We start from the raw sequence: 57,671 nt of genomic DNA on the forward strand, positions 1-57,671 counted from the left end.
GCTCCAGCTCCAGCCCGAAGGTGTTGCTCTCCTCGACCGTGATGACGCCTTCCTTGCCGACCTTGTCCATCGCCTCGGCGATCATCTCACCGATCTGCACGTCCCCGGCCGAGATCGAAGCAGTGGAGGCGATCTGCTCCTTGGTCTCCACATCCTTGGCCAGCTTGGACAGCTCCTCGCTGACCCGCTCGACGGCGGCCTCGATGCCCCGCTTCAGCGACATCGGGTTGGCGCCGGCCGCCACGTTGCGCAGACCCTCCCGCACCAGCGCCTGCGCCAGCACGGTCGCCGTGGTCGTGCCGTCACCGGCCACATCATCGGTCTTCTTGGCGACCTCCTTGACCAGCTCGGCCCCGATCTTCTCCCACGGGTCCTCCAGCTCGATCTCCTTGGCGATGGACACACCATCGTTGGTGATCGTGGGAGCCCCCCACTTCTTCTCCAGCACGACATTGCGGCCCTTGGGACCAAGGGTCACCTTCACCGCATCGGCAAGCTGGTTCATCCCGCGCTCAAGACCCCGGCGGGCCTCTTCGTCGAACGCGATCATCTTTGCAGCCATAGGCTCCAGTCCTCCCGGAACAAGGTGGCTATCACGGATCGAGCCGACGCCCGCGACGGACGACCTACCCGACGGCGCCCTTCCGCCGTCGCGGTGAGGCCTCATCGCCCCGACCCCAGACTGTGGGATTGTCACTCTCCACAGCAGAGTGCCAACCGTTTTTTAGCACTCTACCCCGTCGAGTGCAAGCGACGAACCCCTGGGCCGGGAAGGCTTCTCCAACCTGCTCGAACGGCCGTCACCTGCGGAGATGTCGGCTTGAGGGGTGGCCTGCGCACGCCGGTGTGCTCCGCTGTCCGCCGCTATGGGCACTGAGCAGCGGAACAGCGGTGCGGGGCCGGACCGGGGTGTTCGGTGTGCTCCGTGGAGGGGCGCCGGGAGTCGCCGGCGCGGCATCGGTGCGCCGGTTCACGATCTCCCGGTCCCCTCGACGCGGTGAGCGCGGAGGCTCCATGGCACGGTCGCCGAGTGGCCGGCTCGGGTCACCACCTTGACCGCGGGGGCACCACAGTCAGGTCGCGGCGGCAGGCGAATGTGTCGTGGAGCGCACGGGCGCCTGGCCGGTGGGGGCGAGGAGTCCCCGTCGACGCGCTGCTCGGGGCAGACGCCTGTCCGTCGGTGGCGCGTCAGTCGCCGAACTCGTTGGGCACTCCGTGCGGGGTGAGGGCGTCGATGTACCGGGAGGGCACGTGGTCGTTGACCGAGTACGGGAGGGGCAGCGAGCGCAGCACCTGCACCTTGTCGAGCACGTACGACAGCGTTCCTATCTCCAGAGTGCCGAGAATGCTCAGGATCTGCCCCGCGGGGCTTTCCTGTTCCTTCCAGTCGCCCTTTCGGTTGTCGTACGTGTGCCCGAAGTACTTCGACAGGCCGAACACGCCGCGCCGCAGGTTCGGGATCTGATAACGGTACTCACGGCCGAAGTGCTGGAACGGGCCCGTGCTGAGCGGTGGCAGGTGCGGGACGATGTCGTTGTCGTATATGTAGCGGATCAGTTTCTCGCGGAGGAAGTCGTTCTTCGCGCAGGCCTCGGCGAAAGCGGGATCGCCGATCATCGGCTGGCCGAACGTGTAGGCGGCCCTGAGCAGGTCGGCAACGCCGTGCTGCCCGCCGAACTTGCGCTCGTGCTTGAGCATGACGGTCATCAGCGCGGCCATCGCGCCGCCGAGACTGTGCCCGGTGATGTACAGGACCTCCAGCCCGTCCTCCAGAGCGGGAGGGGCGGCGCCGTCGGTCTCACCGGGCAGCCGGGTGCGCACCGACTCGCCGTGTTGCGCCAGTTTCAGGGCCTGCATGACCTGGTAGCGCGTCGCCCGCACGTTCCGGTAGAAGCCGGCGTGCACGTGGGCCCGCCGGTCCCCGAAGTAGTAGCCCATCGGCTCCGCCGCGACGTCGGCGACGGTCAGCCAGTTGACGGGGCTCACCAGTTCGGTGCCCCGGTAGCACAGGATCGCGACCTTTCCGCTCCGGCTTTGGATCAGGAACGCCGTCGAGCAGATGAACATCGAGTCGACGAAGGAGGTGATCATGCGGCAGTGGTTGCTCTCCAGCCCCAGCCGCGCCATGATCATCGACAGGGTCTCCGAGTTCGAGTAGGAGTAGCCCGCGCAGGTGGCCAGCACGTGGGCGACCACGGGATCCGGATGCACCCTTGCCCGCAGGAGGTGCTCCTCCAGGTCCCGGTAGACGGGAAAGCCCGGGGTCTCGACGGGGCCGTAGGGCCGCAGTTCCCGGTAGGTCGGGCCCAGGGAATCGGGTGGCCACAGGCCGCCGGCTTCGAATTCGTCCCGGAGTCTTCGTTCCCAGTCCAGTACGGAGACGTCTCCGAGCCGGCCCGCCGGCCGTTGGTCCGACGTTTTCTCCGCGGCTCTTTCGGTCTTTTCCGCCATGATTCCCGCTTTCGTCACGTGTGACGGCCGATGAGGATCTCGGCCTTCCCGTGCCTGTCGGCGTACCCGGCAGGGCCTCGTTCCGAGATGCGCATTCGATCGCGTCGGCGCACTCACAGTGATAGGTCCCACGGGCCCCGTGCCCCAACCCCAAGCCCGCGCAAATTCCCTCAAATGGGGAAAGTCGGGGAATCGGGGCGGCCGGGGCGGCGGAGTCGTACGGCATGGTGGACGGCGTCACGTCCCGGGTGTGCGCCGGGTTCCACGGGTCACCGTCGCAGCGGGACGGAGGCCGGATCGCCGCGGCCTAGACGCCCGTACCTGGCACATCCGACACCGGGCGTGCCGATGTGATGCCCGCGGACCAAGAGCCGCGGGCGTCGCCCGAGGGCGGCGGGGTTGGCGAGGTCAGACGGCGCGGACGGACTCGGCCTGGGGACCTCGGTCGCTCTGGGCGATCTCGAACTCGACGCGCTGGCCCTGTTCGAGGCTGCGGTAGCCGTCCGCGAGGATCGCGGAGTAGTGCACGAAGACGTCCCTGCCGCCGTCGACCTCGATGAAGCCGTAGCCCTTCTCGGCGTTGAACCACTTGACGGTGCCTTGCGCCATGCCAACCCTGTCGCCGCGACCGCGGCCCCGCCGGGCCGCGGCATCGTTCGCCGATTCCGCCCCTGTCATCGCGGAATGCGTGGTCACCCCGGGGTGAACGGCATGACCCTACCGACGTGACAGCCGCAGTGGGCGCAAGTCGGACGGCCGGTTATGGCCACCGGACGCCCGGAGCCCCGCCGGTCGCGGCACGCCGCTGACGGCGGAGTCGGGGTCGTACCGGTCGCGGACGTGGCCCGTGGAGACGGCTCCGGCCCGCCCGGGTGACGGGCGGGCCGGAGCGGCGGTACCTCGGTGGCCGGTGCGGGGACGCCCGGCGGCCGGGCGTCCCTGGGGTCAGCCTCCGGCGACGGCGGGGATGATGGAGATCTGGGTACCCGCCGGGGTGGCGGTGTCCAGGCCGTCGGCGAAGCGGACGTCCTCGTCGCCGACGTAGACGTTGACGAAGCGGCGCAGCCTGCCGTCGTCGTCGAGGATGCGGGCGGCGATGCCGCTGTAGTTGGCGTCGAGGTCGGCGATGACCTCGCCGAGCGTGGCGCCGTCGGCCTTGACCTCCGACTCGCCGCCGGTGTAGGTGCGCAGGATCGTCGGGATGCGTACGGAAACCGTGCTCATGTGCGTCTTTCCACCTTGGGTCGAACGGCGTCCGCCGGGTCGGGCGACCGCGGCGGAGTAGGGCGGATCAGGGATCGTGCGGTCCGTTCCGGGATCGGGACCGTTCCCGGACGACCGCGGCGGCGCTCCAACGGAGCGGGGGTCGTCCGAGCGGCGTACCCGGCGGCCGGGGCGTCCCCCCGGCGTGCGGGCCGGACGGCCACGATGGCGCCCGGGTGGAGCGCGGACCGTCCGGTCCGCGCTCCGGGGCCCGGGGTCCGTTCCCGGGACAACGGGTCAGGCCAGGCCGGAGGCGCGGAAGTCCTCCAGCGAGGGGGCGATCTCGGCGGACGGCCGGGCCACCGGCGCCACCGCGTCGAGGGTCTTGAGCCCGTCGCCGGAGTTGATGATCACGGTCTCGGCGTCCGGGTCGAGCGCGCCGGAGGACACCAGCTTGCGCAGGCAGGCCACGGTGACGCCGCCGGCGGTCTCGCCGAAGATCCCCTCGGTGCCGGCCAGCAGCCGGATGCCCTCGACGACCTCGGCGTCGGTGACGTCCTCGACCGCGCCGCCGGTGCGCCGCACCACGTCCAGGACGTACGGGCCGTCGGCGGGGTTGCCGATGGCCAGCGACTTGGCGATGGTGTCCGGCTTGACCGGGCGGACCACCTCGTGGCCGGCCTTGAAGGCGGCGGCGACCGGGGAGCAGCCGGTGGCCTGGGCTCCGAAGACCCGGTACGGCTTGTCCTCGACCAGACCCAGCTTGATCAGCTCGCCGAACGCCTTGTCGATCTTGGTGAGCTGGGAGCCGGAGGCCACCGGGACCACGATCTGGTCGGGCAGCCGCCAGCCGAGCTGCTCGGCGATCTCGTAGCCGAGGGTCTTGGAGCCCTCGGCGTAGTAGGGCCGGACGTTGACGTTCACGAACGCCCAGTCGTCCTGCTCGCCGGCGATCTCCGAGGCCAGCCGGTTGACGTCGTCGTAGTTGCCGCGGACGGTGACGAACGTGCCGCCGTAGACGGCGGTGGTGACGATCTTCTGCTGTTCCAGGTTGGACGGTACGAAGACGGCGCTGCGGATACCGGCGCGGGCCGCGGCGGCGGCCACCGCGTTGGCCAGGTTGCCGGTGGACGGGCAGGCCAGCACCTTGAAGCCCAGTTCGCGGGCGGCGGCCAGGGCGACCGCGACCACCCGGTCCTTGAACGAGTGGGTGGGGTTGCCGCTGTCGTCCTTGACCCACAGCCGCTGCATGCCCAGCGACTCGGCGAGGTGGTCGGCGCGGACCAGGCGGGTGAAGCCCGGCTCGGTGTTGGGGGTGTCCTGAACGTTCGTCGGGACGGGCAGCAGGCCGCGGTATCGCCAGATGTTGCGGGGGCCGGCCTCGATGGAGGCGCGGGTGACCCCGGTGAAGTCGTAGGCGATCTCCAGCGGCCCGAAACACTGCTCGCAGGCGTAGCGCGGGCCGAGGTCGTAGGATTCACCACACTCGCGGCAGGTCAGGGACGTAGCGGGTCCAAGATCGGCAGCGTCAAGTGCCATGGAGCGAGGCCTCTCTCCTCATCTGTCCCGCGCCACCTTGGTCACGGGCCGGAGTTGGCACCCTGTCCCGGCCGGCCTCGCAGGTCGCGAGCGCGTCAGCACCGGGAGGGTTGCCGGGGTTTCGCAGGGCCGGTCCCTCCACCCCTCTGGATGAGCGATCTTCAGTTGTGACGTCTCCACCATGTGGTCACATAGCGTGACCACGATCTTACCAGAACGCCCGGATCTACCGGCCGTCGGCGGGTGCGATGGAGCCTTGTGCGTGACTTTACCCGATTTGACCGCATCTCAGACAGTCGTCTCATGAGCTGAGACACCTGGCGGACGAGCGGGATCGAGCTGGGTGGGGTCCAGGAAGACGTGCCGGATGATCGGCAGCCGGTCGCGCAGCCGGACGTCGATCTCGTCGGCGATGTCCTCGGCCTGGTCGGCGCTGATCTCGTCCCAGAAGGCGACCTTGGCGGCCACCAGCAGCTCGTCCGGGCCCAGGTACATGGTCAGCAGTTCCACCACCGAGCTGACCCCCGGGCTGTCGGCGATCTCCCGGTGGATGGTGCGCAGCGTCTCCCGGTCCACCGACTGGCCGATCAGCAGGTCCATGCTGCTGCGGCCCAGTGTGACGGCCACCACCACCAGCAGCAGCCCGATCAGGACGGAGGCCGCACCGTCCCACACTCCCGACCCGGTGATCTCCCGCAGCGTCAGGCCCGCCGCCGCCAGCGTCAGGCCGACGAGCGCCGCGCTGTCCTCCAGGACGGCCGCCTTGAGAGTGGTGTCGGGGGTCTTGCGCACGTGGTCCAGCGGCGGGCGGCTGCGGTCGGCCGCCTCCTTGCGCACCTGGTAGACGGCACGCGCCAGCGACAGTCCCTCGAACAGGAACGCGAAGGCCAGCACGACGAACGCAACGGTGGCCTCGCCGTGCTCCCCCGGCGAGATGATCTCGCGTACGCCCTCGTAAATGGAGTAGCCGCCGCCCGCCACGAAGATCCCGACCGCCGCGATCAGCGACCAGAAGTAGCGCTCCTTGCCGTACCCGAACGGGTGGCGGCGGTCGGCGGGCCGCTCGCTGCGGCGCAGCGAGGCCAGCAGGAAGAGCTGGTTGAGGGTGTCGGCCAGGGAGTGCGCGGCCTCGGCCAGCATCGCCGAGGAACCGGCGACCAGCCCCGCGACGAGCTTGGTGACCGCGATGGCGATGTTGGCCCCACCGGCGGCGAGCACGGTCTTGCGGGTCTCCCCGGAGCCGCCCCCGGGCGGATTCTCACCGCCCGGCGGGCTCCCGGTGTCCGGAGCCGCTTCGTCTTTGGCGGGCTTGGGGATTGGAGACGGGGTCTCCGGTGGTCTGTGGGGGTCCCCGGACGCCTCGTTCTGTGCTCCTCCGGCGTCCGGGGAAGGGGGTTCCGGCGCGCTGTCCTCCGGCGCCGCGTCGCCTTTGTCGGGCTGGCTCATGACCCGCTGGATACCCCTGAACGGCGGGCCAAACGTGGCCCGGGCGGGGGCGGCGTGACGCTCGCCACCCCGTCCGGGAAAGGCCGCAGGCGGGGGGCGCGGACATGACCCCGTCGCGGGGCGGGCTCACTGCGGCGTGTCAGACTGCCGGGCATGAGTGACTCCGAGGTTGGGGCCGCCGACCGGCAGGTGCTCGTCGCGTCGAACCGGGGCCCGGTGTCGTTCTCGCTGTCCGGCGACGGCGCGCTGTCGATGCGCCGCGGCGGCGGCGGCCTGGTCTCCGGCCTGGCCGGGGTGGCCGCCGCGGGCAGGCCCGGCGGCATGGGCGGCCCGGAGGTCGTCTGGGTGTGCGCCGCGCTGTCGGACGCCGACCGGATGGCGGCCCGGCAGGCCCCGGACGGGCGGCTCGACAAGGCCGGATACGACACCGGCGGCGCCAGCGTCCGGATGCTCGACATCCCGGCGGCGACGTTCCAGCGCGCCTACAACTCGGTGGCCAACTCGACGCTGTGGTTCGTCCACCACCTGCTCTACGACACCCCGAACACGCCGCACTTCGACGCACGCTCGCGCCGCGACTGGCAGTCGTACGAGGCCTACAACGCCGCGTTCGCCGACGCGCTGGCCCGGGACGCCGCGCCCGGCGCCAAGACCGCGATCCAGGACTACCACCTGTCACTGGCGCCCCGGATGCTGCGCGACCGCCGTCCCGACCTGAAGATCGTCCACTTCTCGCATACGCCGTGGGCGCCGCCGGAGTACTACCGGCTGCTGCCCGACGACATCGGCGCGCAGGTGCTGGAGGGCATCCTGGGCGCCGACCACGCGGGCTTCCTGACCGCGCGCTGGGCCGACGCGTTCCTGGACTGCTGCGAGGCCGTCCTGGGCGCCAGGGTCGACCGGGCGGCCCGCACGGTGGTCCACGACGGGCACGTGACGCGCGTCGGCGTCCACGGGCTCGGGGTGGACGGTGCCGAGCTGACGGCGCGCGCCCAGGAGCCGGACGTGGTGGCCCGCGCGCGGGCGCTGCGGGAGCAGGTGGGCGACCGCCAGCTGATCGTGCGGATCGACCGCACGGAGCTGTCCAAGAACATCGTGCGGGGACTGGCGGCCTACCGCGAGCTGCTGGTGAACCATCCGGAGTGGCACGGGCGCGTGGTGCACCTGGCCTTCGCCTACCCGTCGCGGCACGACCTGCCCGAGTACCGGGAGTACACAGCGGCGGTGCAGCGGATGGCGGCGCAGATCACCGACGAGTTCGGCACGCCGGAGTGGGAGCCGCTGATCCTCCAGGTCAACGACGACTACCCGCGCTCGCTGGCCGCCTACGGGATGGCGGACGTACTGCTGGTCAACCCGATCCGGGACGGCATGAACCTGGTGGCCAAGGAGGGCCCGGTGCTGTCGGAGCGCGGGTGCGCCCTGGTGCTGTCCCGGGAGGCGGGGGCCGCCGCCGAGCTCGGCGAGGACGCGCTGACCGTCAACCCCTATGACGTGTCGCAGACCGCCGAGACGCTGCACCAGGCCCTGCTGATGCCGGCCGCCGAACGGGCCGAGCGCTGCGCGCGGCTGACCGCCGCCGCGACGGCACTGCCACCGCAACGCTGGTTCGCCGACCAGCTCGCCGCCCTCGACTGAGCGGGCTCCGCCTGCGCGGCCGGTCGAACGGATCGGGCGGACGGGATGGGGGCGGGCCGTGGCCGGTCCCGGTCCTCCCGTCCGCCCGGGAGGGTGGGTCAGACGAGGGTGTGGGCGCTGCCCTCGTACTCGGGCAGTCCCAGGCGGCAGTCGACCGGGCCGGGCTCACAGTGGCGGACCAGCAGGTCCCGGAAGGCACGCTTGCGCTGGACGGACCTACGGTGGGCCGCCACCCGGGCGAGCCGGAGCCGGTGGGACGCCGAGGGGCGGTCGCTCCCGTCGACTTCGTAGCCGTAGGCGCGCAGCCGCGACCCCAGGGCGGCCTCGGCGAGCGCGATCTCCCAGGGCTCCAGCCGCTGGGTCCACGAGCCGACCCGGCCGGGGGTGACGGGGTCCTGCGTGCGGTCGTGCCAGCGCTTCTTCGGCGGCACGGTCAGCCGGGCGATCTCCTGCGGCTCGGTCATGGCCGGGTCGAAGTCCTCGCCGAGGAAGCCGCACAGCCCGGCCAGCTCGGCGGCCGGGTCGGCGACCAGCCGCTCGTACTGCAGCTCGTAGTAGGAGCCGGGGCCGAGCCGCCGGGCGTAGCGGCGCCCGTAGTCGATCGCCTCCCGCCACGCGCAGATCGCGTGGTAGGAGTCGAGCGTGTACCAGGGCATCTCCTTGAGGGAGGCCACGCAGTCGCGGCCGTCGCGGATCAGGTGCACGAACTGGGCGTCCGGCCACATCCGGCGCAGGACGTCCACATGCTTGAAGTAGCTCGGCCGCTTGTCGCCCCAGCGCGGCTTGCCGAAGCGGCGGGCGTAGGCGCGGAACACGGTGCCCAGCGCCGAGCCGAGGGTCGGCGGGGCGGCCACGATCTCCTCGACGACCTCGTCGGCGTCCAGGCCCAGGTCGTGGAACTTGGTCTCCTTGCGGCCGACGATCCACTCCGCCAGCGCCCGGCGGTTGTCGGCCAGGCTCAGGTCCCCAAAGCCGCGCCGGGAGGCGTACGCCGGCAGCAGGAACCGGGTTTCGGCGGGGATCGCGATCCGCGGGTGCGAGTGCAGCATCAGCTGCAGCAGCGTCGTCCCCGACCGCGGGCATCCGATGACGAAGATGGGCCGATCAGTTTGGGAAGGCATGCCGTTCATGCTGCGACAGAGCGTGACCATGGTGTCACTCTTCTACGCTCACGATGGCCGAGCCATTAACCAGTCTTGACCGGGAGCGGTGATTGGCCCGCCCTCCGGCGAGCCACGGACGGCGCCCGGCGGCTCCGGCGCTCCCCGCGGGAACGGGTCAGGTGTAGGACTCGCCGAGGGTCTGGCGGACCTGCTTGCGGGCCTCGTGGATGCGGGACTTGACCGTGCCCAGGGGCAGGCCCAGCTGCTCGGCGATCTCGGCGTACTCCAGCTGTGAGATATCCCGCAGGACCAGCGCCTGGATCAGGTCGGGCTTACGAGCCTCCAGGTTCTCCATCGCGTCCAGGATGTCCACTCGGGACCCGGCGATGACGCTGGTGCGGCGCGGGTCGGGGCGCTGCTGCGGCAGCTCGCCGGCCTGCTCGACGGAACGGCGCTTGAGCGAACGGTAAGTAGAACGTGCCGAGTTGGCCACCACGACGTGCAGCCAGGTGCTGAACCTGGAGCGGCCCTCGAAGCGGTGGATGTTGCGCGCCACCTGGAGCAACGCGTCCTGGCACGCCTCCTCGGCGTCCTGGCGGCAGGGCAGGAACCGGGCGCTGTGCCGCATCACGTCCGGTTCGATCCTGCGCAGCAGCTCGTTGAGCGCGTTCTGGTCACCCTGGGCGGCCTTGACGGCCAGTTCCTCGGTACGTTCGTCAAAAGCCATGGCCGCCTCTGTCTCCCTGCCGGTCGCGGGCTCCGGCCGCCTCGCGTCGTCGGTGCGGACCGTCGCCGCGCCTTGGCCGGTGTCCCCGCGCACCCCGTTTGTTGGGCATGATACGTGGGTGTCCATACCGTCTTCAGTCGGCCGTTACCGAATCGATCGCGTCCTGGGTGCCGGGGCGTTCGCCTCGGTGTGGCTGGGGCACGACGACGCGCTGGCCGCCCCCGTCGCGATCAAGGTGCTGTCCGGCAGCCTGCTGGACGATCTGGACGTGCGCAACCGGTTCCTGGAAGAGGCCCGTATGCTGCGCCGGGCCGACTCCGAACGGCTGGTCAGGGTGCACGACATCGGGGAGCTGCCGGACGGGCGGCCCTACTTCGTGATGTCGTACGCCGACCGCGGCACGCTGGCCGACCGGATGCGTGAGCGGCTGCTGCCGATCCCGCAGGCCCTGGCGCTGGCCGAGGAGACCGCACACGGGGTGCAGGTCATCAACCGGCTCGGCGTGATCCACCGCGATCTCAAGCCGTCCAACGTGCTGTTCCAGTCCACCCCGGACGGCGGCGAGAAACTGCTGATCGCCGACCTGGGGCTGGCCAAGGCCATCGCGCACGCCTCCGGGGCGTTCACCCTGCCGGTCGGGACCCCGGGCTACATGTCGCCCGAGCAGGCCCGCTTCGGCGGTGGCCTGGACGTGCGCGCCGATGTGTACGGGCTAGGCGCGCTCACCTACCACATGCTGACCGGCAAGGCCCCGGGGCCGGCGCCGGTGCGGACCCGGCCGAGCGAGCTACGCGAGGAGCTGACCCCCGAGTTCGACCGGGTGGTCCTGCGCGCCATGGAGGTCGACCGGGAGAACCGGTGGCCGACAGCGGAGGCGTTCGCCCAGGCGCTGGCGGCGCTGCGGGCGACGGTGGCGCCTTCCCCGGCCGCCTCCCCCGGCCAGGACGGACCGGCCGCCGGCCCGGAGGGACATGGGCGGTACGTGGCGCAGGGCCCCGGAACGCCTCCGGGTCCGCCGCAGGGCGCCCCCGTCCCGCCTGCCCGGCGCGACCGGGGCGAGCCGCCGGAGCCCGAGCCGGCGACCACTCCAGACGTCCATCCGGCGCGGGCGCGGAGGGATGCGGCCCAGGCGCGCCCGACCTCCGATGACGACCGCACCGCACAGGTGCCGATCCCGCCGAACGCCCCGGGCGGCCACCATCCGGCCGACCCCTTGCACACGGTTGTGGACGGCCCGCGGAGTGGCGGCCCGTTCCCCGCGTCCGGGCAGGCTCCGCCACCCGCCGACGACTCCGGCGAAGACCGCACGATCGCGATCCCACGGGACCAGTTCCCCGGGCGGCCGCAGGAGCGTCCGGGCCAGGCCGTCCCCGGCCCGGGGCCCGGCAGGCCGGGCGGTGATGGCGCCACAGCGCTCCTCCCGCTCCCCCAAGGGCCTGGTGGGCCGGCAGGGCCGTCCGGGCCGGGCGGCCAGGGCGCACCATTCGGCCCCGGTGGGCCGGGCGGACCTGGTGCTGCGAGCGGTCCGGACGTTCGGGGCCCGTTCCCCGGTCCCGGCGGACCGGGCAGGCCGGGTGGTCCGGGCGGGCCGGGTGGTCCGGGCGGACCGGGTGGACTTTCCGGGTTGGTCAACAGGGGGGGCAAGCGCCTGCTCCTGGTGGCGATCGGCGCCGGGATCCTGGTCGTCGCGCTGGTCGTCGGCCTGTCGCTGGGGCGGCTCGGCTCCGGTGGGTCGGACACTCCGCGGCCTCCCAAGCTCCCGCAGGACTTCGTGACGGTCAGCGACGCCTCCGGCAAGATCAGGGTCGCCGTGCCGAAGGCCTGGCCCAAGCTCGCCGCGCCGGCGACCTGGCAGCCCTCGACGGTGGGCCTGGCCGGAGATGCCCAGAACCGGCCGGTGCTGCGGGCCACCCCGGGCTCCCTCCAGCAGTTCCTGGACAGCAACGCCAAGACCCCCGGGGTCTTCGTCGGGCTGACCACCGACGTCGGCCAGGGCAAGCTGCCGCCGCCCCGGTTCTCGGCGCACGACCAGTGCACCAAGGGGCAGCCGGAGAACTACACCGCCCCGGACGGGAACCTCACCGGGACGATCACCCGCTACACCACCTGCCGCACCGGCACCCCGACGATCACCGAGGTCGGCCTCACCGACCGGACGGGAAAGTTCGGCGCCTGGATCCGGGTCAAGGAGATCGATGACCGCAAGGTCACCAACGACATCCTGAACAGCCTCAAACTGACCGCCCCCTGACCCGTTTCCCCGAAACCGGCCGTCCGAGACCCGGCCCACACGGTCCTCGTACCGCCGCATTCCCGCCCACGCAGACTCCCTGAGCCCCCTGCACCCCGCCAGCCCACCAGGGCAGCCTGCCACGTCCCACTAAACGGCCGCGTGGATCTCCCCGGCTCGCTTGCGCATCCGCGAGACGTCCAGCATGACTGCCTGAGCTGAGCCACGCAGGCGTCCCCGTCGCCCTGCGACCTGCTGGGTGCCTGTCGTGTCACATCGGGCGGCCGTGTGGGTTTCTCAAGCACGCTTGCGCGTCCGTGGGGTGGCCGGCGTGGTCGGCTCGTTCCAGGTCATGCGGGGTTCACGACTGCGTTGCGGCCGTCCGCGAGTTCCGGTCAGGGCGTCCGCAGGGTCGGGTCGGCAGGCTTTCGGAGACGTTAATTCATCACTCGGTGAATAACTGGTCACTGTGGATAGTTGCATCGCGAGCGTTACCGACATATCGTTAATACATCGCGACAGTACATTGAGAGGAGCTCACGATGCGTCGCATGTTCGATGACGGGATGCTCGGCGGTCCCGAGGGACGCCGCCGCCGGGACACCTTCGGCCCCTGGGGGCCGGCGTTCGGGCCCGGTCCGGGGGCGTGGAGCGGCCACCGCGGCCGGGGACGCGGGCACGGGCGCCGCACCAAGCGCGGCAATGTCCGGGCCGCGATGCTCGCGCTGCTGGCCGAACGGCCGATGCACGGGTACGAGATGATCCAGGAGCTGGAGAGCCGTACCGCGGGGGTCTGGCGGCCCAGCCCGGGGTCGGTCTACCCGACCCTGCAGATGCTGGAGGACGAGGGACTGGTCTCCAGCCAGGAGGAGGGCGGCAAGCGGCTGTTCTCGCTGACCGACACCGGCCGGGAGGAGGCCGGACGCCAGGCCGTACCGCCCTGGGAGGAGGTCACCGAGCAGGCCGGCGAGAGCGCGATGCACGCGCGCGAGGAGATCGGCCGGCTCATGGGGGCCATGCAGCAGGTGATGGTCGCCGGCAGCGAGGAGCAGCGGGCGCGGGCGCTGGACCTCATCGCCGACACCCGCCGCAAGCTCTACGGCATCCTCGCCGACGACCCCGCGGCCGAGTGATTCGGCCTGGCCGGACGGCCCGATGCCATGACCGGACGGCCCGGCGGGCTTCCCCACCTGCTGTCCGGGCCGGGCGCTGGGCCGTCGGCCGCATCCGGCCGGCGCCGTAGCCCGCTGCCACGGCCGGTCCAGGCGGTGCTCGCCGTTCCGGCACCGACTTCACAGGGCTCACGCGTCAGGTTGGAAACCTCGGTGGCCGAACGGCCCACAGCCCAGCGACCGGCGGCCCGATGGCACGGCGGCCGGACGGCTCCGTCCACCGTGCCGGAGGGGTGTCACCGCGGGAAGGGGACCTCCTTGACAAGGGTGTCCGTCATGTACGTCTGCTTCCAGACATAGAGCCTCAGGTCGCCGGGGCCCGGGTCGTCCGCCAAGGGAACGTCCACGGTCACTCTGACCACATAGGACGCGCCGGGGGCCATGTACCGGTCCCCGCCCGTCCCACCCGTCGGGGGGTCACCGGACAGCCGGGACATCACCTGCGGCTTGGCCGGAGGGGTGCACATGTCCTCAGGGACGCCGTTATGCCACATGCACAGCCCGCGTGACCGCTCGGGCAGCAGGTCGCGCTTGACGAACAGATCGACGGTGTAGAGGTCGAGCAGCACCGGCCTGTCCAGCGGGTTGCGGAGCACGTAGTCGGCGTGGACGTACAACGTCCCCGGCGACGTCGAGGACTGCGTGGCCGGCGCGGTGGCCTGGTCGACGCCGCGGCCGACCGCCGCCAGCCGGTACCGGTACCCGCCGGCGGTGGCGACCTCGACCGCCGGTCCGGTCCGCGGGACCTGGACCCGGCCGACCGGGTCGCCCACCGGCTGGACGGACGAACGCCCCAGGGCGAAGTCCGCGATCCCGCTCGTCCAGACGAAGATGGCCAGGCCGACCGCGGCGGAACCTGCCGCGATCCCGGCGATCAGGCTGTTGCTGCGCGCCGCCCGCCTGCGCGCGGCACCGCCGCCGGCCCGCCTCCGTCCGACCGCACGGCCCCGGATCCGAACCTCGATACCGCTGGTGTCGTGCGCCTTAGCCCCCTGAGCCACGTCGGCAACGGCCCTGGGAGCCAGCAGGGCCGAGTCGGCGACCGCCCCGGGGACCATCGAAGCCGAACCAGTCACAGACCCGGCAACCCCCAAAGCCGGATCAGCGACCGCTCCAGGGACCGGCGAGGCCGGATCGGTCACGGTCCCAGGGAACGCCGAAGCCGAACCGGTCACGGCCCCAGGGAGCCCCGAAGCCGAACCGGTCACAGGTTCGGGACCCGCCGAAGCCGGACGGGTCGCAGGCCCAGGGACCATCGGGACCGAACCTGTCACCGCCCCAGGAGCCATCGAGGCCGAACCAGTCACAGGCCCGAAGACCTCCAAAGCCGAACCGGTGACCGCCCCGAGAGCCGGCAAGGCCGGGTCGGTGACGGCTCCGGCGGTCCCCGGGATCGGGTCGGTCGCGGGTCCGGGGACCGTTGGAGCTGAGTCGGCGGCCGTGGGGGGCATCGGGGGCGCCGGTCGCACGGCCGACGGCTCGTGCGGCCGTCCCGCTTCGGTCGTTCCGGCGGCTTCGGTCGTTCCGGGCGTTCCGGTGGCTGCCGCCGGGCCTGCCACCGGGGTCATCTCCGGGGTGCCCCGTCGGGGTGTGCCGGGCCGACGAGGCGGTGCCGCCTGCAGGGGCTGTTCGGCGCGTTGCAGCCAGCCGGCGATGTCCGCCGACGACGGCCGCTGCCGCGGGTCCTTGGCCAGGCAGCGCAGGGCGATCTCCTGCAGGCGTCCGGCGAGCATGCCCAGGTCCGGCTGCTGCCGCAGCACGCGGGTCGCGGTGGCGGGGTCGGCGTCCAGGCCGAACGGGGGACGCCCGCAGGACGCGAAGACCATCGTGGCCGCCCAGGCGAACACGTCGGCCGCGGCGGTCGCGTCCCCGCCGGAAAGCTGCTCGGGAGCCTGGAACGCGGGCCTGCCGGCCGTCTCCTCGTCCCCCATCAGGCCGTGAACGGCGAAGTCGACGACCCGAGGGCCGTCGGCTCCCAGCACGACCGCCGCCGGCCTGAAATCCCCGTGCACCAGCCCCGCCCGGTGGACGGCGGCCAAGCCCTGGATCGTCCCGGCCGCCAGCAGGTGGAGCGCGGACCCGATGCGGGGGCCATGCCGTTCGACCACCTGTGCCAGGGACGGCCCGGCGACATATTCGCTGACGATGTAGGGAACGTCGGCGTCGACATCGGCGGCCAGCACCCGCGCCGTCCACGACGAAGCGACCTGCCGCGCGGCGGCGACCTCACGGACGGCGGCCCGCCGGACGGTCACGGCCTGCCGGACCCCCGTACCGGCTTCGCCCGCCGGTGGACCGGGGAGCATCGCGCGGATCACCACCGCCGCACCGGACGGTGTCTCTCCCAGGTAGACGACGCCCCGTTCACCGGCCCCGAGGCGTCCCGTCAGGCGGAACGCCCCCAGCAGCCGGGGATCTCCGAGCCTCAGCGGCTCCACCTCGCGCATGGTTCGCTCTCCGCTTCGGTCCGCTCCGGTCCACGGTCCGCCCCAGTTTGTCGCAATTGGCCAGACATGGAAGACATGACCGGCACAAAACGGCGGCGTGAATGGCCTCACTGGACCACAAAATGCGAATAATGCTCGCATTAGCCTCGGCTTGGAAGCGCCGGGCACCGTACGGACGCGCGGTGCCGGACAACGACCCGAACGAGCGGGCTCAGACGAGCCGCTCAGACGAGCATGGCGGCCAGCCGGTCGAGCAGCTCCACCACTCCGGCCGGGCCGTCCACGACCAGGTCGGCCTGCTCGGCCAGCGCGGTCACCTCGGTGGAACCGCTGCAGACCTTGACGCCCGGGACGCCCTGCGCGCGCAGCTCGTCGATCGCCGCGTAGGCGGCCAGGTCGCCGAGGTCGTCCCCCGCGTACAGGACGACGGAGGGAAAACCGGGCCGGGCACGCTCGGCGAGGAGGCCGCGCAGCGCGACCCCCTTGTCCATGCCGGACGGCCGCAGCTCCAGGACGTACCGGCCCGGCTCGGCCTGCAGCCCGGTGCGCTCGGCGAGCGCCTCCAGGACGCCGCGCAGCCGGTCCAGCGCGACCTGGGGCTCGGCGCAGCGGCGGGTGTGCACGGCCAGCGCGTGGCCCTTGTCCTCCACGTGGGTGCCCTCGGGCGCGCCGGCGGCGGCCAGCAGCGCGGGCAGCTTGGCCCGGACCTCGGCCACTCCCGGCGGCGGCTCGGGCACGGTCAGCTCGCCGCCCTCCCAGCGCTCCAGCCCGTACTGGCCCAGCACCACGATCCCGTCGACGCCCTCCAGCCCGCCGTGCTCGACGGCGACGGCGGCGGGCCTGCCGGTGACGATCGCGATCACGCCGACCAGCGGGGCCAGCCGGGCCAACGCCGGGGCGGCGGCCGGGTGGGCCCTGGCCTGCGCGGGGTCCTCGACGATGGGCGCGAGCGTTCCGTCGAAGTCCAGTCCCAGGACGGCGTCACCGGGGGCCTTGCGGAGCGCGGCCAGCCCGTCGTCGCCGGCGGATGTCAGGGGCTTCAGGGATGGTGAGGTCACCCGTCCAGTGTCGGGCACATCAGGGGTTGATGCCGAGACGGCGCGCGGCGCGCCGGCGCTGACGCTGGGTGCGCATCCGGCGCAGGCGCTTGACGAGCATGGGGTCGTGCTCGAGCGCCTCGGGACGGTCGATCAGGATGTTGAGCAGCTGGTAGTACCGCGTCGCCGACATGTCGAACTCTTCGCGGATGGCCTGCTCCTTGGCTCCGGCGTACTTCCACCACTGCCGCTCGAAGGCGAGGATGCGCCGGTCGCGTTCGGACAACAGGTCGGCGGGGAACGCCACATCGTCCCCGGGGGCGTCGCTTACGGGTTGCAGGGCTGAACCATCGTCCATGAAGCCCTCCTGAGCGGGACGTCCGCGGGATGCGGCCGCGCGGATCGTTCCCCTCTGTGGTCACTGATCCCGGTCGTCCGGGTTTCGGCGGGTGCCATGCTAACGGCCCCGGCCGACATCTTCCGGCTGTTCTGGAGGAACGAGCCGACGTACGCTGAGGGCACGTGGCGGGTTATCAATGTCTGACGTTCCTCACCGACTACGGGCTCGAGGACGGGTTCGTCGCCTCGTGTCACGGGGTGGCGGCCCGGATCTGTCCCGGCGTCCGCATCATCGACATCACTCATCTGGTCCCCCCGGGCGACGTGCGGCGGGGGGCGACCGTGCTGGCCCAGACGGTCCCGTACCTTCCGCCGGGCGTGCACGTGGCGGTGGTGGACCCTGGGGTGGGTACCACGCGCCGGGGCGTCGCCATTGACATCGGCGGGCAGGTGTTCGTGGGCCCTGACAACGGGCTGCTGTCATGGGCCGTGCATGTGGCCGGGAACGGCCCGGTGCGCGCGTACGAGCTGACCAACACCGAGCTGTGGCTGGAGCCGGTCTCAGCCACGTTCCATGGGCGCGACATCTTTATGCCCGTGGCGGCGCACCTGGTGAACGGGCTCGACCTCGCGGCCGTGGGCCGGGCCCTGCAACTGGAGGAGCTGGTGATGCTGCCCCCGCCGGTAAGGCGCATCCGGGAGAACTCCGTCGAGGGCGAGGTGCTCACCGTGGACCGCTTCGGGAACATCCAGCTCTCGGTGACCGCCGCCGACCTCGAACGGCTGGGGATCCGCAAGGGCGGGGTCGTGCTGCTATCGCTGGGCAGGCGCAAGCTGTCGGTGCCGTACCAGTGGACGTTCGGCTCCGTGGCACCCGGTGAGCTGGTCGCGTACGCCGACTCGGCGGGATGCGTGGCGCTCGCGGTCAACGCCGGGGACGCCGCCCAGCGCCTCGGGCTGCCACCGGGCGCGCACGTGCGCATAGCCCCGGCTCCCGACTCCTTCGCCCCCACCGGCGTCCTTCCCCGGTAGCCGCAGCCGATCGGAGGAGCTGGTGGCTACCACCACGGCGGGCGGTGCTCGTCGTCGTCGGCGGGCTTGGACCACGCACCGGTCTCAGAACCGTCCGGGTCGGCCGGCGGCGTGCCGACCGTCGGGAAAGCGGTGGTCGCCAGCTCGTCGGCGTCGGACGGGGCCACCGGACCGGAGGACAGGTCGTCGGCCGGCGGCGTGCCGACCGTCGGGAAGGCGGCGGTCGCCAGCTCGTCGGCGTCGGACGGGGCCACCGGACCGGAGGACAGGTCGTCGTCCGTGGGGTCGGGCTCGGGCCGCCGCCAGGAGAGCTGCCGGTCGTCCAGTGCCGTAAACGGGGCCGTGACCGAGCCCGGGTCCACCAGCGGGACGTCCTCGGGGTCGGGCCAGGGCTCATCGAACGGCGAGACGGTGGGGCCGGAGCCGGAACCGTCCGGCGGGATCGCGGGGCCGGACGTGCGGGTGGAATGCTCGTCGGCGCGCGCCTCATGGACGCTGCGCCAGCTCTCCTGGGCGAGCGGGGTGTCGGCGACCGACGGCACTGGCCCGGTGCCCAGCGGATCGTCGATCAGCGATCCCGTGCCGAGCGGGTCGTCGCCGGGGAAGCCGGTGCCTGGGGGCTCATCCTCGTTTCGCCCGGCGCCCCGCGGGTCCAGGAAGAGGTCGACGGGGGGCGGGGCGTCGCCCCTGCCGGGACCTGGCAGCCCGGTGGGCGGCGTCCCGCCCCGGCCGGGGCCGAACGGGCCGGAACCGAGCGGATCGGAACCGAGCGGGTCGGAGCCGAGCGGATCGGAGCCGAGCGGGTCGGGGAAGCCGGTCGTCTCCGGTGCGGCGTTCGCCGAGGACGGGTCGAACGGGTGCAGGCTGCCGGGGTCCAGCGGGCGGTGGCCGTTGCCATGCCCGTTGCCGTGCCCGTTGCCGCCGGACAGGCCGTTCCCGGTGCCGTCCAACGGCGGCAGGTGCAGGTCCGGGCGAGGGGTCCACGCGGCGGAGGCGGCGAGGGGATCCTGCTCGGTCGGCGCCGCGTACATCGGCGAGCCCTCTTCGGACCAGGACGGCTGGGAGCCCGGACCGCTCTCGGCCCAGGACGGGGCGCTTTCGGACCAGGGCGGCTCGGGGAGCGGATCGGCGTCCGCGAAGGACCCCGGCCTGGCGGTCCCGGGCTCCGGCGGGCCGGGATGCCCGACGGCGGCGGACGGCGCCGGCCATCCCCGGTCGGCCGGCGGGTCGATGTCGTCGGTCTCGCCCACGCCGAACCTGTCCGCGCCGGGGCCCGCCGCCATGGCCGACACCGGCTCCTGGGGCGTTTGCGGGAACGGGGGCGCCGCGGCGTCCTCCTCCGGGCGGCGCCGCTGCCGCCAGCCGAGCACCACCCCGGCCACGACCAGCGCCCCGCCACCGCCGAGGATGCCCCACAGCACGAGGTTGGAGTCCTCGGCGGCCGGTTCCGCGGCGGGGGCGGGCGGAGTCGTCGGCGTGGGCGTCACGCCGGTGCCCGCGCCGTGTGCCGTCCTGTTGATCTGGTGGGCGGCGTAGACGGCGCGTACCGCGTCCAGCGTCCTGGAGCAGATGTTCGCACCGGCCGCCGCGCCCGTGCCGGAGCCGGTGCGCCTGATCGTGCCGCGGACCAGCGCCTGACGTACCTCGTCCGGGGTGAGCCTCGGATAGCGGGAACGGATCAGCGCGGTGACCCCGGCGACGATGGCCGACGAGGGGCTGGTGCCGGTGCCCTGCACGTACCGGTTGCCGGGGGCGGCGCTGATGATGTTCACGCCGGGCGCGCAGACCGACACGTAGGAGTTGCGGTTGGTGTCCCGCCACAGCCGCATCCGCTGGTCCAGCGCGCCGACCGCGATCACCCCGGGGTAGGCCGCCGGGAAGTTCTTGCGGTTGGCCCCCGTGCCGTCGTTGCCCGCCGAGGCGATCAGCACGACCCCCTTGGAACGGGCGTACCGGATCGCCTCCTCCTCAGTGGAGTTGCCGTTGTAGAAGGCTCGGCCCCCGCCCAGCGACATGTTGATGATGTCGGCGCCGTTGTCCACCGCGTATCTGATGCCTCTGGCCACGGCGTCGCGGTTGCGCTCGGCCAGCGAGCCGCTGCGCCGCAGCGGGTCGTCGTTCTCCCAGGTCACCCGGATGGACAGGATCTTGGCCTGGGGGGCGACGCCCATGATCCCGGCGGCCTGGCCGGGGCCGTTGCCGTGGCCGGCGATGATGCCGGCCATCGCGGTGCCGTGCCCGCCCCAGTACTGGCCCCCGGGTCTGCGGGTGCGGTCGGTGTAGTCGGGGCCGTCGATGACCTGGCCGGTCAGGTCCTTGTGCCGGCCGTCCACCCCGGTATCGAGCACCGCGACGGTGACGTCCTTGCCCTTTCCCCAGCGCCACGCTCTGGGGACGCGCAGCGAGTTCAGGTACCACTGGCGCCCGCGGACCAGGTCGGTGGGGGCGGCGGCCCGCAGCGCGCCCGCCGCGGGCTGCTCGTCCTGCCTGGACGGCGCCGGCGAGTCGGGCAACAACGCCACGGGGACCACCGCGGCCGAGACGAGCGTCGCGAAGGTGAGCGCGGCGGTGATGCGGGTCGCGGCGACCGAGGGCCGGTGTGCCCGGCCGTCAGGAGGGTCGCCGGACTCCGGTCGGTGTCGGCCGTCGGCGGACACGGCACCACCCTCCTCCCGGCCTGCACAGCCGTGGTCGACGTGGGGACGGTTCGCCCGGCGTCGTGCGACCGCGGCGACGGACGACGAGGCCCGGGCCGGTCGAGACCGTCACGCCCCGTGGCATCCTCTGCGCGCGGCCAACATTGTGCCATGGAGAGCCCATCCGACTCGGGCGCTCGGCGCATTCGGGTCCGCCGTGGGACACCGAGCCACTTTCACGCCCTTCGTCCTCTCTGCCCGCCTGCCGCGATCGGGCGATTCCGGAACCCTGTGACGTTACTTACACGTACTGTACGGCCTGTCGCAATAGACGATTCGTCCGGAAAGCTCGCCGCGGACGGCGTCCACGAAGGTGTCCGGCCCGGTGACCAGCCAGCCGGCGCCCTGCAGGACCGCGAACGGGCCCCGGTCGCCGGTCGCCGCCTGCGCCGTGCCGCTCTTCCAGACGGGCAGCAGCGAGTCCATGGTCAGCCCCTGACGGGGATCGACCACCTGGGCCGCCACGTACCGATCGCTAAGACGGCACTCCACCCGGCTCTGCTCGCTGCGGCAGCCGGTCGCGCCGTGCTCCTGCAGCACCGCGGTGATCTTCCCGATGGTCCCGGTGGTGACGCCGGCCGCCGGCCGCAGGGTGGCGCGGTCCTCCACCGTCCCCCCGTCCCCGTCCACCAGCACGGCGACGACTCCCACGGTGACGGCGGCCGCGCCTGCGGCCGCCCCGGCCAGAGCGAACAACGACTTGCGTTTCACTCGCCCCAGCATGCCCTACCGGCCAGTAACCCCCAGCCGGAACACAGGGTGACACCGACCACGTAAGTACCCACTGCCCGACACCCCGCCGCCACCCCGCCCCGCACAGCGGTATTGTGGCGATCGGCACACGCGCCCAGCCCCTGTAGCTCAGCTGGCCAGAGCAGCCGCCTTGTAAGCGGCAGGTCGCCGGTTCGAACCCGGCCGGGGGCTCTCAGCCTCTCTGACCTGCGAGAACGCTGGCAAAGGACCGACCAGCGCCGGTGTACGCCGCTTGCCCAGAGGAAAACTTTTCCCCGATGGGCGCGACCCGTACGCGGCGGCCGAAGAACCTCCGGACCGGTTCGTTCCAGGCCGCGATCAACGCACCTGCGACCGCATCCTGCAAGACGACACCTGACCGCCGAGTCCCGAGACGGGTGTAGTCGTGGCCATGTCATCGCGGCCGCACCCGGTACTCACCTCGGTGGGCGTCGATCAGTGCGCTATCCGCACACCGGCAGTCATCCGCGCTGAAGAGCATCTCTCGGATGCACCAAAGAACAGGCAGTGCCAGCCCGGCTGCCGCCCGTTCGGTTGTCTGTCCATCTTTAGACCACGCTCACCTGTCCGCCGGCCATCCGCACCGCCTGAGCCGTCCAGATGGACCATGTGGTCTGGGTAGCGGGCCACAATCTGTCCCGGCGGGCGCCGGCCGGCGGACCCATCGAGGTCGAGGAACCGGCGATGATTGTTGCCCAGGCACGCCGGCCACCGGCCCACAGTGTGTTCGCATGCGTTACTGGAGCACCTCGCTACTCCGGCCGGCCGCGATCACACCGCGCAAGGGGAACGCGATGAGCAGCGCGACAGCGACCAGGAGTCCGCTCGCCCACAGCGGACCGAGGTCCCCGGCTGTGGTGCTGAGGGTGGTCGCGGCGATGAGGGGGCCGAGGGCGGCGCCCACGTTGAGTGCGGCGGTCGCGTACGAGCCGGCCATGGTGGGGGCTCCCGCGGCCTCGTAGAGGACCCGCGTGATCAGAGTGCTGCCCAGCGCGAACGACAGCGCGCCCTGCACGAGCACGAGCGTGAGCAGCGCGACCGGCTTGTCGGCCAGCACGGCCAGGGCCGGCCAACCGATGAGCAGTAGTGGACCACCGGCTGCGATGACCAGGCCGGGGCGCTGGTCGGACAACCGTCCAGCGACGGTGACACCGGCAAAGGAGCCGAGGCCGAAGAGCACCAGAACGACAGAGATCCACAGTTCGCCCAGCCCGGCGGTGTCGGTCACGACGGGGGCGAGGAAGGTGAAGCTTCCGAAGGTCGCCGCGTTCACCAGCGCACCGAGCAGCATGACCAGAAGCAACCGCGGCCTTTTGAGCTGTGCGAGTTCCGATCGCAAGGCCGGCCCGTCGGCCGCGTCCTGCTGCACACGGCGCGCTGGGATTCCCTTGAGGATGCCGATGGCCGCGGGAACGCAGACAGCGGCGACAGCCCAGAAAGCGGCCCGCCACCCGAGCAACGTGCCGAGCATCGATCCCCCAGGGACCCCGGCGATCGTGGCCACCGTGGTGCCTGACAGCAGCGCAGCGAGCGCACGTCCCTTCTTGTCGGGAGAGACCAGCGTGGCGGCAGTCGTCAGAGCCACAGCGAGGAACCCCGCGTTCGCGAGCGCTGCGACCACCCGCGTCGCGAACAGGACCGCGAAACTCGTGGTGGCAGCGCCCACAGCGTGAGCCGCCAAGAACACGAGAACGAACCCGAGGAGGCTGGACCGTCCAGGCCAGTTGCGGGCAAGCCCGGCCATGAGCGGCGCGCCGACGATCATTCCGATCGCGAAGGCCGAGGTGAGCATGCCCGCTGTCCCGACTGTCACGTCGAGGTCAGAGGCGATGTCCGGCAGGAGGCCGGCGAGCATGAATTCCGAGGTGCCCATGGCGAAGACCGCCATGGCAAGCAGGTACAGCGGGAGAGGCATCGAGTGGCTCCGAGGTGAGGAGAAGCACGAGAAGGTCATCTCGTCACCGCGGTCAGCACCCAAGGGCACACTCGTCCGGCCGCAACGCGCGGCGGGACGACAGGACTACGAACTCAGTGGTTCCGGGGGCTGACGGCGTGACCGAAAGCCCCCACCTTGGCTGCCTCAGGACTCGACATGGCCCGCACGTTACCCGACCGATGTCCGTCGAGGCACCTCGGTTTCACGGGCGTCGGCCTATGTCACCAACCTCATGTCCCGCAACAGCCGGCCAGTCCAGCGCACCGGCTACGCCGACCTGTCCCGCCTGTTCCTCGAACCCGCCCACCACGGGCCGGGGCGCCGCCTGTCCCACCGGGCTAGCTCAGCCACCGCAGAGCCGCGTCGGCGCAGTCCTCGGGGCGGTTGTTGAAGGCGATGGCCGCGTCGGGCGCATGCCGCCGGACCAGGTTGACGACCTTCTCGAAGAACTCCAGCAACGGCTCGTGCGTGCGGATGCCGCCCCCGATCACCACGCAGTCGTGGTCTTCACGGGTCAGCGCCTGCACGATCGCCCCTTCGGGATCCTCCTCGAGGGCCACCAGGCACCAGTCGGCCTCGATACCGTGATCGTCGAAACGGGCCTGACCGCGTGCTATCGCCGCCTGCACCGGCTCCGGGTCCCACTCCTGGAGCTTGGCGGGATCCAGACCGATCACCAGCACCCGCGCCACTGTCACACCTCCTCGCGGAACGTTCCGCACGCCAGCGCGATGGATGATCTACGCCGCAGTGGGCTCAGTCGCGCGACTGTACATGATGACCGCGGCCCTGGTCAGGCGGACCACCGACCCGGCCGCGTCCCAGCGGTCGGCCCCGCGGTGGGTGGGCCGTGGGGCCGGACGGGTGGGTGGCCGGGGTCAGATGGTGATGGCGATTTTGCCGGCGGGCCGGCCGGTTTTGAGGTAGTCGATGGCGTCGGGGGTTTGGGCGAGGGGGTAGGTGCGGTCGAGGACCGGGGTGAGGGCGCCGGAGTCGATGAGGTCGGCCAGGGTATGCAGGTCGGCGGCGGGCTCGGTGGACATGAGGCCGGTCAGGCGCTGGCCGACGAAGGGCGACAGCAGCATCGCCCGGATTTGGCGGTCGGCGCCCTGGAGGATGCGTCCGCCTCCGGGGCCGCCGACGATGACGAGCGTGCCGCGGGGGGCGAGGGCGCGGCGTAGCCGGGTCAGGGGGCGGTTGCCGGCCGTGTCGAGGATGAGGTCGTACCGGTCGGTGCCGGTGGTGAAGTCCTCGCGGGTGTGGTCGATGACGTGGTCAGCGCCGAGGGAGCGGACCAGGTCCGTCTTCGCGGTGCGGCACACTCCGGTGACCTGGGCGTCGTAGGCCTTGGCGAGTTGGACGGCGAAGCTGCCCACGCCGCCGCCGGCGCCGGTGACGAGGACCCTCTGCCCGGCGGTGAGCCGGCCGGCGTCGCGCAGTCCCTGGAGGGCGGCGCAGGCGGAGACGGGCACCGTGGCGGCCTGGGCAAAGGTGACAGTGGCCGGTTTGGGGGCGAGCTTGTCCTGGTGGGCGCGGGCGTACTCGGCGTATGCACCGTCGCAGGTGCCGTAGACCTCATCGCCGGGGCGGAACCGGGTGACGTTGGCGCCGACGGCTGCGACGCGGCCGGCGACGTCCATGCCCGGGACGGGGTTCTTGGGCCGGCGCAGCCCGAAACCGGCGGTGCGCACCAGGTAGGGCAGGCCAGTGATGACGTGCCAAACACCCTGGTCGACGCCGGCGGCCTCGACGCGGACGCGCACGTCGTCGGCGCCGATGGTCGGGACGGCCATGTCGCGCAGCTGGAGCTGTGCCGGTGCGCAGTAGGTGTCGCGGGCGATCGCGATCATCATCGTCTTCGTCATGGCCGTCTCGATCCTGGTCGGGTGCTCGTACGGGTGGTCGTCGGGACGGTGACCGGGGTGATCGTCGGGTTGGTCATGGGGAGTGGTCCTCTCCGATGAGGTGGGGCCGGGCCCGGCTCAGGCGACGGTGGGAACGAGCCGGTTTCGTGGGGCGGCGGGTCGTTTTTGGGCGTGGCGGGCCGGGCCCGCGAGGCGGTGGCTCGCGCGCTGGGATGAGTTGGGGGTGGGTCAGGTGTCGTTGTCGGGGTAGCCGAAGACGTCGTCGAGCGGCACGTTGAACACCCGGGCGATCTTGAAGGCCACCTCCAGCGACGGCGAGTAGCGGCCCTGCTCGATGGCGATGACGGTCTGCCGGGTCACCCCGACGCGGTCGGCCAACTCCGCCTGCGTCATCTCGCCGTTCGCGAACCGCAGCGCCCTGATCGAGTTCGTGACCTTCGTGGGTTTGGGCATGGCTAGAAGCCCCGGCGGTACAAGACGATCTTCGCGATCGAGGAGGCGAGCGCGGCCAGGACGAACGCCAGGTACAGCGCGTTGGCGATCCAGAAGTGGGCGGCCTCCGCCATGGCCAGGGCGAGCGGGACGATCGCGGCGATGCTCATGACGTAGAACCCGACGTACTCGCCCAGCCGGTGGATCTGCCGGTCGCGCTCGTCGGCCCGGCCGGCCTCCCTCGGCGAGGCGATGGCGGCTGCGATGGTGGCGACGATGCCCAGGCCGATCCCGGCGCCGATGGCAATGAGCATCGGCCGCACATAGGCGATCCGCGCGACGTCCGCGCCCGGCACCTTCGACAGGACGATGACGAAGTAGACCGCGGCGACGCCGGCGCTGACCACGACGTAGATCCACGAACGTTTCTCTTCGGAGGACATACCCACTCCCATGTACAAAAACTTTGACATTGCCAAGGTAAAGCGACGCAGACACGATGTCAATGATTTTTGACTATGACCCCGGCAGCACGCGCCGAACGAGCTGAGGCGCGGATCTGACCCGGCCGAGGCGAACCCCTCGACACTCGATGGCCACGGTGACCTGGCGCCGTCGGGTCCTGGGAGATGCGGCCGTGGCCGGCCGGCACGAAGACGGGCCGCCGTCCGGGGACGGCGGCCCGGTAGAGCCGGTCGGTTTTCTTCCTCAGTTCATCGAGGCCCGGATCTGTGCCTCGGTGAGGGGGGTGCCGTAGGTGCGCACGTTGCTGATCAGGCCCGGGAAGTGGTCGGCCGACCTGCCCTGGTACTTGCCGCGGCCGATCGTCAGCGTACCGGTGGAGGCCCAGCCGGTGACGCCGGTCTCGGTGTCGGCCAGAACGCCGTTGACGTAGAGCTTGATGGTCTTGGCGGCGGCGTCGTAGACGCCGGTCAGGTGGGTCCAGGCGCCGGGGGTGGTGATGGGCGCGTAGACCGTCTTCCAGCCCGGGTGGGCCTCGTCGGAGGCGGGCATGCTGAACGCCCACGTCGGGCCCAGATCGTCGTGGACGGAGTTGTACTGCAGGAAGAAGGCGCTGATCGTGTTGCCGTCCTGCCCGATGACCGTGTGGTTGCCGGTGCCGCCGTCGTGCTTGACCCAGGCCGAGGCGGTGAAGCCGCCCGTCGTGTCGACCACGGCCGTGTTCGGGATGACCTCACCGCTGGTGCCGTTGAATCGGGCGACCTTGCCCCGGGTCGGGTCGGTGACCCAGGAGACCCCGGCGCTGAGGGCGCCGGTGTGACCGCCGGCCCGGTCCTCGGCGCCCGTGCCCGCGCCCTCGTTCAGCGCCCAGGCACCGGTCGGCGAGGACGGGAGCTTCTCGGGCGTGTCCTTCGGATCGGTGTCCTTTGGTTTGGTGTCTTCGGGCTTGGTGTCCTCGGGCTTGGTGTCTTCGGGCTTGGGGTCTTCAGGCTTGGTGTCCTCGGGCTTGGTGTCCTCGGGGGATCCGCCCTCCTGGCCGCCGGCCTGGTACACCCGCACGTAGTCCACCAGCATCTCGGCCGGATCCGCCGGAGTGGTCGCGGTGGCGGCATTGGCGGGGCCGCCGAAGGTGCCGCTGTCGATGGCCAGGTTGAGCAGCAGGTAGAACGGCTGCTCGAAGTACCATCCGTCGGGGCGGGTGTTGACGGCCTGGTCCTTGCGGGTGGTGAAGTGGACCTGACCGTCCACAGAGAAGGACATGTGGTCGGGGAACCAGTCGACCGCGTACACGTGGTAGTCGTCGCCGAAGTTCCCGCCGCCCGGCAGCGTCGCCGCCTTGTAGTCCAGGTAGTGGCCGGCCGGGGCGTCGCCGGAGTGGATCGCCGAGCTGACCTCGCCGGGCTTGGAGCCGGCGTGCTCCATCACGTCGATCTCGCCGCGGTTGGGCCAGGGGCCGTCGTCCCCCATCGCCCAGAAGGCGGGCCAGACCCCGGCGCCCTTGGGCACCTTGATCCGTGCCTCGAACCGCCCGTACTTCTGGGAGAACTTCCCCAGGGTCTTCAGCCGTGCCGAGGTGAACGCGCAGGTGCCGGCCCCACCGGCCGGCGTGTACGGGCACTGCAGGGCGGCGTCCTGGTTGCGGCGCGCCTTGATCGACAGTTGCCCGTCACCGGTCAGTTCGGAGTTCTGCCGGGAGTCGGTGTAGGTCTGCAGTTCCTGGTTGCCCCAGCCGGGGTTGTCCCCCTGGTCACCGTTGGCCCCCAGGTCATGGACCCACTTGTCGGCGTCGGGAGCCGAGCCCGCGGGACCGTCGAACTCGTCCGCCCAGGTGAGCCGCCAGCCGGCCGGCTGGTCCGACTCCGGCGGCAGGGGGGCGGAGGTCCCGGCGAGCATGACCGCGGGCATCACCCCGGCCGACATCACACAGACCGCCAGCACCGCCGGCAGCCAGAAGGGCCCCCAGCGGAATCCTTTCCTTCCAGCCAAGAGAATTCCTTTCCCCTGTACGGTTTCCGCTGCCCGCGAGTGCCGTTCTCATCCGTGGACGCCCACCTCGTCGGCCTCCTCGGCGTCCGGCGCGCGTCCCGGACCGGAGACCGGCGATCCGGTCCGGTGGGCGGCCGGCCGGCCGTCGTCGGCGATGCGCTGCACGACTCTCATCGCTTCTCTTTCCCGAACCGGCCGAAAGGAGCGAAATGGTCGAGGTGCTTCCGGTGGACATTCCCGGGCTTCTCCCCGGGATCGGCACGGGAAATGGCGAGGCGCGGACGAGGCGCCCAGGAGGAGGCACATTGCCCGGTTTCCACCTCGGTGATTATTGAGGGACGAAGATCGGCCGGTCAAGATCGGCCACGGTCGGCCGGACGCGGCAGGGAGAGGGCCGCAACCGGTCCGGGGCTGATGGATCGATCGCCCACGGCACGACCGGCGGGCCGTATCGACCCTCCTGTGCGGGGATGAACGAGCACGTCAGAGTCCCGCTCGCCGTCCAGAGCAGGTCGGCGCACGCCAGAGCACGCCACCGGACGGCCGCCCTCGATCACCGGAGACGACCATCATGGTCATCGCGAAACCGGCACATATCACTCAGTCGTGGTCCCGGCCACGGCCGGATGTGGCCGCCGGAGGTTCGCCGCGCTGATTCGGGCCGGCCGGGCCGCTGGGCATGGCGGCCAGAGGCCGTGGTCGTTTGATTTTCAACCATTGGCTTGTTCACGCCATGGAGTTGTCCCAACCCTCTGCGTGGTCGAACGTGGAATGCGGACGGGGGCACGCCCCCGGAAACCCCACCGCTTCGGCACACGGAAAGGAGGTGAGACGTCATGGCGTCCGCACTTTACGAGCCGCCCGCCCTCACGCGGATCGGCGACCTGCGCGAAGTCACCCTCGGTCCCAAGACCTGGGGCTTCGACTACACGTGGCAGTGCCTGTTCGTCGGCTGCCCGCCGAACTGATCCCGGGTGTCAGCCCGGAGGCCGTGCCGGCGGCGAGCCGCCGGCACGGCCGTTCATCCCGCCCCATTCCGGCCCGGGGCGTTCATCGGTTTTCCTCACGAGGAGAGGCAATGCGATTCTTCGTCGTTCCCGACGACGCGGCGGGAGAGGCCGTCGTGTCGTCGCTGCGCGGCCGGGCGGGCCTGCGCATCGTCCAGCATGAGTCCGGGCGTCCCTGGATCGCCGGATGGTGGCGGGACGAGGAGATGGCCTGGGCCGCCGTGGGCCGACGCCGCATCGCGATCCTGGGCATGGCGGCGGCCGCGCCGCGCTGGCTGGCCGGGTACGTCGCCGCCCTGAACGGGCCGGGCGGGCTGGACGGCCTGTCACGCGAGTTGCCCGGCAGCTTCCATGCGGTCGCGGTCGTGGACGGCGTCGTGTGCGTGCAGGGCAGCCTGTCGACGGTCCGGGAGGTCTTCCACGGGCGGGTGCTGGACACGACGGTGGCGGCCGATCGCCCGGACACGCTCGCCGCGCTGACCGGTGCGGGAGTGCGGGAGGACCTGCTGGCCACCAGGCTCATCGCCCCCGCACCTCCGTGGCCGTTGGAGGAACGATGCCTGTGGAAGGGCGTCCACGCGCTTCCTCCGGGCTGCCGCTTGGAGATCGACCCGGGAGGCCGGAGCCGGATCAGGCACTGGTTCCACCCGCCCGCGCCCACCCTCCCGCTCGCCGACGGGGCACACCGGGTACGGGAGGCGCTGCGCGACGCTGTGGCGGTCCGTGCGCACGGCAGGATGACGCTGAGCGCGGACCTGTCCGGCGGCATGGACTCCACCAGCGTGTGCTTCTTGGCCGCCGGCAAGGTCAAGCGTCTGGTCACCGTCCTGCACGAGGGCGCCGACCAGGGCAGCGACGACGCCCGCTGGGCCGAACTCGCCGCCACCGCGATGCCCAACACCGAACTCGTCGTTCACGGCCGCCGGGCTTTCCCGCTGAACTTCGCGGGCCTGCTGGCGGACGACCCCGACCTGGAGGCGCCGTTCCCCGCCATCCGGGTCCGGGCGGTCCTGCAGGAGCAGGCCCGCCGGCTGGCCGCGGCCGGTCTGACCAGGCATCTGACCGGGCACGGTGGTGACGAGCTGTTCCACCCCACGCCCGGCTATCTGTACGACCTGGTGCGCCGGCGCCCGTTGCAGGGGATCCGGCAGGTGCGCGCCAACCGGGCCATCTACCGCTGGGCGACGGGCCCCACGATCCGGGAGCTGCTGGACCGCACCTCCTTTTCCCGCTGGCTCGGCCGGAACGTGGGCCGCACGCTGGACGAACCGATTCGCGGTGTCAACTCCACGCCGCTGTCGGGCTGGGGCATCGCCTACCGGATGCCCGGCTGGGCCACACCCGACGCGATGGCGTCGGTACGCCGCACGCTCCGCGAGACGGCCGACGCCGTGGCCGAGCCGCTGTCGGACCTGCGCGGGCGGCACATGATGCTCCAGAGCGTCCGCTGCGCCGGCGCCCTGATGCGCCGGACCAGCCGCCTGTCGGCGCGGTACGGCGTCACCATCGAGGCCCCGTTCCTGGACGACCAGGTGGTCGAGGCGGCGCTCGCCCTCGACTACGCCGACTGCATGGCCGCCGACCGGTACAAGCCCGCGCTGGTCGAGGCGATGCGGGGCATCGTCCCGGACGCCAACCTGGGCCGCCGTTCGAAGGCCGAGTTCAGCGCCGACGTCTACGCCGGCCTGCGGCGGCACCGTGACGAACTGCTGGAACTGTGCGACGGGATGCGACTGGCCGACCTCGGGCTCGTCGACGCCACCGCCCTGCGCGCCACGCTGCTGAACCTGCCGCCGTTCTCGCTGCGGCTGATGCCGCTGCTCGGCACCTTCGCCTGCGAGGTGTGGCTGCGTTCGATGCCCGCCGGGACCCCCGAGGCCCCGGCCCGCCTGAAGGGAAGCCGATGAACCTGTCACCCGACGTGATCGTCACCGAGACCGACACGGGCACGGTGCTGCTCGACGAGCGGACCGGACGCTACTGGACGCTCAACCCGACCGGCGGCGCCGTGCTGCGGCTGCTGGTGGACGGCCGCACCCCCGAAGAGGCCGCCGGGGAGCTCGCCCGGCGGCACCCCGCGTTCGCCGACCGGATCGCCCAGGACGTGCGGGCGCTCGTCGGCTCGCTCCTCGAAGAGAAGGTGATGGTGCCATGACGATGCCCGTGACGCTCGAGGAGACCGTCCGGGTCCCGCTGCGGCGGCGGACGGCGGCCCGGCCGGCCGTGCTGGCCGCCGCTCTGCTGGAGCGGCTGCCCCCACGACGGCTGCGGCAGGTCCTGCGGGCCGCTGCTCGGGGCTCCCGTCCCGCGACCCGGGCGCAGGCGCTGGCCGCGCGCCAGGCGGTCGTCTCGGTCAGTGTGCGCTGCGCCGGGCAGGGCTGTCTGCGGCGGTCCATCGCGGTCGCGTTGCTGTGCCGGCTGGGTGGCGCCTGGCCGGACTGGTGTACCGGGGTCCGCACCGAGCCGTTCCGCGCCCACGCCTGGATCGAGGTGGACGGGCAGGCGGTCGGCGAGCACGAGGACATGCGGCTCTACCACAAGACGATGGCGGTCCCGGCACGGAGAGGGGAATGAGGATGCGCGACTTCCTCGCACTGGCCGTGCAGGGCGTGGTGGCCGGGGTGTTCGCCCTCGCCGTCCTCGGCAAGCTGCGCGGACGCGACGGTTTCGGCCGGTTCGCGACCACCGTCGGCCGGCTGACGATGCGCCCGGGCCGGCCCGCGGTCGTGATCGCCGCCGTGGTCACGGCCGTGGAGGTGGTGACCACGGTGCTGGTCGCGGTGCCGGCCACGGCCCGGGCCGGTTGCTGGGCGGCGTCGGGCCTGCTGGTGCTGTTCGTCGCGGTGGTGTTCCGAGCGGTGCGCGGCCGGGTCTTCGCCGAGTGCGGCTGCTTCGGCGGGCGCGGCTCGGTCATGAGCTATCCCCTTCTACTGCGCAACCTCCTGCTCTTGGCGCTCGCCCTCACGGGTGCGGCGCTCGCTCCCGCCGACCCGCCGCACCCCGTCCCCGTCCACGGCGCTGCCCTCGTCCTCGGCTTGGCGGCGGCAGCGGTGTTCCTGCGTTCCTACGACCGCCTCACCGCCGTTGTCCTCACCCGGCTGGACCCCTGGGCGGGGACATGAACGGGCCGGGGCCTGCGGTCGAGGTCATCGGACTGCGCCGGAGTTTCGGCGAGACCGCCGCTTTGGACGGAATCGATCTGACCGTGCCGCGCGGAACGGTGCTCGGGCTGCTGGGCCACAATGGCGCAGGCAAGAGCACGCTGGTCAACGTGCTGACGACACTGCTGCGACCGACCGGCGGCACTGCCCGCGTCGCCGGCCACGACGTCGTGGAGCAGGCCGCCCGGGTCCGCCGCAGCATCGGTCTGGCCGGGCAGCACGTGACGCTGGACCTGGCCATGTCCGCCCGGGACAACCTGATCCTGGCCGCCCGGCTGTGGGGGGCCGGGCGCCGGCAGGCCCGGGAGCGGGCCGGGCATCTGCTGGAGGTGTTCGGCCTGACCGCCGCCGCCGACCGTCCGGCCCGCAGTTGCTCAGGCGGGATGCGGCGGCGCCTGGACCTTGCCGTCACCTTCACCAGACGCCCGGAAGTGGTGTTCCTGGACGAGCCCGGCACCGGCCTGGACCCGGTCAGCCGGCTGGGCATGTGGGACATGGTGCGGGGGCTCACCCGGGCGGGCTCGACCGTCGTCCTGACCACTCAGCATCTGGAGGAGGCCGACCACCTGGCGGACTCGATCACCGTGCTCGCCGAGGGCCGGGTGGTCGCCTCCGGTACCCCGGCCGACCTGAAGGCCCGGGTCGGGCGGCGCACCGTGGAGGTGCGCTGCGTCGCGGCCGATGACGTCGCCAGGGCCGGGGAGGCACTGCACCGGGCAGGGCTGCGGCCGGAGTGCGACCCGCTCCGCCGGACGGTGACCGCGGTGGTGACCCGGGAACGCGACCTGGCGGCCATGGTGCGGGCCCTGGACGCCGCCGCCGTCGAGCCCACCCGGTTGACCCTGGCCGAGCCGGGGCTCGACCAGGTGTACCTGGCCCTGGTCGGGCATGGTGGAACGGAGGACTTCCGATGACCACCGTGGCGCGCCCTCCCGGCACCGCCACCCGGCCGTCCGGCGCACTCTCGTTCGAGGGAACGGCCGGCTGGCAAGGGACCGGCACGGCGGCGCAGATCGGGGTGCTCACCGCACGGTTGATGCGCACCCTCGTCCTGGACCGGCGAGTGCTCGCCGTCGGCGTGCTCGAACCGCTGGTGATGCTGGTGGCCTTCGGCCAGGTCTTCGCGGGACTGGCGCACAGCCCGGGTTTTCCGCCGGGCGTGCGTTACCTCGACTTCCTGCTGCCCGCGCTGCTCCTCACCACCGCCCTGCAGAGCGGGGTGCAGGCCGGTATGGGCATCGTGGACGACACCCGCACCGGGCTGCTCACACGGCTGCGGTCCATGCCGGTCCGGCCGGGCTCGATCCTCGCCGCCCATGGCCTGGCCTGCCTGGTGCGGGGCGCGCTGCGGCTGTTCCTGCTGCTGGTCCTGGCCTGGAGCCTGTTCGGTCACCGGCCGCCGGGAGGACCGGCGGGGGTGCTGGCCGCCGCCGTGCTGTGCCTGGTGATCGGTTGGAGTCTGGGCTGGGTGTTCCTCGCGCTGGCCTGTTGGATCGATCGGGTGGAGCTGTTGCAGGCCACCACCGGGCTGGTGATGTTCCCGCTGATGTTCGCCTCCAACGCCTTCGTCCCGGTCGGCGCGCTGCCGACCTGGCTGGAGTGGATCGCCCGGCTCAACCCGGTCACCTACGGCGTCGACGCCGCTCGCGACCTGTGCCTGACCGGCGCCACCGGCCCCGGCGCCCTGGCCGCCGCCGGCATCGGCCTCGCCATCGCCGTATCGGCCGCCCCGGTCGCCGTACGCGGCCTCGCCCGTTCCCGGTGAAAGGAGGCCCTCTGCTCCGGAAAGCACGATGTCCACCCGGTGGTACCGCGACTTGCCGTAACTTTGCGACAGCAAGCAGTATCCGTTGCGGTGTGTCACCCAGGGCACCGGGTGGAGGTGGCCGTCGTTGTGCCCGAGTACGAGGAGTCCTTCGGCGCCCGGCTGCGGCGGCTGCGCGGCGAGGCCGGGCTGTCACTGGCGGACATGGCCCGCGCGACCCACTACAGCCGGGGCTATCTGAGCAAGGTGGAGAACGGCGGCAAGCCGCCGAACGCCGGCCTTGCCCGCATCTGCGACGAGGCCCTGGGCGCCGGCGGGGCGCTGCTGAGCCTGGTCCCCGACCAGGCGGCCGACGAGGTGATGTGCCCCTACCCCGGACTGGTCCCGTTCGGCTCGTCCCAGGCGCGCTGGTTCTTCGGCCGCGAACGGGCGACGGCCGCCCTGGTGAACCGACTGGCCGAACGGCGGCACAAGGCGGGCCCTCTCGTGGTGGTGGGACCGTCGGGCGCGGGCAAGTCCTCGCTCCTGCACGCCGGGCTGGTGCCCGCGCTGACCCGCGGAGCGTTACCGATGCCCGGCTCGCAGTCCTGGCCGGTGCTCTCCCTCACCCCTACCGCCCACCCGACCCGCGAGCTCGTCACCGGGCTCACCAAGGCGACCGGGCTGGAACCGGACGCGGCGGACCGGGCGCTGGAGGCCGGCCCCGGCGCCTTCGCCGTGGCGGTGCGCGAGGCGATGCGCGAGACCGGCCTGGTGCTGCTGATCGACCAGTTCGAGGAACTGTTCACCGTCTGCGAGGACGAACAAGACCGGCGCGCGTTCGTCGGGGCGGTGTGCGCTCTGGCGTCGGCCGGCCCCCTCCCACCCGGGGAACAGCCGCCGATCCTGCTGATCATCGGGGTTCGCGCCGACTTCTACGGGCACTGCCTGGCCTATCCCGAACTGGTGACCGCGCTCGACGACGGCCAGGTCCCGTTGGGCCCCATGAGCCACGCGGAACTGCGCGAGGCCATCACCGGACCGGCGCGCGAAGCGGGCCTGGAACTGGAGCCGGGCCTGGTCGAGGTGCTGCTGAGCGAGGTGGGCTCCCAAGACGGACCGGCCCCCTGCCCGGGCGCCGGGGTGCTGCCGCTGCTGGCCCACGCACTGCTGGCCACCTGGCAGGAACGCGAGAACGGGCGGATGACCGTTTCGGCCTACCGGCGCACCGGCGGCATCAAGGGGGCCGTCGCCGCCAGCGCCGAACGGGTGTACCTGGGGCTGGACGGTGACGGCCGGGCCGCGGTCCGGCAGGTGCTGCTACGGCTGGTCCGGGTGGGCGAGGACGACCAGGACACCCGGCGGAGGGTCGATCGTGCCCGCCTGATGTCACTGTCGCCCGACCCGGGGGCGGCGGCCCGTGTCCTGGACGCGTTCGCCGCCGCCCGGCTCATCACCCTGGACGCCGACTACGTCGAGATCGCCCACGAGGCGCTGCTGTACGCCTGGCCCCGGCTGCGGGGCTGGATCGACGCCGACCGGGCCGGGCTGCGCAGCCGGCAGCGCCTGCTGGAGACGGCCGAGGCGTGGGAGAGCAGCGGCCATGATCCCGCGCTGCTGTACCGGGGCACCCAGCTGGCGCTGGCCCTGGACTGGATGGGCGGCCGGCCCGGTGACCTCAGCCTTCTGGAACACCGTTTTCTGCAGGCGGCCGAGCGGCGCCGGCAGGCCGACCTGACCGCGCAGCGCCGCCGCACCCGCCGGCTGCGACGCCTGGTGGCGCTGCTGTCGGTGCTGGTCCTGCTGGCCGGCGGGGCGACCGGGTTCGCCGTACGGCAGCGTTCGATGGCACTGACGCAGCGCGACCTGGCCGCCGCCCAGGTCGCGGTCGACCAGGCGGAGCGGCTGCGCCAGGTCGATCCGTCGCTGGCGATGAAGCTGAGCCTGGCCGCTCACCGCCTGGTCCGCAGCCCGCAGACCCGGGGGGCCGTGATCGCCTCCTCCGGCAGCGTGTTCTCCACGCGCCTCCCGGGCCACCGGTACTCGGTGCGCCGGGCGGCGTTCCACGGGACGACGCTGGTGACGGCGGGCAACGACGGCCTGGTCCTGCTGAACGACGTGCGCGCACCCCGGCGCCCGGCCACGACCACCGCCGCGCGCGTGTCCGGGGAGATCGGCGGAATGGCGATCAGCTCCGACGGCCGCCTGGTGGCCGGCGGCGGTGAGGACCGCACGGTGACGGTGCGCTCCCTGCGGGATCCGCGGTCCGTGGTCTTCTCCGCTCCGTTGGACGCCGAGGTGAGCGCGCTGGCGTTCGCCCCGAACGGCCGGACGCTGGGCGCTGCGACCACCGACGGTGCGATCAGGCTGTGGGACATGGGCGACCCTGCCCGTCCCGCGGTCAGGGTCCCGCGGGACGCGGACCACGGCACGCGGGTGAACGGCCTGGCCTTCAGCCCTGACGGGCGCACGCTCGCCAGCGCCGGCGACGACCACACCGTTCGCTTGTGGGACGTCACCCGGCCCCTGCGCCCTACGCTCTGCTCCGTCCTGCGGCGGCACGAGGCCCAGGTCCGCAGCGTGGCCTTCGCCCCGGACGGCCGGCTCCTGGCCAGCACGAGCTTCGACCGGACCGTTCGCCTGACCGAACTGCCCCAGCCCTGCCGGCCCGGCCCCGCCAAGGTGCTGACCGGCCACACCAACCTGGTCAATGACGTCGTCTTCCGGGCCGACGGCCGGCAGATCGCGACCGCCGGGGACGATCAGACGGCCCGGCTGTGGGAGGTGTCCAGCGGCCGGGAAGTGATGACGCTGCCCCAGCCCAACCCGGTGCGGTCGGTGGCGTTCGGCCAGGGCGGCGCGACCCTGGCGACCGGTGACGACGAGGGACGCCTCCTGCTGTGGCATCTGCCGCCCCCGGCGGTGCTGGCGCCCGCCGGCGGCCTGTGGACGGTGCGGTACGCCCCGGCCAGGGGGGTGATGGCCACCGGCGGCGTCGGCGCCGCCCACCTGTGGGACGTCAGCCGTTCCCGGCAGCCCTTCCCGCTCGCCACCCTTCGGCACGGCGCGGCGGGCGGGACGGTCGACGCCGTGGCGTTCGACGCGGGCGGCCGGCTGCTGGTCACCGGGGGGCAGGACCGCACCGCCAGGCTGTGGGACATCTCCGATCCCCGCCGCCCGTACGTCCTCGGCACCGTCCGGCACACCGCCGCCATCTACACGGCGGCCGTCAGCGGGGACGGCCGGCTGCTGGTCACCGGAGGTGAGGATCATGCCGGGCGGCTGTGGGACATCTCCGATCCCCGCCGCCCGCGCGCCCTCGGCACCGTCCGGCACACCGACCGCGTCAACGGCGTGGCGCTGACCTCGGATGCGCGTGTCCTCGTCACCGTGGGCGGCGACTACCAGGCCCGGATCTGGGACATCTCCGACCGGCGGCGGCCGGTCGTGCTCGCCGTGCTGCCGCACCCCAACCAGGTCAACAATGCCGCACTCGGTCCCGGCGGCCGCATCCTGGCGACCACCGCCGACGACCGCAGGACGCGGCTGTGGGACATCGGCGACCCCCGCCGTCCGGTCCTGCTCAGCACGCTGGTCGGTCACCGTGAGGCGTCCCGCGGTGTCTCCTTCACGCCCGACGGCCGGACGCTGGTGACCACCGCCGACGACCGGACGGCCCATCTGTGGGACATCGGCGACCCTCGGCGGCCGACGAGCCTGACCCCGTTGAGCGGCCACACCCGCCAGGTCACCGACGTCGCCGTCAGCCCGGACGGCCGGACGATCACCACGGTCGGCGCGGACTCGGTGCTGCGGCTGTGGACCAACGACGTCACCGTGGTCTCCCACTGGATCTGTGCGCTGGACGGCCCGGGTCTCACCCCCACCGAGTGGGCCGCGTACTTCCCCGACCAGCCCTTCCAGCGGTCCTGCGGTCGCTGAACCAGGGTGCTCAGAACCCGGCGTCGGCGTAGGCGTCGTAGGCGGCGGGGGGCGCGACGTCGGCGTCCGGGCAACGCTCGGCGCGGGTCAGCGGCCACTGCGTCAGATACCGCACGGGCCGGTCCGCGTCGGCCATGGCCCGGCGGATGCCGGCCGCGGCCTGCGGGTCGTTGGCGTAGGCCTCGCCGATGATCCACGGCTGCCGGTAGCCCAGCCGGTCCATTGCCGCGTCGGCGGCCATGAACTGCTGGTACTCGTCGCCGTTCGGCCTCTTGCCGTACAGGTGCACCTCAAGGACGTCCGGTGGGCGGTCACCGTAGACCGCGGGCAGTTTGGGAACCCGGTCGGCGATCACGACCTTCAGTGAGAAGCCGACCGTGTCGGCGGTGCCGTACTCGCGCGTGTAGTCGTTCCACAGCGTCCTGGTGTACTGGAGCAGGACGTGCTCGCCCTCGCCCGGGGAGCCCTCGTTGAGCAGGTCGATCATGGAGGGCAGGCTCGCGCGCACGGTCAGTTCCCGCACCTGCCGGATGATCGCGCGATTCTCCTCGTACAGGGAACGGTCGAACGCACGCCATTCGCTCGGATCGTTGGCGTCCAGCGGAAAGAACCCGATCTCGATCGCGTCGAATCCGGCGGCCTTCACCGCTGCGAGGAGGTTCTGTAGATTGCGCGTGTTCGAGGAGTCCAGCCGCCCGCCCGTGGAATCCATCACGGTCCCCGAATCCGGACCCCGATGGTGGAAGATCGGAATGCGCAGGCGTTTCTGCCCGGCCCGTGCCATGGTCGCGAGCTGGGACCTGATGAGATCCGGCGCCTGGTCGAAGCTGTTCACCACGCCGTAGGCCTCACGGTCGCAGCCGTCGATCCGATAGACGAAGTAGTTGGATCCGCCGGGGGATTCCGCCTTCGCCGTTGCCTGCCCGGCCTGTGCCTGCGTTCCGGCGATCAGGACACCGAGCCCCACTGCGGCCAGCAATCGGGTCATTCGCATCATGACTCCTTCCCTCCATGCGTCGGTGAATATCGGCTCAGTATGTTCCGTCCCTGGCGGTGCGGCGACGATTTTCGTCAAGCGTGACCGCCGCAGAGGTCTCATTTCGTGATTTGTCGGAATGATTCCTGTCCGCGGGCCGGGGCCGGAGGGAGGGTGTTTCCCTGTTGCCCACCCGCTTAGGGCCTCGGGAAACAGGTGGTCGGCGGGCCGGCACGGGCCAGGCTGCTGAATGCCGAGACGACCACGGGCGCCTCCCCACAACGGCTGCGGAATGAAGCCCTGGTCACTGCAAGGGTCAGGTGACACGGCGATGACGAGCCAGGCAACGGACGGTATCGGGCGGGCTCTCGGCTCGCCCCAAGCAAAAACACCACTCACGATTCACGACGGCGGGCGACCCGGCCCAAGCGGATCGGGACGGCATCGCATGTGCCCTCCGCACGCAAGCGCGTCCACCGCATCGGCATTTCCGCCGGCAATGGAGGTGGCGGGGCCGCAGGCGCGGCAGGCTCTCGCCGGCCTGTTCCGTTCCGCGAACGTCGAAATCATCGTGTGGGACGGCGCATCGCCCACCCGGACCCGATCTCCGCAGCCTCCACGGTACTTCACGCATTGGCACGACCTGTTGCGCCAGGTTCTGCAGCAGGGACCGGCCCTCACAGTGGTCAGCTCGATGGACGGGTACAACGCCCACTGCGCTTTCCAGGACACCGCGTGGGCCATCGGTGACCGGCTACGGCTGGTCCCCCAGGTGCCGTACCAGATGGTGCTGGCCGATCGCCGGGTGGCGGCCGTTCCGAAGGACGGGCGCACGCTGTACGACGGCCTCTATCTCATCCGCGACGCCGCCGCCGTGGCCGCGCTGCGCGGAGCGAGCCGCAGCCTGTGGGCGCTCGCCCTGCGGCCCTCCCGCCCCGGCGCCGCCCCGCCCGCGCACCTGGCGCCGGTCCTGACCGCCATGCTCACCGAACCCAGCGACGAGGCCGCATGCCGGCGGCTCGGTCTGGCTCCCCGCACCTACAGCCGCCGCGTCGCCGAACTGCTGGCCACGCTCGGTGTGACCAACCGGTTCCAGGCCGGTGCCGCGGCGGCCCGCCTCGGCTGGCTCTGACCGGCGGGACCGTTCCCTGGTCGTCACGGGTCATGAGGTTGTCGGCGCCGCTGGTCGGTGGTCAGGTCCGCGGACGACTCGACGCGGGAGACACCCCGCTGACGGATGACCGGCCGGCAGCCACCGTTTCGGTGTGCTGCCGGCCAGCCTTCGCCCTCTCCTGGCCGCGAGCCGTCAGACGGGGCTCGGCGAAGGGCCGCCGCCATCACGCACGGGCGCGCCCGTGTCCTGTCGCGGCAGGTCGCCGGTCCCTTCGGACGGCGATCACGGCTACTTCTTCGTTGCCGTGAAGGTGAACTCTCCCGAGGGCACCGAGTAGACGGAGTACCCGGCTTCGTTGCGCAGGAAGGTCGCCCTGGCCGGCTTCAGGACGGTCTTGCCTCCGTCGGTGGGGACCCGGACTTCGGCGGTGGTGTTGGCGGGGACCGTGATCTTCAGTTCGAAGCTGCGGTCGGTCTTGGTCCACGAGCTGCGCGCGGTGCCCTGGGGCGTCTGGTAGCCGCCCTGGACGTAGCGCAGGTCGCCTACGGGCTTGGGCTGGAAGACCAGCTTGTTGTAGGCGGTGGAGCCGTCGGCCGCGCGGATGCCGGCCAGGTGCGACTGGAACCACTCCTCGATCTGGGCGAGGATCATGTGGTTCTTGGAGTCGCCCCGGGTCCAGCGCTCCCCGATCGTGGTCATCCCGCCGGGGTTGGCGGTGGTGGACTCCATGAAGTACCCGTAGCTGGGCTGGTCGTTCTCCTGGAGGACATCCCACAGCACGTCGTCGCGGCCGCCTTCGGCCAGGGCCCGGACGGTGGGCGCCATGCCGATGGTGCCGCCGCTGAAGTGCGGGCCGTCACCGTTGGGGTGGAAGGCGTAGACGAGTTCGACGAGGGCGTCCAGGACCCCCTTGCGCTTGTCGTCGGGCACCAGTCCGGCGTCGAGGGCCAGCGCCTGGGCGGTCTGGGTGGCCCCCGCGGTCCCGGCGTTCCCGGTGGCGGTGTAGCGGCCGAGCGACTCGTTGAAGAACGCCTTGTTGAAGGCCTGCTTGATGTCCGAGGCGAGCTGCCAGTACTTCTGGGCGTCCGCGGTGTGGCCCGTCAGCTCGGCCATCCGGGCCATCTTGCTGATCATGACGTAGTAGCCCCAGGTGCCGGTGATCCGGCCCGAGGTCTGGTCGGCGGCCACCCAGTCGGCCAGGGCGGCGTCGACGATGTGCTCGTTGGCGCCGGTGCCGACCTTCTCGCGCTGGATGTACTCGATGTACTTGACCATCTGGTCGTAGTACTTCGTCATCGTCTGGGTGTCGCCGTACAGCTCGTACAGGAAGGACGGCACCAGGACGATCGCGTTGCCCCAGTTGATCTCGTCGCCGAAGCGGCCGGAGTACCCCCAGTCGTACACGGGGGTCTTCAGCGCCACGTTCCCGGCCATGGGGGTGTCCGCGAGGGACTGGCCCTCCACGAGGTGCCGCATGGTGGTACGCATGTAGGCGGCGAGCTCGAAGTTCCGGTGGATGGCGCCCATGGGCATGGTGTAGTCGGCCGGGTAGGAGAGCTTCTCGCGGCCGGGGCAGTCGGTGAAGACCGACATGATGTTGCCGGCGATGGAGTAGTACGACATCTTGTGGATGCGGTTGATGCGCGCGTTCGAGCTGGTGAACTCGCTGGCGGCGGGGGTGTCGGCCTGCAGGCGGACCCCGGTGACGAGCTTGCGGGTCGGCTTGTACCCGTCCGGCAGCCCGGTGACCTGGACCCACTGCATGCCGAAGTAGTTGAAGTCCGGGTGCCAGGACTCGCCCCGCGAGGCGCCATAGGCGGTGTAGGTGTTGAAGAGGTCGACTCCGCGCGAACCGCCGCCGCCCATGAGGGAGGCCTGGTTCACGGTTCCGTCGGCGTTCAGGGACTCGGCCGGGGCCACCTTGACCGTCGTGCCGGCGGGCACCTCGTCCAGGTTGAGCTTCGGCCAGCCCACGATGTTCTGGCCGAAGTCGAACACCCACGTGCCGGGAGCCGGGTTGGTCACCGAGACCGGCGTCAGCTCCTCCTTCACCACGACCGGTTCGGCGGTCCGGGCCACCAGCTTGGTCGCGAGGTTGGGCGGCGGGGCGATGCCCGCGCTGGTCCACTCCATGCGGGAGCCGTCCCGGCGCTTGGCGGACGGGCTCAGGTCCGAGCCGGGCTCGTCCCATCCCGGCTGCTCACGGCGTGCGTCGTAGTCCGATCCCGAGTACCAGGCGTCGGTGACCAGGGGACCCAGGGCGGCCCGCCACGAGCGGTCGGTGACGATGGCCTGGGTGCTGCCGTCCCGGTAGGTGATCTCCATGCGGCCGATGAACCGCGGGGTCACCGCCGCTCCGGCGGAGGCGTCGCTGGCGGCGATGTTGTTGCCCGAGCCGGTGACCTTGGCGCCGGCCGCGTGCGCGCCCGACAGGCCCGGAGTGAAGGTGATGCCGGTCCCGTCGGCTCCGGCCGTGCCGATCGCCGTGATCCGGCGGGATTCCAGCCGGTCGCCGCCCCCGCCGGTGTCGATGTTGATCGTGCCGCCGACGTGGTAGCCGCTCACGTTGTCGAGCTTGACCGTGGTCGCTCCGGCGGCGGCGTCCGCCGCCAGGACCCCGTTGCCCTTGAGCTGGCTCTGCCACCAGGAGTAGGGCGACGTCCGCCCCACCGCGGGATTCGTCACGCTGCGGCGTACGTACGCGGGCCCGTTGCCCAGCTCCACGCCGACGGTGTTGCCGCCCTTCCGCAGGACGTCGGTGACGTCGTAGGTGCGGTACTCACTGGAGAGCTGGTAGTTGGAGTTGCCGGGTGCCAGCACCTCGTCGGTCAGTTCCTTGCCGTTGACCGTGGCGTGGTGGAGCCCGACGCCGGACAGGTACAGCCGTGCGTCGGCGACCTTCTTGCCGCGCGGCACGTCGAACTGACGGGCGAAGATGGGCATGGGCTGGTTCTCGGTGCGGTCCGGGTAGTCGATCCACCGGGCGCTTCCCCAGTCGCCCTGCTGGAGCAGACCCATCGACCAGGTGGCCGGCTCCGACCACTCGGAGGGCCGCCGGTCGGCGTCCCAGACCCGTACCCGCCAGGCGACCGTGGCCCGAGACCCCAGGGTCCTGCCGAAGGTCACGCGCTGCTGGGAACCGTTGACCCGGCCCGTCTCCCAGATCAGGTCGCCGGCCTTCAGCCGCTGTACGGTATCGGCCGCCTGGACCTCGTAGGCGGTCTGCTTGTCGGCCGGGCAGGCGATCTTGGCGCCCGGCCGGTGGCAGGCATGCGACCTGGCGCGCCGGGTCTCGGCCATCTGCCAGCTCAAGGTCGGACGGGGGTTGTCCAGACCTTCCGGGGAGTCGTAGCGCCCGTCCACGCCGAGGTGCACCACCTCGACGTAGCCCGCTCCGCCGGGAGCGGCGTAGGCGCTCGCGGAGAGCGGGACGACCAGGGCCAGAGCCAGGCCCGTGGCCGTCAAAGCGCGTCTTGCGCGCTTGTTGGATGACATGGGTACTCCTTGTTCGTCATGATCGTGAGGGCACCTCACGGAGCGCCGGCCGTCTCGGGTGCGGTGGTCGAGGACCGGGCTGGTCCGCGTGGCTGCGGTCGGCAACCGTGTCGCCTCCGTTGCTCCGCGCGGCGGGTGGGCGCGGCGGTCCTCTGGGGAACGACATGGGCCGTCCGGTGGCCCGTGGGGGACCGGCGGTGCTGGCGCCCGCTCGGGCCTGCGGAGGAGCGAGGGTGATCGGGGCAGCCGTCACCCTGCCTCGGCGCGTGCGCCGAGGCCGATGGGCAGACACCTCTTACTCGCCCTGGTAGGCCTCGTCCATCTGGCGAAGGACGGTGTCCGGGTCGGCTTTGCCGGCGAACAGGTTCTGGACGCCGGTGAAGTGGGTCTGCTGGACCTTGGGGTTGGGCCACAGCTGGTCCATGAAGTGGACGGTCTTGCCGGCCTTCTGGAAGTCGACCAGGGGCTGGAGGGCGGGGTCGTGCTTGAACTGGTCGTTGGGGATGCTCGGCAGGTTGCCGGTGGCCCCGGCGTAGGCGTTCATGGCCTCAGGGGTGGCCAGGAAGTCGATGAACTTCGAGGCCAGCTCGGGGTTCTTGGCCTTGGCGTTCAGGGCGAAGGCTCCACCGGCCGCGCCGGGCATGCGGGTCTCGTCGGAGTCGTCGGTGGCGGGTACGGGAAACAGGCCGAATCCGGTGCCCTGGGGAGCCTGGGACTTGACCTGGTTGAGGGTGGAGGTGACCTGGATGGCCGCCACCGCGTCACCCTTGGCGAGCTGGGCCACCGAGGTCTCGAAGGAGGTGCCGAGAGGGTCCTTGGAGAAACAGCCGCGCTCGTTCATCTCCAGGTACTTGGTCAGGGCGGTCTTCCACCCGGAGCCCGCGAACGTGGCCGCGCCGGCCTTCATCCGCTGGTCGAAGCTCTGGTCGGAGGCGTACACCGTGGTGGGGACGAGCGCGTAGTTCACCAGCTGGGTGACCCAGTCGGTCTGGTTGCCCAGGGCGAAGGCGACCTTGCCCTTGGCCTTGGCGGTGTCGCAGAAGGCCAGCAACTGGCTCCAGGTGGTCGGGGGCTTGGCCCCGATCTCGTTCATGGCCTGCTGGTTGTAGAGACCGCCGATGCCCACGAACGTCATCGGCACGATGTAGGTCTTGCCGGCGACCTGGGTCACCGGCTTGATGCCCGCGGGGATCCGGGCCGTCCAGGAGCGGCCGGACAGGTCGGCGAGATAACCGGTGGGGGCCAGCACCTCGATCGCGGCGGGGTTGCCGTTGCCGGGCCAGGCGAAGAACACGTCCGGGGCCGTGCCCGAGGACAGCTGCGTGCGCAGGGTGCCCTGGTACTGGTCGGTGTCGGAATAGGAGGTCGTCAACTTCACGCCGGGGTTCTTGGCCTGGAACGCCTTCAGGACGGCCTCTGTGCCGGCCCGGTCGGTGGCCACGGCGGTGATGCGCAGGGTGTCCGAGCCGCCGGAGGCGTTGGTGCCGCTGCTGCACGCGCCTGCGGCGAGGGTGACGCCCGCGACCATGACGGCCGTGAGCCGGTGGGTGCGACGCATGGGGTTCCTCCTCGGGGAGGGAGTGGGGCGGTGGGTGGCGATCGAGGTGCCGGGGTGGGCTTCTTCAGTGCTGCGGGGGTGGGGTGATGAAGTGGTAGGTGCCGGAGGCCAGGTCAACGACGAGTTCTCCGGGAAGCCTGTCGATGACCTCGATTTCGGCTCGGCCCGGCAGCTCCGCTCGGCCTTCGCGGACGCCGGCCGGGTCTGCTGTGGGGATGTGCAGGGTGGCGACGGCTCCAGGGGGCACCGTCACCTCGATGTGGAGTTCCTCCGGCTGGGCTTCGGGCTGGAGTGACCATCCGCAGGCGGCGGCGCCCAGGGGTGTTTCCTGCCGGGCGCTGGCCCAGGTGAGCCTGCCGCCGATCCGGGGGCGCAGCAGCAGGTGCCGGTAGGCGACGGAGCCGGGGCGCTGGTCGATGCCGGCGACGCCGCCGTACAGCCATTCGCCGACGGAGCCGAGGCTGTAGTGGTTGAAGGAGTTCATGGCCGGAGACTGGAAGCCGCGTTCCCCGGTCCAGCCGTCCCAGCGCTCCCAGATGGTGGTGGCGCCGTGCCGGATCGAATGACCCCAGGACGGATAGGTGTCCTGGTGCAGCAGCGCGTAGGCCAGGTCGGCGTGGCCGTGTTCGGCGAGCACCGGGCACAGCAGCGACACTCCGACGAAGCCAGTGGTGAGGTGCCGGTCGCGGGCCTCGATGTCGGCGGCCAGGTGCCGGACGGCGGCGGGCACCAGCCGTTCGGGCATCAGGTCGAACGCCAGCGCGAGCAGGTAGCCGGTCTGGGTGCCGCCGACGATGCGGCCCTCATCCCCGGCCGCATCTCCGTCGGCGCCCGTACCGGTGTTCACGAACGCGTCCACGAACGTGTCGCGGACGGCTGCGTGCAGGGCGCCGTAGCGTTTGGTGTCGGCGTGTTCGCCGAGCACCTCGGCGGCCTGCGCCACGATCTGGGCGCTGCGCGCGAAGTAGGCGGTGGCCAGCAGGTCCCGAGGGGTCTGCGCGTCCACCTGGAGCCAGTCGCCGTAGTGGTTGCCGACATGGTGACGCCACACCAGGTCGGGGTTGTGGCGGTGGATGTGGTCGACCCAGGCCGCCATCGCCGGGTAGGAACGTTCCAAGGCACGTCGGTCGCCGTAGACCCGGTACAGGTGCCAGGGGATGATGACGCCTCCGTCGCCCCACGCCGGTGCGCCCTCACGGGGCACGCACAGCTTCGGCGCCACGTCGGGGAACGCGCCGTCGGCGTCTTGGGCGTCCACGACGTCGCGCATCCAGCGGGCGAAGAACGCCCTGACGTCGGCGTTGCGGCAGGCGGTCGGTAGGAACACCTGGGCGTCGGCCAGCCAGCCGAGCCGCTCGTCGCGCTGCGGGCAGTCGGTGGGGATGGACACGAAGTTGCCGCGCTGGCTCCACCGGATGTTGGACTGCAGCCGCGTCACGGTCTCGTCCGAGCAGGCGAACTCCCCCGTCCACGGGGTGTCGCTGTGCAGCACCCGGCCGACGACGTCCTCGGCGCGCAGGTCGCCGGGGTAGCCGGTGACCTCCACGTAGCGGAAGCCGTGAAAGGTGAAGCGGGGCTCGAAGACCTCGACGGGGTCACCGGCGGCGACGTAGAAGTCGGTGGCCTCGGCGGTGCGCAGATTGTCGAGGTACAGCTCCTCGTCCTGGAGCATCTCGGCGTGCCGCAGCCGTATCCGCTGCCCGCGTTCGGCGCCGCGGATCGTCAGCCTGACGCGCCCGACCATGTTCTGGCCGAGGTCGACGATGTGATGGCCGCCGGGACGGCGGACCACGGAACGGGCGGGCAGGTCCTCGGTCACCCGCACCGGCTGGTCGGGAGCGGCCCGCAGGACGCCGGTGGCGCGGTCGAGCACGACGGCCGCGTGCCAGCCGGTGTCGTCGTAGCCGGGGGCGTCCCAGCCCGGCAGGTCGTCGCGGGCATCGACGTACTCGCCCATCAGCAGGTCGGCGTACCGGATCGCGCCGGAGCGCTCCCGCCAGTTCTCGTCGGTGCGGATCCAGCGCTGCGAGCCGTCGGCGAACTCCAGCAGGACCTGGACGATCACCTGCGGGGCGTCGCCGTAGTGCAGGGCCTGGCGCCGGGAGTCGAAGCCGACGAAGCCGCTCCACCAGCCGTCGGCCAGCACGACCCCCAGCACGTTCTCGCCGGCTTCGAGCAGGTCCCCGACGTCGTAGGTCTGGTACAGCACGCGCCGGTGGTACTCGGTCCATCCCGGCGCCAGCTCGGCGTCACCGACCCGGCGGCCGTTCAGCCGCAGCTCGTAGACACCCCGGGCACTGGCGTAGACCCGGGCCCGCACCGGCCGCAGGTCGCCCAGGTCGAACGAACGCCGCAGGTGGGAGCAGGGCAACAGGTGGCGGGTGCGCTCGGTGCGGTCCTCGTCGTCCGGCGGGTCCATCACGGCCGGGGCCTGCGTGTCACGGCCGATCCAGACGGCGCGCCACTCGTCGGCGTGCAGGAGGCCGGTCTCGAACCAGGAGTCCGCCCGCCCGGCCGGTGCGCCGTCGGCGTCCCACACCTGGACCCGCCAGTGGTAGCGGGTGGTGGAGTGCAACGCCGGCCCGTCGAAGGGGACGAGTACGCCGTCGGCCGCCGTACGGCGGCCGGTGTCCCACAGCAGCCGTTGCGGGTCGTCCAGGTCGCCGGGGCTGAGCGCCATGGTGAGCCGATAGGCGGTCTGCGTGTCGCCACGGCGTGCCGACCGCAGTTTCCATGACAGGCGGGGCGACGGCTCGTCCAGGCCGAGCGGGGTCGGGAGCATTTCGCAGGTGAGCCCGTAGGGCGTCAGGCCGTCCTCGGGGTTCGGCACAGCGGCGGTCATCCTTTCAGTCCTCCGGCGAAGCCCTTGATGATGTGGCGCTGCATGAGGAAATAGCCGACAAGGATCGGCAGCATCGCGATGACCAGCCCGGCGAACACAAGGTTCCACTGGGAGACGAACTGGCCGATGAATCCGTAGATGGCCACCGGAATGGTCTGCTGGTCACTTCCGGACAGATACAGGAACGGAGTGAGGAAGTCGTTCCAGACGAGGATGGCGTTCAGGATGACGACGGTCCCGGTGACCGGCCGCAGCAGCGGGAAGACGACCCGCCAGAACACCTGCACCGGACCCGCCCCGTCGATGAGCGCCGCCTCCTCGTACTCACGCGGAACGGCTCGCAGGAATCCCACGTAGAGGAACGTCGCGAACGGCACCTGCAGGCCGCTGTAGAACAGCACGAGCGACCACAGGGTGCCCAGCAGCCCCAGATCCCGGATGGTCTGGTAAAGCGGCAGCAGGGCAAGCTGGAACGGCAGGAGAAGGCCCAGCATGACCAGCAGGAATGCCCAGCGGGACCAGCGGGCGGTGATCCTGGCCAGCGGATAGGCGGCCATCGCCGAGACGATCACGATGACGGCCACGCTCAGCACCGTCACCACGACGCTGTTGACGATGGCGCCCGCCAGGCCGGCCTCCCGCCAGGCGTCGGCGTAGTTGCGCAGCGTCGGCGACGTGGTCGGCGCGATCACCGAGGACCCGTCCCTGGGGTCCCGCAGCGACAGGTTGACCAGGACGTACAGGGGGAACGCGACCACCGCGGCGACCGCGATCATGATGATCTCGCGGAGCAGGGTGCGCGGGCCGTAGCGATTCACCGGGCCGCCTCCCCGCCGCGGTGCAGCAGCCGGTACTGGCCGCCGGAGATGACCGCGACGAAGACCGTCAGCACGATCGCCAGCGCCACGCTGTAGGCGTACTCGTCGAGTTGGAAGGCGTTCTTGTAGATGAGCGTGGACAGGGTCTCGGTCGCGGTCCCCGGGCCGCCTTGGGTCATCACCCAGACCTGGTCGAACAGTTTCAGCCCACCGATGACCGACAGCATCAGGTTGATCGTCGTGGCGGGCGCCAGCAACGGCAGCACGACGTGCCGGAACCGCTGCCATCCGCTCGCGCCGTCGACCGCGGCGGCCTCGTAGACCTCCTGCGGGATCCCCTGCAACCCGGCCAGGAAGATGACCATCGAATAACCGGCGAACTGCCAGACGACGACGCCCGCCACGCTGCACAGCGCCAGCGTCGGGTCGCCGAGCCAGTTCTGCTGCCAGGAGTCCGGGCCGACGGCGGCGATGAGGCCGTTCAAGGCGCCTTCGGGGGCCAGCATGTACTTCCACAGCGCGGCGGTGACGACGGGCGTCATCACCGCTGGGGCGAAAAGCAGGACCCGCAGCACGTTCCGGCTCTTGATGCGGCTGTGCACGCCCAGGGCCAGCAGCAGCCCGACGGCGTTCTGGACGACGGTGACGGCCGCCGCGATGACGAGCGTCTGCCGGAGCGCCCCCCGGGCCGCCGGGTCCTCCAGCATCTGGCGGAAATTCGCCAGGCCGATGAAGTGCCGGGTGGGGTTGAGCCCGTCCCAGTCGGTGAACGCGAACGTCGCCCCCTGGACGCTGGGCAGCAGCACCACGAAGGAGTACAGGGCCAGTGCCGGGACCAGGAACCAGGCGTACGCCCGCCTCACTCGCCGCCGTCGTCCCGAGGCCGCGACGGCCGGGCCGGCCGCATCGGCCTCGGCCCCAAGCCGGCCGGGCCCGGTCGGCCGCGTCACCTCCCCCACGGGCCCTCGCACCATCTGCGCCCTCCCTCGCCCCCTGTGTCGGCTGTGTTGCCGCCAGGTGAACCGCACGGCGGTCTAGGCAGGGATACTGCGCTGCCGGTGACCGGCCCGGATAGCCCGAAATAGGCCAGCACTAGCACGATGTTCGCCTCGCGCTAGGGTGCGGTCATGAACGGACTCCCTGTCGACGAGGTCAAGGGCCTGGCGTACATCACTGACGGGTCACTGGCCTATGCCGGGCACCACCTCCACGAGGAGGGTCACCCCGTTCACACCCACAGCTTCGTCGAGATCGCCGTCGTGACCGACGGCCAGGGCGTGCACAGATCGCTCACGGGACGCAGGAAACTAGAGGTCGGAGATGTCATCCTGCTACGCCCCGGGGTCTGGCACGGCTACGAGGAGTGCCGGGGGCTGGATCTGTACAACTGCTGTTTCAACGCCGGGCTACTCCAGCGCGAACTGGCCTGGACGCGGGAGGACCCGCTGCTGGGATACCTGCTTTGGACCGGTCCCAACTCCATGCGGCGCCGCGGAATACTGACCACGAAACTGGACGCACAAGCGCTCAAAGAGGCCATGATTCACTTGGACGCCCTGGCCTGGCTGCGGCATCGGCCGATGGACCGGCACCGCGCGGACACCATCGGACGGCTCTCACTGTTCCTGGGCCACCTCGCCAGGGCCGTCGCCGCCGACCGCGGCGACATCCCCGGCAGAGAGGGCCCGACGCATCCGGCCGTCCTGGAGGCCATGCACCTGCTGGAGACACGGCTCGCCCACAAATGGACCCTCAGTGAACTCGCCGACGAACTCCATCTGACCCCCCGCTATCTCATCCGCCTGTTCAAGGAGGCCACCGGGCTGCCGCCGATGACCTATCTCGCCCAGCACCGGGTGGAGAAGGCCGCCTCCCTGCTGTTGCACACCGACCAGCCCATCACCCAAATCGGCCAGGCCGTCGGCTGGGCCGACCAGAACTACTTCGCCCGCCGTTTCAAAGCCCATTACGGACTCACCGCCACCACCTATCGGCAGCGATTCACGCACTCTTCGATCCAGATGTGACGCCCCCGCACTCGTACCGCGCCGCCAGACCGAGGAGCACCGGCGACCGCCGGTCTGCCCACTGGTCGCGGCGGGTGCGCTGTGGTGCCTGACCACGGTCGGCGCGGGCACATCGTTCTGGTCGGCGGCCCGGCGGCCGGTCCTGCCAGGAGGCCGCCGTGGACGCCTGGGCGTCCACGGCGGCGTGCGGGTCAGCCGCCGACCCTGGCCAGCAGCCTGAGGGCGGTGGCGCGGTCGCCGGTCAGGAGAGCGTGGTCGGCGCCGGCGATGAGTTCGGCCCAGTTCGCCGGTGCGCGGCCCCGGACCACCGCGGCCTGGGCCTTGTCCAAGGCCCGGGACTCGGCGTTGTCCAGGGGCCGGGACGCGGCGTTACCGCTGCGGGGGTGGGTGCGCAGGCCCCAGCCGAAGGGGTACAGGGGCCGGTAGTGGGCGTCGCCGATGTTGATGGGGACCTGATCGGCGGTGGCCGGCCAGGACACCGGCAGACGGCCGGTGAAGGGACGCCTGCCGAACAGGACGTCGGCGACGCCGGCGCCTTCGCTTCCGGGCAGCCAGGAGGCGACGAGCGCGTCGATCCGGCCGTGCGGGTCGGCGACGATCTGCGGCCGCCCGGAGACGACCAGCACGACGCACCTGTCCACCGCGGCGCAGACCTTGTCGACGGTGGCCTGGTCGGCGGGCTGCAGGGTGAGGGACTTCTCCTCCTGCTGCGGAACGCTGCACCAGCCGCATTCCGGCCCGCCGACGTCCCCGTAGCCCTCGGCGTAGGGGGTCTCGCCGACGACCACGACGCCGACGTCCGACCTCTTGATGGGCGCGGAGGCGTCCTCGCTGTAGGTGATCTTCGCCTTGGGCGCGACCTGGCGGATGCCCTCCAGGATCGTGGTGCCGGGGATGATGTCGCCCGACTCGCCCTGCCAGGTCATCGTCCAGCCGCCGGCCTGGTTGCCGATGTCGTCGGCGTTGCGGCCGGCCACGTACACCGAGGACTTGCCGCCGAGCGGCAGCGTGCCGCCGCGGTTCTTCAGCAGCACCTGTGACGTGGCGACGGCCTCGCGGGCCAGCGTCCGATGGCCGGCACTGCCGACCCGGTCGATGTCGTCCAGACCCGCGTACGGGTTCTCGAAGAGCCCGAGCCGGAACTTGGCGGTGAGGATGCGCCGGACGGCGTCATCGACGCGCGCCCGCGAGACCCGTCCCGCCTCGACCTCGGCGAGCAGCAGTTCCTGGAACTGCGGGGCGCTGTTGGGCTCCATGAACATGTCGATGCCGGCGTTCACGCCCGTGCGGACCTTGTGGGCGGTGAGCCCGGTGTTGCCCGGCTCGGCGGGATCGGGGATCTGGTGGATGCCCTCCCAGTCGGAGATGACGAAGCCGTCGAAGCCCAGCCGGCCCTTGAGCACGCCGGTCAGCAGGTCGTGGTTGGCGTGCATCTTGATCGGGTCGCCGATGCCGTCCTCGGTCCAGTCGACGCTGGAGAAGGACGGCATGACGCTGCCGACGTCGTGGCCCTTCAGGGCGGGCAGGTAGGGCGCGACGTGCGTCCGGTAGAAGCCGGACTGGCCGGTCACCGTGACGCCCTGGTCGATCGGGTACCGCTGCTCCCACCAGGGCTTGCCCTCGTTGGCCTCGGCGATGGCGGTGTCGTAGGCGGTGCCGCCGTCACCGGCGAAGTGCTTGGCGGTGGCCAGGACCCGGTCGTCGCGGTCGAGCCGCCCGCCGCGACCCTGCAACCCGTCGATGACGGTGGACATGTTCGAGGCCAGGGCCGGGTCTTCACCGAAGCTCTCGTAGCTGCGGCCCCATCGCTCGTCGAGGGACACGCACAGGCAGGGGGCGAAGTTCCAGGGGACGCCGGTCGCGCGCACCTCCGCGGCGGTGGCCTGGCCGATCTTCTCCGCCAGCCGCGGGTCACGGGTGGCGCCCAGCCCGACGTTGTGCGGGAAGACCGTGGCCCCGTACACGTTGTTGTGCCCGTGCACGGCGTCGACACCGTAGATCAGCGGGATCTTCAGCCGGGTCCGCAGTGCCTCGGCCTGGAAGGTGTTGATCATCTTCACCCAGCCGGCGGGCGTGTTGTCCGCCGGGACCGACCCGCCTCCCGACAGCAGCGAGCCCAGTCGCTGAGCGGCCACCTGCGTGGGATCGTCGGCGACCGCGGCCCGCTCGGCCTGGGTCATCTGGCCGATCTTCTCTTGCAGGGTCATCCGGCCGAGCAGGTCGCTCACCCTGCGTTCGATCGGCGCCCCGGGGTCGAGGTAGACCGGCGCCGTGGCCGCGGCGGACGGCACCGTCACCACCACGGCGAGCGGCCCGGCCAGGGCGGCCGTGACCGCCATCGCCGTGGCGGCCGTGCGACGTCTGGCTCGGGAGACTTTCCAGATGCCCATGAGGCGATCTCCTTGGGGCGGGGGTTGGTGCACCGTCCTGACATCTCGACCGCGGTAACTGGAAGAAAACCTTGCAATGAGGGACGTGTCAATGAGTTGCAGGCGCTTCTTTCACGGCTTAGTACAAGCCGTGGCGATGCCCAGTGGCCGGGGAGCGGGCACCGGCCGCATGCCGGCGTGTGGGCGGGCATGAAGGGAGGACCGTCATCCGGCCCGGGGTGACGCAGGGGGGTGGGGAGCTTGTTGAAGGTCATCGGCGCGGGGTTTCCGCGGACGGGGACGATGTCGATGAAGGCGGCGCTGGAGCGGCTGGGTTTCGGGCCCTGCTATCACATGGTCGAGGTCCTCGCGCATCCCGATCACGTCGATCGCTGGCTGTCGGTCGGCACCGGCGCGTCCGCGGACTGGGACCGGGTGCTGGAGGGTTACGCGTCCTCCCAGGACTGGCCCTCCAGTTACTTCTGGCGTGAGCTGTCGGAGGCCTATCCGGAGGCCAAGGTCGTCCTCACCGTTCGCGATCCGCACCACTGGTACCTCAGCTTCCGCATGCTGATCTCACGGCGTCCCGGCGGGATCCCGCCCGAGCAGGCGCCCGAGGCCGTACGACCGGTCCTGGTCGCGATGCAGCGGATGCGCCCGATGCTGGACCGGATGGGGCAGGACGTCTTCGGCGCGGGCTGGCACATGGGGCAGGACATGCCCGACGAGGACCGGGCGGTGAAGGCCTACCACCGGCATGTCGCGACGGTCCGCGAGAGCCTTCCGGAAGACCGGCTGCTGGTGTTCGACGTGCGCCGGGGCTGGGATCCGCTGTGCGGCTTCCTCGGCGTCGAGCCACCCACCGGCGAGCCGTTCCCCCACCTCAACGACTCCGCGTCGTTACAGCGCATGTTCGACCGGATGATGACCGAAGGCCGCCTCTCCTTCCCGTTCGAGGCCGATCACTAGGCAGGGCGCCGTCCCCGGGGCCTCTGTCCGCTCGAAGCCTCCCCCCGGATCCCCGCCTGCTCGAAGATTGGCCCATGAGCGATATGCCCGAAGCCTTCTATCTGCCCCTCGGCGAGGGCCGGTACGAGCCGACCCGCGCGACCGAGAGCCCCTGGGACTCCGGCGCCCAGCACGGCGGGCCGCCCACGGCGCTGCTGGCGCACGTGATCGACGGCACGGCCGGCGCCGACATGCGCCTGGCCCGGGTCTCGGTGGACTTCCTCGGGCCCATCCCCCGGCACGAGGTGCGCGTCGAGGTGTCTCCGGTGCGGCCGGGCCGGCTGATCTCCCTGTCCGAGGCGCGGATGATCGCCGGTGACCGTACGGTGGTGGTCGCGCGTGCCTGGCACATCGCGACCGGCCCGCCGCCGCCGGTCACCGGGGAGCGCCTCCGGCCGCCAGCGCTGTCGGAGCCCGGGACCGGGCCGCTCCGCCCCGACCTGGCCGGGTGGGGCTATGGCCGGGCCATCGAGTGGCGGTACACCCACGGTGGCCACGGCACCCTCGGTCCCGCGGGGGTGTGGACGCGGGTACGCATCCCCCTGATCGCAGGCGAGAAGATCACCGGCCTGGCCCGGACGCTGATCGTCGCCGACTCGGCCAACGGGCTGTCCGCCGTGCTGCCGATGCAGGAGTGGCTGTCCATCCCGCCGACCATGACCGCCACCCTGGCGCGCGTGCCCGCGGGCGAGTGGGTGCACATGGCCGCCCGCACCCGCCTGTCCGACGACGGCCTCGGCATCGCGCACGCCACCCTCTGCGACCCCGACGACCACCTCGGCGAGGTCACCCAGCCCCTGCTGGTCCGCAAACGCTGAGCGGTGATCGCGAGTACGGCCGATCGCGGGTACGGCCGGGCGGACCCACAGGGCCGCCCGGCCGTCAGTAGTCGTCGTGGACGACGGCGTGGACGGGACGGCGCACGCTTTTCCGGCGGGTGCCGGCCACCCCGAGCCGCATCAGCATCTGCGGGTGGTCGCCGTCGCACAGGCGGGTGCGGATGAGCCCCCTCAGCTCCGGAACCTCCAGCGCCTGGGTGTGGAAGGCGGCCGACACGCCCTCCTCGGCCTGGGCGCGCAGCAGGACGCGTTGCAGCGCCTGCCCGGCGCGCAGCCAGTCGGCGGGAGTGTCCTGCGGCGTGGTGAGCAGGACGACCATACCGGCGGACGGCTGCTCGGCCGGTTCGTCGGCGGGAGCGTCGGTCCCCCAGCCCTGCCCGCGGGCGAAGTCCCGGCCGGGGAAGTCCGGCTCGGTGCGTTCGGCCCGGCGCGGATAGGTGTCGGGGTGGACACCGTTCTCGCGGCGGTCGCCCGGTGCGGGCGCCCAGCGGAACAACTCGGCGCCGATCCCGGGATCGGCCCGGCCGAGGTGCTCGGCCGCCCCGGTCAGCGCACCCAGCGTGGCCTGGGCGTGGGTGTCGGTGATCACGCGCAGGGTGACGCCCTCCCGGCGTGCCTCGACCTGCAGCAGCGCCGGCAGCCCGGCCGTCACCTGGCCGGGACGGAACGCGCCGCGGTGGGTGTGCCGCTCCCGTATCTGCTCGTAGAGCCGGGCGACCTCGGGGTTCACGGTCTCGGGAGCGGCGGCCGGGACGTCGACGTCCACGTCGGCCAGCAGGCACGGCCGGTCGGGGGCGGGCAGCAGCCGGACCCGGGGCGCGTACCCCAGCTGGCGCAGCGCCAGCGTCAGGGTGAACAGCGCGGCGCCGCAGCTGATCATCATCTCCCGGCCGGACGGGTCGGTGCAGTCCAGCCGGCGTTCGTTGTCGGCGCGCAGGCTGATGCGCCGGTCGCCGATCCCGAACCGCCACGGCTGCGTGTTGTGCACCGAGGGCGCCCACCGGGCGGCCTCGACCGCGAACCGGGCGTCGGCCTCGAATCGTCCGGGGTCCTCCCGGTCCCTGCTCAGCGGCCGGACGTTCATCGGGTCCCCCTTTCTCCCCTCCTCCCCAAGGTCACCATGACCGGCCAGGACACCGGCAGGGCCATAGGTCCCGCAGTCCGGCGGGATTTTCGGGACCGGCGGATCGCCCCGCCTCCCCGACGGGGGCGGAGCCGGTCGGGTCCGCTGCGGTCTCCCGTCGTCCGCGATCGATCCGGTTCTGTGCCGTTCTGTGCCGTACGACCCCGTTCCGTTCCGCCGTTGAGCGTTCAAATATCGAGATTTCACCGACGGAACGACCGGATACCGGACATCGTTGTTCTGGGGAGGAACCCCACCGAACATCCGCCGGTGTGAGAGATCTGGTCCGCATGCCCATAACACTCGTCCGTCCGCGTCGTGTCACGGCACTGTTCCGGGCACGGGTGCGAGGCCGGCGCCCGGCGCCGCCGCCGTGGCGGCCGTGCGGCCCGCAGTCCGCCGACGAGGTCGCGCTCGCCATCGCGCTGACCGCACGCTGGATGCTCGTCACCGGCCGGCGCATCGACCAGGTGCCGCTGCTGCACGACCTGCCCGGTGACCAGCTCATCGACTTCTGGTCCGACGACCACGTGGCCGGACCGCACCCACCGCGTCCGGCCGCCGACCGGCGCGAAGTGAGGCGGTGACCGCCCGGCGCCCCGGCCCCGTCACCGAGGCCGGGGAGAGCGCGCGCTAACCCAGCAGCCGGGTGGCCTGGGCCATCGCCCGGTCGATGGGGATGGCGAAGCCGATGCCGATCGAGCCCGAGGCGCGGTCCTGGCCCAGCGTGGCGATGGCGGTGTTGACCCCGATGACCTGGCCCTGGGCGTTCACCAGGGGGCCTCCGGAGTTGCCGGGGTTGATGGGGGCGTCGGTCTGCACGGCCCGCAGGGTGCGCCCCTCGCCCACATTCACCTCGCGGTCGAGGGCGCTGACGATGCCCGAAGTGACCGTACCGGCCAGGCCCAGCGGCGAGCCGAACGCCAGGACCGGCTCCCCCACCCGCACGCCGTCCGAACGCCCCACCGGCAGCACCGGCAGGCCCGCCGAGCCGACCGCCAGGACGGCGACGTCGTTGGCGGTGTCCACGCCGACCACCCGCGCCCGCCGCTGCCGCCGGTCGGACGTCTCGATGACGACCCGGACCGCGCCGTCGACCACATGGGCGTTGGTCAGCACGTGCCCCTGCCGGTCGATCACGAAGCCCGACCCGG

At 71.8% G+C, this 57,671-nt stretch carries 46 protein-coding genes, 1 tRNA gene and 1 riboswitch (1 of these 48 running past the window's edge); of the genes, 18 read left to right on the forward strand and 29 right to left on the reverse strand.

Going from position 1 to position 57,671, the window contains the following annotated elements; translation table 11 throughout:
* From C4U03_RS29845 to C4U03_RS29870, 6 genes are all read right to left on the reverse strand, one after another.
* On the reverse strand, positions 1 to 562 hold a 562-nt coding region (locus C4U03_RS29845; RefSeq protein WP_327373935.1), incomplete at its 3' end, for a TCP-1/cpn60 chaperonin family protein.
* Between the two features lie 626 nt (positions 563 to 1,188).
* The gene (locus tag C4U03_RS29850) at positions 1,189 to 2,451 is read right to left on the reverse strand and encodes a lipase family protein (protein WP_103942475.1); all 1,263 of its coding nucleotides are present in this window, start codon (positions 2,449 to 2,451) and stop codon (positions 1,189 to 1,191) included.
* A 408-nt stretch (positions 2,452 to 2,859) separates the two neighbouring features.
* Complete coding sequence (locus C4U03_RS29855; RefSeq protein WP_103942477.1) at positions 2,860 to 3,060, reverse strand: cold-shock protein; 201 nt, start codon at positions 3,058 to 3,060, stop codon at positions 2,860 to 2,862.
* Between the two features lie 336 nt (positions 3,061 to 3,396).
* Positions 3,397 to 3,675, reverse strand: coding sequence for a MoaD/ThiS family protein (locus C4U03_RS29860; protein WP_103942479.1), 279 nt, complete (start codon positions 3,673 to 3,675; stop codon positions 3,397 to 3,399).
* 276 nt (positions 3,676 to 3,951) lie between these two features.
* Complete coding sequence (gene thrC, locus C4U03_RS29865; protein ID WP_103942480.1) at positions 3,952 to 5,193, reverse strand: threonine synthase; 1,242 nt, start codon at positions 5,191 to 5,193, stop codon at positions 3,952 to 3,954.
* Positions 5,194 to 5,208: 15 nt separating this feature from the next.
* Positions 5,209 to 5,350: riboswitch (SAM riboswitch) on the reverse strand.
* A gap of 131 nt (positions 5,351 to 5,481) precedes the next feature.
* Positions 5,482 to 6,639 carry a cation diffusion facilitator family transporter gene (locus tag C4U03_RS29870; RefSeq protein ID WP_103942482.1) on the reverse strand — a complete coding sequence of 386 codons (1,158 nt, stop codon included), beginning with the start codon at positions 6,637 to 6,639 and terminating at the stop codon, positions 5,482 to 5,484.
* A 153-nt stretch (positions 6,640 to 6,792) separates the two neighbouring features.
* On the opposite strand from C4U03_RS29870, the gene C4U03_RS29875 reads away from it, so the two are divergent.
* Positions 6,793 to 8,277 carry an alpha,alpha-trehalose-phosphate synthase (UDP-forming) gene (locus tag C4U03_RS29875; RefSeq protein ID WP_103942484.1) on the forward strand — a complete coding sequence of 495 codons (1,485 nt, stop codon included), beginning with the start codon at positions 6,793 to 6,795 and terminating at the stop codon, positions 8,275 to 8,277.
* A gap of 98 nt (positions 8,278 to 8,375) precedes the next feature.
* On the opposite strand, the gene C4U03_RS29880 is transcribed toward C4U03_RS29875, so the two are convergent.
* Together C4U03_RS29880 and C4U03_RS29885 are read right to left on the reverse strand one after the other, a co-directional pair.
* On the reverse strand, positions 8,376 to 9,398 hold the full coding sequence (locus C4U03_RS29880; protein ID WP_235018239.1) for a sulfotransferase family protein: 1,023 nt from the start codon (positions 9,396 to 9,398) through the stop codon (positions 8,376 to 8,378).
* Positions 9,399 to 9,555: 157 nt separating this feature from the next.
* Positions 9,556 to 10,107: an RNA polymerase sigma factor gene (locus tag C4U03_RS29885; protein ID WP_103942709.1), complete on the reverse strand. Its 552-nt coding sequence runs from the start codon at positions 10,105 to 10,107 to the stop codon at positions 9,556 to 9,558.
* A gap of 118 nt (positions 10,108 to 10,225) precedes the next feature.
* On the opposite strand from C4U03_RS29885, the gene C4U03_RS29890 reads away from it, so the two are divergent.
* Both C4U03_RS29890 and C4U03_RS29895 read left to right on the forward strand, forming a co-directional pair.
* A complete protein-coding gene (locus C4U03_RS29890; protein WP_103942487.1) occupies positions 10,226 to 12,358 on the forward strand; it encodes a serine/threonine-protein kinase in 2,133 nt (710 codons plus the stop codon).
* A 521-nt stretch (positions 12,359 to 12,879) separates the two neighbouring features.
* The gene (locus tag C4U03_RS29895; protein WP_103942489.1) at positions 12,880 to 13,470 is read left to right on the forward strand and encodes a PadR family transcriptional regulator; all 591 of its coding nucleotides are present in this window, start codon (positions 12,880 to 12,882) and stop codon (positions 13,468 to 13,470) included.
* A 275-nt stretch (positions 13,471 to 13,745) separates the two neighbouring features.
* Here C4U03_RS29895 and C4U03_RS29900 read toward each other — a convergent pair whose 3' ends face one another.
* The 3 genes from C4U03_RS29900 to C4U03_RS29910 form a co-directional block, all read right to left on the reverse strand.
* A complete protein-coding gene (locus C4U03_RS29900) occupies positions 13,746 to 15,956 on the reverse strand; it encodes a serine/threonine protein kinase (RefSeq protein WP_160147136.1) in 2,211 nt (736 codons plus the stop codon).
* Positions 15,957 to 16,180: 224 nt separating this feature from the next.
* Entirely contained in the window at positions 16,181 to 17,014 is an 834-nt protein-coding gene (gene otsB, locus C4U03_RS29905; protein ID WP_103942493.1) for a trehalose-phosphatase, read from the reverse strand.
* 19 nt (positions 17,015 to 17,033) lie between these two features.
* Positions 17,034 to 17,351: a DUF3263 domain-containing protein gene (locus tag C4U03_RS29910; RefSeq protein ID WP_103942495.1), complete on the reverse strand. Its 318-nt coding sequence runs from the start codon at positions 17,349 to 17,351 to the stop codon at positions 17,034 to 17,036.
* Between the two features lie 164 nt (positions 17,352 to 17,515).
* Here C4U03_RS29910 and C4U03_RS29915 point away from each other — a divergent pair, with 164 nt between their 5' ends.
* A complete protein-coding gene (locus C4U03_RS29915) occupies positions 17,516 to 18,364 on the forward strand; it encodes an SAM hydrolase/SAM-dependent halogenase family protein (protein ID WP_103942497.1) in 849 nt (282 codons plus the stop codon).
* 26 nt (positions 18,365 to 18,390) lie between these two features.
* On the opposite strand, the gene C4U03_RS29920 is transcribed toward C4U03_RS29915, so the two are convergent.
* Positions 18,391 to 21,021 (reverse strand): S8 family peptidase, encoded by a 2,631-nt coding sequence (locus tag C4U03_RS29920; RefSeq protein ID WP_103942499.1) that lies wholly within the window; start codon positions 21,019 to 21,021, stop codon positions 18,391 to 18,393.
* Between the two features lie 276 nt (positions 21,022 to 21,297).
* Positions 21,298 to 21,771: a hypothetical protein gene (locus C4U03_RS29925; protein WP_146087569.1), complete on the reverse strand. Its 474-nt coding sequence runs from the start codon at positions 21,769 to 21,771 to the stop codon at positions 21,298 to 21,300.
* A 139-nt stretch (positions 21,772 to 21,910) separates the two neighbouring features.
* On the opposite strand from C4U03_RS29925, the gene C4U03_RS29930 reads away from it, so the two are divergent.
* Positions 21,911 to 21,984: transfer RNA gene (locus C4U03_RS29930), tRNA-Thr, on the forward strand.
* Positions 21,985 to 22,549: 565 nt separating this feature from the next.
* Here the strand turns inward: C4U03_RS29930 and C4U03_RS29940 are convergent.
* The 7 genes from C4U03_RS29940 to C4U03_RS42650 form a co-directional block, all read right to left on the reverse strand.
* Positions 22,550 to 23,728 carry a Cmx/CmrA family chloramphenicol efflux MFS transporter gene (locus C4U03_RS29940; RefSeq protein ID WP_103942711.1) on the reverse strand — a complete coding sequence of 393 codons (1,179 nt, stop codon included), beginning with the start codon at positions 23,726 to 23,728 and terminating at the stop codon, positions 22,550 to 22,552.
* Between the two features lie 359 nt (positions 23,729 to 24,087).
* Entirely contained in the window at positions 24,088 to 24,447 is a 360-nt protein-coding gene (locus C4U03_RS29945) for a hypothetical protein (protein WP_103942502.1), read from the reverse strand.
* 180 nt (positions 24,448 to 24,627) lie between these two features.
* A complete protein-coding gene (locus C4U03_RS29950) occupies positions 24,628 to 25,614 on the reverse strand; it encodes an NAD(P)-dependent alcohol dehydrogenase (RefSeq protein WP_103942503.1) in 987 nt (328 codons plus the stop codon).
* Positions 25,615 to 25,842: 228 nt separating this feature from the next.
* Positions 25,843 to 26,067 carry a helix-turn-helix transcriptional regulator gene (locus C4U03_RS29955; RefSeq protein WP_103942504.1) on the reverse strand — a complete coding sequence of 75 codons (225 nt, stop codon included), beginning with the start codon at positions 26,065 to 26,067 and terminating at the stop codon, positions 25,843 to 25,845.
* Positions 26,068 to 26,069: 2 nt separating this feature from the next.
* On the reverse strand, positions 26,070 to 26,489 hold the full coding sequence (locus C4U03_RS29960) for a hypothetical protein (protein WP_103942506.1): 420 nt from the start codon (positions 26,487 to 26,489) through the stop codon (positions 26,070 to 26,072).
* Positions 26,490 to 26,754: 265 nt separating this feature from the next.
* A complete protein-coding gene (locus tag C4U03_RS29965; RefSeq protein WP_146087570.1) occupies positions 26,755 to 28,494 on the reverse strand; it encodes a LamG-like jellyroll fold domain-containing protein in 1,740 nt (579 codons plus the stop codon).
* Between the two features lie 48 nt (positions 28,495 to 28,542).
* The gene (locus C4U03_RS42650) at positions 28,543 to 28,668 is read right to left on the reverse strand and encodes a hypothetical protein (RefSeq protein ID WP_268817552.1); all 126 of its coding nucleotides are present in this window, start codon (positions 28,666 to 28,668) and stop codon (positions 28,543 to 28,545) included.
* A 662-nt stretch (positions 28,669 to 29,330) separates the two neighbouring features.
* Between C4U03_RS42650 and C4U03_RS29970 the strand changes: the two genes are divergently transcribed.
* The 8 genes from C4U03_RS29970 (at position 29,331) to C4U03_RS30005 (ending at position 38,348) form a co-directional block, all read left to right on the forward strand.
* On the forward strand, positions 29,331 to 29,462 hold the full coding sequence (locus tag C4U03_RS29970) for a lasso RiPP family leader peptide-containing protein (RefSeq protein ID WP_103942510.1): 132 nt from the start codon (positions 29,331 to 29,333) through the stop codon (positions 29,460 to 29,462).
* Between the two features lie 110 nt (positions 29,463 to 29,572).
* Positions 29,573 to 31,408 (forward strand): asparagine synthase-related protein, encoded by a 1,836-nt coding sequence (locus tag C4U03_RS29975; RefSeq protein ID WP_103942512.1) that lies wholly within the window; start codon positions 29,573 to 29,575, stop codon positions 31,406 to 31,408.
* The gene (locus tag C4U03_RS29980; RefSeq protein ID WP_103942514.1) at positions 31,405 to 31,656 is read left to right on the forward strand and encodes a lasso peptide biosynthesis PqqD family chaperone; all 252 of its coding nucleotides are present in this window, start codon (positions 31,405 to 31,407) and stop codon (positions 31,654 to 31,656) included. The genes C4U03_RS29975 and C4U03_RS29980 overlap by 4 nt, the downstream gene beginning before the upstream one ends.
* The gene (locus C4U03_RS29985) at positions 31,653 to 32,075 is read left to right on the forward strand and encodes a lasso peptide biosynthesis B2 protein (protein ID WP_103942516.1); all 423 of its coding nucleotides are present in this window, start codon (positions 31,653 to 31,655) and stop codon (positions 32,073 to 32,075) included. The genes C4U03_RS29980 and C4U03_RS29985 overlap by 4 nt, the downstream gene beginning before the upstream one ends.
* The gene (locus C4U03_RS29990) at positions 32,072 to 32,623 is read left to right on the forward strand and encodes a MauE/DoxX family redox-associated membrane protein (protein WP_103942518.1); all 552 of its coding nucleotides are present in this window, start codon (positions 32,072 to 32,074) and stop codon (positions 32,621 to 32,623) included. The genes C4U03_RS29985 and C4U03_RS29990 overlap by 4 nt, the downstream gene beginning before the upstream one ends.
* Positions 32,620 to 33,576: an ATP-binding cassette domain-containing protein gene (locus C4U03_RS29995; RefSeq protein ID WP_103942520.1), complete on the forward strand. Its 957-nt coding sequence runs from the start codon at positions 32,620 to 32,622 to the stop codon at positions 33,574 to 33,576. Before C4U03_RS29990 ends, C4U03_RS29995 begins: the two co-directional genes overlap by 4 nt.
* Positions 33,573 to 34,427, forward strand: coding sequence for an ABC transporter permease (locus C4U03_RS30000; RefSeq protein ID WP_235018240.1), 855 nt, complete (start codon positions 33,573 to 33,575; stop codon positions 34,425 to 34,427). The genes C4U03_RS29995 and C4U03_RS30000 overlap by 4 nt, the downstream gene beginning before the upstream one ends.
* Before the next feature lie 117 nt (positions 34,428 to 34,544).
* Complete coding sequence (locus C4U03_RS30005; protein ID WP_160147137.1) at positions 34,545 to 38,348, forward strand: nSTAND1 domain-containing NTPase; 3,804 nt, start codon at positions 34,545 to 34,547, stop codon at positions 38,346 to 38,348.
* A 10-nt stretch (positions 38,349 to 38,358) separates the two neighbouring features.
* On the opposite strand, the gene C4U03_RS30010 is transcribed toward C4U03_RS30005, so the two are convergent.
* Positions 38,359 to 39,336 (reverse strand): hypothetical protein, encoded by a 978-nt coding sequence (locus C4U03_RS30010; RefSeq protein WP_146087571.1) that lies wholly within the window; start codon positions 39,334 to 39,336, stop codon positions 38,359 to 38,361.
* Between the two features lie 682 nt (positions 39,337 to 40,018).
* Between C4U03_RS30010 and C4U03_RS30015 the strand changes: the two genes are divergently transcribed.
* Positions 40,019 to 40,456 (forward strand): helix-turn-helix domain-containing protein, encoded by a 438-nt coding sequence (locus C4U03_RS30015; RefSeq protein WP_146087572.1) that lies wholly within the window; start codon positions 40,019 to 40,021, stop codon positions 40,454 to 40,456.
* Between the two features lie 270 nt (positions 40,457 to 40,726).
* Here C4U03_RS30015 and C4U03_RS30020 read toward each other — a convergent pair whose 3' ends face one another.
* From C4U03_RS30020 to C4U03_RS30040, 5 genes are all read right to left on the reverse strand, one after another.
* Positions 40,727 to 43,933 (reverse strand): alpha-L-rhamnosidase, encoded by a 3,207-nt coding sequence (locus tag C4U03_RS30020; protein WP_103942528.1) that lies wholly within the window; start codon positions 43,931 to 43,933, stop codon positions 40,727 to 40,729.
* A gap of 295 nt (positions 43,934 to 44,228) precedes the next feature.
* The gene (locus C4U03_RS30025) at positions 44,229 to 45,491 is read right to left on the reverse strand and encodes an ABC transporter substrate-binding protein (protein WP_103942530.1); all 1,263 of its coding nucleotides are present in this window, start codon (positions 45,489 to 45,491) and stop codon (positions 44,229 to 44,231) included.
* A gap of 64 nt (positions 45,492 to 45,555) precedes the next feature.
* Positions 45,556 to 48,333: an alpha-L-rhamnosidase gene (locus C4U03_RS30030; RefSeq protein WP_103942532.1), complete on the reverse strand. Its 2,778-nt coding sequence runs from the start codon at positions 48,331 to 48,333 to the stop codon at positions 45,556 to 45,558.
* Positions 48,330 to 49,151 (reverse strand): carbohydrate ABC transporter permease, encoded by an 822-nt coding sequence (locus C4U03_RS30035; protein WP_103942534.1) that lies wholly within the window; start codon positions 49,149 to 49,151, stop codon positions 48,330 to 48,332. The genes C4U03_RS30030 and C4U03_RS30035 overlap by 4 nt, the downstream gene beginning before the upstream one ends.
* A complete protein-coding gene (locus C4U03_RS30040) occupies positions 49,148 to 50,014 on the reverse strand; it encodes a carbohydrate ABC transporter permease (protein WP_235018241.1) in 867 nt (288 codons plus the stop codon). The genes C4U03_RS30035 and C4U03_RS30040 overlap by 4 nt, the downstream gene beginning before the upstream one ends.
* 264 nt (positions 50,015 to 50,278) lie before the next feature.
* Here C4U03_RS30040 and C4U03_RS30045 point away from each other — a divergent pair, with 264 nt between their 5' ends.
* On the forward strand, positions 50,279 to 51,178 hold the full coding sequence (locus C4U03_RS30045; protein ID WP_103942538.1) for an AraC family transcriptional regulator: 900 nt from the start codon (positions 50,279 to 50,281) through the stop codon (positions 51,176 to 51,178).
* 191 nt (positions 51,179 to 51,369) lie between these two features.
* Here the strand turns inward: C4U03_RS30045 and C4U03_RS30050 are convergent, their stop codons facing one another.
* Positions 51,370 to 53,568 (reverse strand): glycoside hydrolase family 3 protein, encoded by a 2,199-nt coding sequence (locus C4U03_RS30050; RefSeq protein WP_103942540.1) that lies wholly within the window; start codon positions 53,566 to 53,568, stop codon positions 51,370 to 51,372.
* A gap of 240 nt (positions 53,569 to 53,808) precedes the next feature.
* On the opposite strand from C4U03_RS30050, the gene C4U03_RS30055 reads away from it, so the two are divergent.
* Together C4U03_RS30055 and C4U03_RS30060 are read left to right on the forward strand one after the other, a co-directional pair.
* Positions 53,809 to 54,516 carry a sulfotransferase family protein gene (locus tag C4U03_RS30055; RefSeq protein ID WP_160147138.1) on the forward strand — a complete coding sequence of 236 codons (708 nt, stop codon included), beginning with the start codon at positions 53,809 to 53,811 and terminating at the stop codon, positions 54,514 to 54,516.
* Between the two features lie 74 nt (positions 54,517 to 54,590).
* Entirely contained in the window at positions 54,591 to 55,373 is a 783-nt protein-coding gene (locus C4U03_RS30060) for a thioesterase family protein (protein ID WP_103942542.1), read from the forward strand.
* Positions 55,374 to 55,437: 64 nt separating this feature from the next.
* Here the strand turns inward: C4U03_RS30060 and C4U03_RS30065 are convergent, their stop codons facing one another.
* On the reverse strand, positions 55,438 to 56,478 hold the full coding sequence (locus C4U03_RS30065) for an Acg family FMN-binding oxidoreductase (protein ID WP_103942544.1): 1,041 nt from the start codon (positions 56,476 to 56,478) through the stop codon (positions 55,438 to 55,440).
* Positions 56,479 to 56,789: 311 nt separating this feature from the next.
* Between C4U03_RS30065 and C4U03_RS30070 the strand changes: the two genes are divergently transcribed.
* A complete protein-coding gene (locus tag C4U03_RS30070) occupies positions 56,790 to 57,104 on the forward strand; it encodes a hypothetical protein (protein ID WP_146087573.1) in 315 nt (104 codons plus the stop codon).
* 46 nt (positions 57,105 to 57,150) lie between these two features.
* Here C4U03_RS30070 and C4U03_RS41345 read toward each other — a convergent pair whose 3' ends face one another.
* A protein-coding gene (locus C4U03_RS41345; RefSeq protein ID WP_200827568.1) for a S1C family serine protease crosses the window boundary here: on the reverse strand, positions 57,151 to 57,671 show its final stretch. It continues 745 nt past the right edge of the window; 521 of the gene's 1,266 nt are visible here — the last part of the coding sequence; the start codon falls outside the window, past its right edge; its stop codon occupies positions 57,151 to 57,153.

The sequence above is a fragment of the Thermomonospora echinospora genome, from assembly GCF_900108175.1.
GTDB classification, from domain to species: Bacteria; Actinomycetota; Actinomycetes; order Streptosporangiales; family Streptosporangiaceae; genus Thermomonospora; species Thermomonospora echinospora.

Coding starts and splice junctions, on each gene's coding strand:
- C4U03_RS29850 (WP_103942475.1), bottom strand. CDS start 2,451: ATGGCGGAAAAGACCGAAAGAGCCGCGGAGAAAACGTCGGACCAACGG.
- C4U03_RS29855 (WP_103942477.1), bottom strand. CDS start 3,060: ATGGCGCAAGGCACCGTCAAGTGGTTCAACGCCGAGAAGGGCTACGGC.
- C4U03_RS29860 (WP_103942479.1), bottom strand. CDS start 3,675: ATGAGCACGGTTTCCGTACGCATCCCGACGATCCTGCGCACCTACACC.
- thrC (WP_103942480.1), bottom strand. CDS start 5,193: ATGGCACTTGACGCTGCCGATCTTGGACCCGCTACGTCCCTGACCTGC.
- C4U03_RS29870 (WP_103942482.1), bottom strand. CDS start 6,639: ATGAGCCAGCCCGACAAAGGCGACGCGGCGCCGGAGGACAGCGCGCCG.
- C4U03_RS29875 (WP_103942484.1), top strand. CDS start 6,793: ATGAGTGACTCCGAGGTTGGGGCCGCCGACCGGCAGGTGCTCGTCGCG.
- C4U03_RS29880 (WP_235018239.1), bottom strand. CDS start 9,398: ATGCCTTCCCAAACTGATCGGCCCATCTTCGTCATCGGATGCCCGCGG.
- C4U03_RS29885 (WP_103942709.1), bottom strand. CDS start 10,107: ATGGCTTTTGACGAACGTACCGAGGAACTGGCCGTCAAGGCCGCCCAG.
- C4U03_RS29895 (WP_103942489.1), top strand. CDS start 12,880: ATGCGTCGCATGTTCGATGACGGGATGCTCGGCGGTCCCGAGGGACGC.
- C4U03_RS29900 (WP_160147136.1), bottom strand. CDS start 15,956: ATGCGCGAGGTGGAGCCGCTGAGGCTCGGAGATCCCCGGCTGCTGGGG.
- C4U03_RS29910 (WP_103942495.1), bottom strand. CDS start 17,351: ATGGACGATGGTTCAGCCCTGCAACCCGTAAGCGACGCCCCCGGGGAC.
- C4U03_RS29940 (WP_103942711.1), bottom strand. CDS start 23,728: ATGCCTCTCCCGCTGTACCTGCTTGCCATGGCGGTCTTCGCCATGGGC.
- C4U03_RS29950 (WP_103942503.1), bottom strand. CDS start 25,614: ATGACGAAGACGATGATGATCGCGATCGCCCGCGACACCTACTGCGCA.
- C4U03_RS29955 (WP_103942504.1), bottom strand. CDS start 26,067: ATGCCCAAACCCACGAAGGTCACGAACTCGATCAGGGCGCTGCGGTTC.
- C4U03_RS29960 (WP_103942506.1), bottom strand. CDS start 26,489: ATGTCCTCCGAAGAGAAACGTTCGTGGATCTACGTCGTGGTCAGCGCC.
- C4U03_RS42650 (WP_268817552.1), bottom strand. CDS start 28,668: ATGAGAGTCGTGCAGCGCATCGCCGACGACGGCCGGCCGGCCGCCCAC.
- C4U03_RS29970 (WP_103942510.1), top strand. CDS start 29,331: ATGGCGTCCGCACTTTACGAGCCGCCCGCCCTCACGCGGATCGGCGAC.
- C4U03_RS29975 (WP_103942512.1), top strand. CDS start 29,573: ATGCGATTCTTCGTCGTTCCCGACGACGCGGCGGGAGAGGCCGTCGTG.
- C4U03_RS29980 (WP_103942514.1), top strand. CDS start 31,405: ATGAACCTGTCACCCGACGTGATCGTCACCGAGACCGACACGGGCACG.
- C4U03_RS29985 (WP_103942516.1), top strand. CDS start 31,653: ATGACGATGCCCGTGACGCTCGAGGAGACCGTCCGGGTCCCGCTGCGG.
- C4U03_RS29990 (WP_103942518.1), top strand. CDS start 32,072: ATGAGGATGCGCGACTTCCTCGCACTGGCCGTGCAGGGCGTGGTGGCC.
- C4U03_RS29995 (WP_103942520.1), top strand. CDS start 32,620: ATGAACGGGCCGGGGCCTGCGGTCGAGGTCATCGGACTGCGCCGGAGT.
- C4U03_RS30000 (WP_235018240.1), top strand. CDS start 33,573: ATGACCACCGTGGCGCGCCCTCCCGGCACCGCCACCCGGCCGTCCGGC.
- C4U03_RS30010 (WP_146087571.1), bottom strand. CDS start 39,336: ATGACCCGATTGCTGGCCGCAGTGGGGCTCGGTGTCCTGATCGCCGGA.
- C4U03_RS30015 (WP_146087572.1), top strand. CDS start 40,019: ATGGACGGGTACAACGCCCACTGCGCTTTCCAGGACACCGCGTGGGCC.
- C4U03_RS30020 (WP_103942528.1), bottom strand. CDS start 43,933: ATGTCATCCAACAAGCGCGCAAGACGCGCTTTGACGGCCACGGGCCTG.
- C4U03_RS30025 (WP_103942530.1), bottom strand. CDS start 45,491: ATGCGTCGCACCCACCGGCTCACGGCCGTCATGGTCGCGGGCGTCACC.
- C4U03_RS30030 (WP_103942532.1), bottom strand. CDS start 48,333: ATGACCGCCGCTGTGCCGAACCCCGAGGACGGCCTGACGCCCTACGGG.
- C4U03_RS30045 (WP_103942538.1), top strand. CDS start 50,279: ATGAACGGACTCCCTGTCGACGAGGTCAAGGGCCTGGCGTACATCACT.
- C4U03_RS30050 (WP_103942540.1), bottom strand. CDS start 53,568: ATGGGCATCTGGAAAGTCTCCCGAGCCAGACGTCGCACGGCCGCCACG.
- C4U03_RS30060 (WP_103942542.1), top strand. CDS start 54,591: ATGAGCGATATGCCCGAAGCCTTCTATCTGCCCCTCGGCGAGGGCCGG.
- C4U03_RS30065 (WP_103942544.1), bottom strand. CDS start 56,478: ATGAACGTCCGGCCGCTGAGCAGGGACCGGGAGGACCCCGGACGATTC.